Source organism: Paenibacillus ottowii (assembly GCF_006874425.1).
GTDB classification, from domain to species: Bacteria; Bacillota; Bacilli; order Paenibacillales; family Paenibacillaceae; genus Paenibacillus; species Paenibacillus ottowii.
On the sequence record NZ_VIJZ01000004.1, the window covers coordinates 576,225 to 633,895 of the forward strand.

A 57,671-nucleotide genomic window follows, 5' to 3' on the forward strand; every position below is an offset into this window, starting at 1 on the left:
CGATGCCGGCAAGATTGATATGGTATCACATCAAATGGAAAAAAACCCGGAACGTGAAGCCAAGTATCTGTTCAACAAAAATCCATATAGTATTTTTCTGAACAGAGTGGCTGTAGCGAAGGATAATAATAGCATTCATTCCATTGATGATTTGAAAGGGAAAAAGGTACTCACCAGTCCAACCAGTAATGCAGCGTATGTGCTGAAAGAGTATAACAAAACCCACGGAAATGCTCTAAATATCGTGTACACGAGTGGCGCAGCTAATGATACGGTGCAACAAATTACGAGCGGCCGTATAGATGCGACCATAACGACGGACTTTGCGAACCGTTTTAACACCGATGAAAAAGGAGAAGTAGCTCTGAAAACCGTGGGTGATCCTTTGACTCAATCGGATGTACTGTATGTTCTGAACAAAAATGAGCAAGGATTGGCGGATGATCTGGACAAAGCCATTCAGGAAGTGAAGGACGACGGCACACTGTCGAAGCTGAGCATTAAATGGCTTGGAGAGGATTTCACGAAGTCTTTAGAGGATGTGAAAAAAGAGAGCTCCAGCAGTAAGAAGTAAGGATAGACTTGGACATTTCAGCGGTCAGGGTACTTCATGTATTCTGACCGCTGATGTATAGAAAGGAGGCAGGCAGATGAGCAGAGAGTTCAATATTGACTATGTTTTTAGCTTTATCCCGAAAATGCTGTCCTATTTGCACATCACTTTGTTTATTGTGGCAAGCTCGCTTGTGTTGGGACTGATCATTGGTCTGTTGGTTGCGCTGCCTCGTATGTATAACATTCCATTTTTCAAACGTGTTTCTCAGGTGTATGTTTCCTTTTTCCGTGGAACCCCTATTTTAATTCAATTGTTTCTGGTGTATTACGGCCTGCCAGAGCTACTAAAGCTGGTGGATATCAATTCCTCCAGATGGGATGTGCTGTGGTTTGCCATAGCGACCTATGCGCTCAATAATGGAGCCTTTATTTCCGAAATTGTCAGGTCTGGTGTAGGAGCTGTAGATCGGGGACAAATCGAGGCTGCACAGTCCGTCGGCATGTCAGGCTATCAAACTTTTACACGTATCATCTTGCCGCAAGCGCTGGCTGTAGTGGTTCCGGTATTTTCCAATCTGGTCATTGGAAATCTGAAGGATACATCGCTGGCGTTTACAATCGGTGCGATGGAGATGACAGGAAAATCGCAAACATTAGGTTCGGCTACCCAGCATTTTGTGGAAACGTATATCGCGTTGTCTTTTATCTATCTCGTGATCAGTCTGATTGTACAAAGATTATTCAAGGTGCTGGAAAATGCACTTCTCCGGCATGAGCATAGAGATTTAGTACAGAAGGAACCCGCAAAACGAAAAGGTTTTGTGGTGCGTTACCTGAGAAGCCCTCGTCTGAGTAAAGGAGGTAAAGGCATATGAGTCTGGACTTTGGATTTGTATACACCGCCTTTTTAGGATTGTTCTCTGCGTTGCCCAACACTTTAATCATTACTGTGGTTTCCGTACTGGCAGGGCTGGTCATCGGGATTGTAACGGCGTTGGCACGAATTTACAACGTTCCTGTGTTGTCGCAGATTTCTCACGGTTACGTTACGTTCATCCGAGGTACACCGATGCTGATGCATCTGTTGCTTATTTATTTCAGCTTGCCTTTGTTAATTGATGCAGGAGCGAAGCATTTCGGCTGGTCGCTGCATTCCAAAGATATACCTTACATGGTATTTGCACTCATTTCATTTTCGATTACCAGTGGCGCGTATATGTCTGAGGTGGTTCGTTCCGGAATCCAGTCGGTCAATAAGGGGCAGATTGAGGCGGCTTATGCGGTTGGTATGACGACATGGCAAGTATTGAGACGGATTGTATTTCCGCAGGCCTTCGTGGTGAGTTTGCCGAACCTGACGAATTCTGTTATTGGGATGCTGCATGGTTCCACCTTGGCCTTCACCGTTTCGGTCACAGAAATTCAGGCCCAGGCTGAAATTCTCGCATCTACCAACTGGAAATACTTGGAGGTCTATATTGCAGCAGCACTGTTGTTTTGGGGCTTGACGGTATTGATCGAGCGAATATCCGGCTTGGTGGAGAAAAAAATCAATGTGTTTAATGGAGGTCGAGCATCATGATCCGTCTGCAAAATATTACAAAGTCGTTCGGCAAACATGAAGTGCTCAAAGGCATTGATTTGACGGTGAACAAAGGTGAGGTTGTCGTTATTTTAGGACCCAGCGGTTCAGGAAAAACCACCTTGCTACGCTGCATTAATTATCTGGAAAAGCCGAATGACGGAGAAGTCAGTATCGGAGATTTTACAGTGAACTGTAAGCGGCCTGCGAAAAAGGATGTTTTGGCCTTGCGTAAAAAGACGGCTATGGTGTTCCAGCAATATCATTTGTTCAAGCATAAAACCGCGCTGGAAAATGTCATGGAGGGGCTTGTCGTTGTCCGTAAGGTTAAGCAGGAGGAAGCTAAAAAAATCAGTATTGAAGTACTGGGAAAGGTTGGCCTCGGCGAAAAACTGAATCATTATCCGAGCCAGCTATCCGGTGGGCAGCAGCAGCGTGTCGGGATCGCGCGCGCTTTGGCACTGAACCCGGAGGTGATTTTATTCGATGAGCCGACTTCGGCACTGGACCCTGAACTGGTGGGTGAGGTGCTGTCGGTGATCCGCAAGATTGCGAAGGAAGGCATAACCATGATTGTTGTGACACATGAGATGAGCTTTGCGCGCGATGTTTCTAATCATGTGGTATTCATGGATGGCGGCCATATTATCGAGGAAGGCACACCGGACGCTATTTTTAACCATCCCAAAGAAGAGCGTACCCAGCAATTCCTGAAACGAATTACACCGGAATATAATTATTCAATTTAGATGGGAGAGGGAGACATGAGCATTAAAATCGGAGTATTGGATCAAAGCCCTATACACGAGGGTGAAACGGCAGCACAGGCCCTTCGCAACACGATTAAGCTGGCGCAGCGTGTAGAAGAACTGGGATTCACACGTTTTTGGGTATCAGAGCATCATGATTCCGAGCAGGTTGCAGGCTCCTCGCCAGAGGTACTCATTTCCCATCTATTGGCACGCACCGAGCGAATTACTATCGGGTCTGGCGGGGTTATGCTTCAGCATTACAGCCCGTATAAAGTGGCTGAAAACTTCAATGTGCTAGCCTCTCTTGCACCAGGTCGTATAGATTTGGGCATCGGACGTGCGCCGGGCGGGTTACCGAAATCCACACAGGCGTTACAACGCAACGTGCATGATGCGCCTTCTCTCGAAGAGAAGATTGATGAAGTAAGCCGCTATATTCATAATATCCCACCTGAAGAAGGGCCGCTCGCCGGATTACAGGCGAATCCAATTCCAGAAACACCAGCAGAGATTTATGTTTTGGGTACAAGTATTGACAGTGCTGGTATTGCCGCGCGTTTGGGTTTACCTTATGTTTTCTCGCAATTTATAAATAGTAGTGAGCAGGTTGCCCTGGATTCATTCCGTACGTATCGGGAGTCTTTCGATTACAGTTATGGACGTGAGCCGAAGGCACTTTTTGCACTATCGGTTATTGTGGCAGACACTTCCGAGGAAGCAGCGGAGCTGGCAGGTGAGCAGAAGCTATACAAGATTCACCTGGCCAGTGGAAAAACGGCTACGGTAGGCGCGCTGGAAAGTGCAGAGGAATTCGGTAAGCAATCGGGTGAAGAATATACAATTGAAGTTACACAAGCACAAATCAACAAAGGGAATAAAAATGAAATCTATGCTGCGCTGACGGAAATTCAAGCGAAGTATCAGGCAGATGAGCTGATCGTAACGACAGGGATACGGGATATTGGAAAGCGTGTGCGCTCGTTCGAATTGTTGCACGAAGCTTTTGCCGAGTTGCCTGTGCAGTCCTAGATACTATGGATATAAGAGAAAGTTGTAATCAAAATGGGGTTCGCGAAGGAGGAATAGGGATGAGTGGATCAACCGGGACGAAGGAACAGGTTTTGGAGCAGAATTTGGTGGAGATTCGCCGTCATCTGCACCGTTATCCCGAGCTGTCTAACGAGGAGGTTGAAACGACCGCCTATATTCGTCGCCTGCTCGAAGAACAGAATATAACGATTTTGGATGTGCCGCTTCGTACCGGATTGGTAGCGGAAATCGGCGGACAGCAGGAGGGGCCCACGGTCGCGCTGCGTGCAGACATTGATGCACTCCCCATCCAGGAGGAAACGGGACTCCCTTATGCCTCGGTACATCCTGGCAAGATGCATGCCTGTGGGCATGATTTTCATACAGCATCCCTGCTAGGGGCAGCTGTATTGCTGAAGCAGCGGGAGCAGAAGCTGAAGGGGACGGTTCGGCTGGTGTTCCAGCCGGCCGAGGAGAAAGCCAAGGGCGCTGCCCAAGTACTGGACAGTGGTGCATTGGCAGGGGTGCAGGCCATTTTCGGCCTGCATAACAAGCCAGACCTGCCCGTAGGCACGGTCGGCATCAAAGAAGGTCCGCTAATGGCAGCGGCAGACGGATTTTATATCGAGGTGGAGGGCCTGAGCACACATGCGGCCGTTCCGCATGCAGGGATTGACCCCATCGTGGTATCGGCACATATCATTACGGCGCTGCAATCGATTGTGAGTCGGAGCGTTAACCCGCTCGATAGTGCAGTCATCAGTGTGACGAAGCTGCACAGCGGCAATGCTTGGAACATCATTCCAGACCGTGCTCATTTGGACGGAACCATTCGCACCTTTGACGAGAACGTCCGAGCCCAGGTGGCAGAACGCTTCGAGCAAGTCGTCAAGGGCGTAGCTGATGCTTTCGGCACGAAAGCGAATATTCGCTGGATCGTGGGTCCGCCACCTGTGCTGAACGATGGGAAGCTGACTGCCATCGCGGAGCAGGCGGCCGAAGCGGTCGGTCTGGAGGTCGTTCGCCCTATACCTTCCTCGGCAAGCGAAGACTTTGGGTTTTATCAGAAGAACCTCCCCGGTGTGTTTATCTTTGTCGGTACTGCGGGAAGCCAGGAATGGCATCATCCTGCCTTTGATCTGGACGAACGCGCGCTGCCAGGAACAGCGAAGCTGCTGGCTTCACTGGCCGAATCGGCATTGGAATCCATAGAGTAGGAATAGTGTTCCTACTTAGGTGTAGATGAGAGATTAAACGTTTTCATTGAATTCGGATGAAGTTAGATAATAGAGCATGAGATGGGACATGGATTTGGTTTGCCTGATTTCTATGAAGAGCACGAGCGTCCACCTGGCGGGTTCCCTATGCCTACGATTATGTAGGCCGGAAATTCTCCTAAGATACGTTATACCTGGAGCCAGGTCAAGAAGGACAGCTCTCGTTTTCCTATCCGATGAAAGATACGTAGAAAAGAAATATATGTATTCAAAGGTTGTCTCCTGCGATTTTGGTAGGCGATAACCTTTTTTTAGGATATTCGGATTTTATAATGGAGGAGGGCTTATAGCTGATCCTTCTCCAATTTCTCGATTAAGGAGGAAAGATCGATTCCCAGCAAGATTATTTCTTCTGGCTGACGAACAAATCCAACAGGTGGCATGTTAAACATCGGGAAGTTTTTCTCCCGTAGATCGTAGCTATCAAACTGCCTCTGGTACTTAGGCATACACTGCTTTTTAAGTCCCTCTGTAAAGAGTATCTTGGATCGTAGGGCTTCAAAAGAGTATCCCCTGCCTAAACGGTTAATGACTCGAACAAGGCTGTTTATAGATTCCGTATAAACGCTTGTAATGCGATGGTCGAAGTAGGCGAATATTTCCTCTTCCCAGCTCTTCATAGCCTTTGTAAGTGGTTCAAAAGCGGATTGCAGTTCAGTTGGTATTTTAACTTTCCATTCGTTGTATTTAAGGAGTGCCGTCTGTCTGCTATCACATTCCCAAATATCGAAATATGATTCCTTTAAGTCATAAGCAGTACTAAGAGAAGAATGATTCTTTCTCCAAAGGTCAAGCGTAATTTTATCCATCTCTGTAAGCTCTATACGGCGTTTTAGGAGGATATTACGGTCATGTACCAGCCCGCGGCGTTCTTTTGGCGATAATCCTTCTCGGAGCTGCTTACGAATGGTTTCTAACGCTTGGTTTGCCATACGGAGAACATGAAACTTATCGACGATGATAAGAGCTTTTGGCAAGATAGCCCTCACGGCGTCCTTATATGGTTGCCACATATCCATTGTGACGTATCGTATTTGTCTTCTATTTGGAAGACGTGAGAGGTAGTCCATAACGGTTTCCTTGTTACGATTGGGCAAAACGTCTAACAAAGTATGTTCTTCAATATTGGTTAAAACGCATCTTGGCTTAATCATGTGTATTTCGTCAATCCCAAGCCAATTAGGAGTTTCAAAACGAAGCGTTTCTTTAAGACGATTGAGGTAATCACGAAAGATGTTACGTATCGTTTTTTCATGCAATCCAACATCCTCGGATATGCTGACAAACGTGCGTTTAAGGCTTTGCTTCTCTATATAAGACAATAATCGTTTGGTACAGTTTCGCTTTTCGTCTATGGTGTGATCTAAGTGTTCCCAAAAGGTTCGATTGCAATCTCTACAGCGATACCTCTGACGCTTTATAAGAAGGCCTGCACGCTTGCCATGAATGGGCAAGTCCATATAAACTTGTTCCCTGCTGTCGTGTTTGTAGAGGTTGGCTATGCATCCGCAATGAGGGCAAACCAAAGGTGGAGAGTTCGTCACCACTTGTATTAGAAAATCAAATTCATTTTCACTAATACTTAATATGTTGAAGTTTGGAAGATTTAAAATATCCATATGAATTTCTTCTATGCACTTATGATGCAAGTTCCTTTTTTGTTTTTGCGTGACTGGTCAAAATACCGCTGAATATAAAAGATAACAACGAACCGGCAAAGCATATAGCCGCAAACATGCCTACGGCGGAAAAACCGTTAAAAGTCGCGTAAATCAGGCCTGCGATCCAAGAACCGAGCGTTGTTGCAACGTACATGATTGAATTGGCCAAGCTGGAGATTGTGCCGCGGATGGTTGGATTTAGTGAATTCAGCATTCCCAATATTAGGGGAAAAGCGATCCCCATGTTAACGAATATAAAAAAGTAAACACTTTCAAAAGCCGCAACCGACGGCAAGAAAGGCAACACAATAAAACATATGATAGAGACAAGAAAGCCTACAACCAGCGTATTGAAACGGTTTAATGTTTTGATCACATAGGCACCGCCAAAGCTCCCGACTATATTCCCAAGACCTAGAAAAAACATTACGTATCCCGCTTGATCAATTGAAAGGTGAAAGCGATCCGTCACCCATTTTCCAATGAAAGAAAAGGCAGCAAAGAATCCACATTGAAATAAGAAATGAGCGAGGAAAGCCTTTCTCGCCATTCGGCTATTCAATAGTGGGATGTATCTACTGAAAATCGGAGTCTTGTTTTTTTGACCTTGATTTGGTTTCATTTCGGGCAAAGCATAGAAAATGAATATCGCTACTAATAATGCACATGCACCGATTGTAAAAAAAGGATAATACCAATGGGTTGAGGCAAGCAGACTTCCAATAGGGATGCCGAACGCTTGGGAAGCAGCCAAGCCTGCCATGACGATTCCTGATACTTTGGCGATTTTTGACGTTGGAAACAGAGCAGGGATTGAGGCCCAGACTTGAGGCGCTGTAAATGCTGCGCTGACCCCGGCTAAAAAACGGAATAAGAACATCGACCAAAAACCTGTGGCAAAGCCGCATAGCATAGTTGAAACCGAGAAGCAGACCATGCCGGTAAGCATTACTTTTTTGCGATCCCATCCATCGGAAAGCGGTCCAGCAATCAATGCAAAAATGGCATAACCTAAAGCATAAGACCCCACCATCCAACCGGAATATTCAGTCGGGATATGAAACAAGCTCTGAAGAGTGGGGATGAGCGGAGATATCAAAAACGTATCCGTACCGATAACAAACATGATGAGGAAAAATAAAGCAGTTAATTTGATCATTCTATTCACCCTTTTTAGTTAGTTCTATAGTTCAAAGATTATTGAACTAATGAATAAAAAAAGAATTTCTTTCTACAACGTATCCAGAAATCCAGGTAAGTAAGTTTGAAATGTCTCCAAATCGATGCTCATATACTTCGTTTGAGCTTCTTTTCGTACCCTGATCAATTTCGCCTCCTTTAAAGCACGCAAGTGATACGAAGTATTCGATTTCGTAGTATCGCGAATGTGTCCTACTTCTCCACAATTCATTTCCTTCTTGCTGGCGTATAGAGCTCGTATGATGTCCAATCTTGTTTCATCGGCTAACGCCTTAAATATTTTGACTCTGAGCTCGTCATTTATTATTTTTTGAGTAGTCATAAAACCATTGTACTAAGATATCGCTACAAATCAAGCCTTTAGAAAAATACCACCATATTTTCCGATTTTCAAGGCAAATGTTTTGATTTTGTCTTCACCATAAAATCCGAATACCCTTTTTTTATTTTATAGCTAAACAGTTTGACTCGGATGAGATTCGGCTTTGGCTTGACATCAGTATTGTGCGTTCATTTTCGCATGAATGAATCACTAAGAATGAACGGATGTACGATAGTATGTATAATGGACATCAGATATGAAGGAAAAGAGGACAGAAAGCGATGAGCCACGACGTGAATGCTCCTTATGATGTACATGTAGCATATGGACCGGTGTTTGAACTGCTCAGCAGCTTACACACTTTTATTTGCCGCAAGGCTTACAAAAAAACTGATTTATCATCCGGGTGGGCGGACCAAGTGCGTGGAACACTGTCTCCGAGTCTGTCTGCGTTAGTGGAGTCCATGGAAATCAATGCAGACTGGAAGGTTATTTATGGACTTGTCTGTATGCTTTCTGATAAAGGGGGCGTTGAAGAGGTTGTAGACCGCTTGGAAAGCCAGACTTTGCAGGAATTAAAACAACAGGTATCAGCCTATGGGATTCCGCTGCCTGACGACATGGAGAACCTCCGTAAACTTGCTTTGCGATTGCTATCCGGCTGGAACGAAGAGTATTTTCGTCACGTGGATACAAGGATTCTCAGCGGCCTGAAACTGGAAGCTGAACGCAGAAAACGGGAAAAGAACGTATATAGCTCTATGGAGTGGGTGGATCGTACAACTAATGGCTTCCGATTTGAGCCTTCCGCTGGACTGACGCAGGTGTTGCTGGTACCGCAATATCATTTTCAGCCGATAAATATTATTTATCGATTTGGGTCACTTCTGTTATGCCATTATTCCGCAGGAGTATATGTTCAGGAGGACGATTTTTTATCACCCCAAGAATACCGAATGATTCGAAGTTTGGGGGAGAAGAGCAGGCTCAAAATATTAAAATATTTGTACCACAGCCAGTCTCCGCGAACCTTTATTGAGATTGTCCGCCATCTCAAGCTATCTAAGGGAATCACGCATGATCATATATTTAAGCTCCGTGCCGCTGGCTTCATTCATGCACATTTTGACGGCGAAACATTGCTTGGCTATAGTGCACGGCTTGCGGCTGTGGACGAGATGCGTGGGAGTATCCTTGGCTATATGGAGCGAAGGTAGGTATAAGATTGAGCCTTGACAAAATTATTTATTTGTGCTATAATTTACATTTATTTAAGTTGATATTATAATAAGATTCTCCTGGCCAGGGGAATCTTATTTTTGTTTTTATAGGAGGATAAATGTATGAAGCCAGATGAGTCCAGTTTAACTTCCTTAGTAGCAGCTTTTGGCCGAGCATATCATAGTCAACATGACACACCCAAAATTTTTGATGATTTTATGGCTAAAGAGTTAATTTCCCAAAAAGAATTTTCAGATATTAGAAAGAATATGATTGAAGGGATAACGTTTTTCAATGCAGAGATTGCGCAAAGGTTCAGAGATGATCCAGATGAAATTTTAAAATGGATTACGCAAGTTCAACTTTCTCCAACACCCCTAGCACGTGCTGCGTATTGTGAAAAAGTATTGCTTCATGAAGTTAGATTAGGATTACAGCAGTATGTCATACTTGGAGCCGGGTTAGATACTTTTTGTTTTCGACATCCAGAATTGAAAAACAGCCTAGAAATATTTGAAATAGATCATCCAGCAACACAGGAATCTAAGAAGAGAAGGTTAGCTCATGCAAATTTAAAAATACCGAGCCATCTTCATCTGGTTTCTATGGACTTTGCCCATCCGTTTTCGTATTCCAATCTATTGGATGAAGGGTTTGCCAACAAAAAAACATTCTTTAGCCTTCTGGGTGTTTCTTATTATTTAACTAAAGAGGAAATTTCAACATTAATAAATCATTTGTTTACCAAGGTCCCATCGGGGAGTTCGATCGTGTTTGATTATGCAGATGAAAACCTTTTTAGAGAGAAAGGCATGTTTAATAGAGTTGAAAATATGGTAAAAATGGCTTCAGTAAGTGGAGAACCCATGAAATCATGTTTTGATTATGATGAAATCGAGGAAATGTTAGAAGCTTCAGATTTACTAATTTATGAACATCTATCCCCGGATACAATAAATAGTCTTTTCTTTGATGAGAGAGCAGATTATTTGTCTGCGTTCGAAACGATTCATTATATTCATGCTGTAAAAAAATAGTATAGCAAATGAGTAAGAGACAGCCACTTAATCTACTACTAGGGATTAAGTGGTTTTATTTATATTTGTACAAAAATTCGGGTAGTTGTTGATAAGCAGAGCTTTTACATAAAAAAGTGCAGTTCTCCCTTTACAGAACCCTAATAAATTCCTATAATGAGGTTTATCTTCTTAATCACAACTTGTTCTATCGGAATTTAATTATTTAATTCGGGGGGATTATGTTGAAAAAGAGTATTATTTTACTTAGCAGCCTACTTCTGGCGAGTTCTACCTTGCTAGCGGCTTGCTCCACTGGATCGGATAGTACGAACAATTCTGCTGCTCAAAGCAATGAAGACACGCAGACGGCCACTACAGCGCAGCCATTAACAAGTCTGGTAAAGGCTTCTGATATGTCCAAATTGCCGGAAGTATCCAAAAAAAGAAACGACACCATTATTGTTGGTCTGACTGACCCGGCCGGGGTATTCACCCCGTATTTTAACCAAAGCGGCTATGACGGAAACGTCATTTCTCAGTTATGGACTCCGCTGGTTACGGTAGACGAGAAAGGGCTTCCGCTGCCCAATCTGGCGAAGAGCTGGGATATATCCAAGGATAATCTGACGTATACGTTTCAACTGGTTCCCGGTACCCAATTCAGCGATGGCTCACCTTTGACAGCAGAGGATGTCGCTTTTACCTGGACGTTAATCTATGACAAAGCCTATCCTGGCGACAGCCAAATTCGGAAGCTGAACATTAAAGGAGGCAAAGCTTATACGGAAGGCAAGGCAAAGCAAATTGATGGAATTAAGGTAATTGATCCACAGACGATTTCTGTGACATTGGAAAAGCCAAATGCGCTGGCTCTGACCATTCTCGGTGAATATGTGCTGTCCAAAGCTTACTACGGCAAGGATTATAAGTTCGGACAGCTGGATTATTTTAAAAATCTGCATGGTAGCCCATTGGGGAATGGGGCATATAAGCTGGAAAAATTCATTCCGGGGCAAGAAGTTCGTCTGGAGGCGAATGATCACTTTTTTAAAGGCAAGCCGAAAACGAAACACTTCATTTATAAAACGGCGGAAGGCGATGCATGGCAGTTCATCGAAACAGGTGATACCGATTTTGCTTCCTTTACCGCAACGCAGGAAAATATCGATAAGCTGAAAGGGCTTGGCTTTTTGAATATTCTGCCATATACCCCGAGCACCTACGGATATTTGCAAGTCAATCTGGAAAATGAAAAGCTGAAGGATAAAAAGGTACGTCAAGCATTGACCTATGGATTGGATCGCAAAAGCATTTATGTTGACGCAGCTCAGGGAGCAGGGGCGGTCGCCAACATTCCGGCTTCTCCTATATTCTGGTCATACACGACCGATGGGATCAATCCATACAACTACGACCCGGAGCAAGCGAAAAAGCTGCTGGATGAAGCAGGCTGGGTAGAAGGCAGTGAAGGCATCCGTGAGAAAAACGGCCAGAAATTGACCATTCACTTGCTGACCTCCAAGCGCCCAGAAACAGATACCTTTATTGCGCTTGCGGCTGAGAACTATAAAGCGATTGGCGTTGACCTGCAACCGGAAATCTTTGCGGACTTTAATGCAATGGTCGCTAAAGTAGAAGGAAAAGATTACGACCTCGCCGCCTTCTCGACCGCCATGCTTACAGACCCATCGGATGGGATTGAGCCATTTGTCAATGGTGAAATCAAGGGATATAACAATCCGAAGCTCAAAGAGCTCTATGAAAAAGGTTTGGCTACGACGAATATGGAAGAACGCAAGAAAATATATAAGGAATTATATGTACTGCTAAATGATGAACTACCCGTTATTTTCACCAACTACAAGAAGACTGTATATGCTTACAATGGTCGAATGGAACATGTAAAGGTCAGCCCATTCATTGGCTTGTCTGGTAATCTGTTTGAATGGTCCCTTAAATAAGTTACCTTTGCGGGCCCCTTGTGAAGAACGTCAGGTTCGGATCAAGGGGTCTGCCAAATGGAGGACGCGTCATGAGTGCCTGACCATAAATTGAAAGGAGTCTGTCATGAGCTCGTTTTTAACGAAAAGACTGTCTTATATGATTATTATTTTGCTGGCCGCTTCGATGATGATTTTTTTCCTGTATGCCATGACACCGGGAGATTTCATTAGCGGTAATCTGAAACTATCGCCAGAGAGAAAGGCAGAGCTGAGGGGAATTTACGGGTTGAATAAGCCTATTCTTGAACGCTACGGAAACTGGCTAGGCAATGCGCTACATGGTAATTTCGGCTACTCGCTCGCCCAACAGAAACCGGTGCTGACCTTATTTAATGAATATATCTGGAACTCGTTTTTGTTGGCTATTGTGTCCACCTTTCTGACCTGGCTGATTGCAGTCATTATTGGTGTGGTTGCTGCATATAAGCAGTATTCGTGGTTCGATACGCTGGTCATGGTGGTGATTTTTGCCGCGATGTCTGTGCCGTCTTTTTTTATCGGGCTGTACCTGATCAAGATTGCGGCGGTCGATCTGAAGTGGCTGCCACCGGGCGGGATGCTCAATACGGGCAGTAACGCTACAGGCATGGAGTATGTGAAGGAGGTTTTCCAGCACATGACCTTGCCGGTGATCGTAATGACACTGCTAGGATTGGGTTCGCTGACCCGCTACTTCCGCAGCAATATGATCGATGTGATCCAGCAGGATTATATCCGCACAGCCCGTGCAAAGGGCTTAAAGGAAAGAAAGGTGCTTTTTACACATGCATTGAGAAATGCGCTATTGCCTGCCATTACGCTTGTTGGCTTTGAATTGCCTGCGCTGTTTGGCGGATCTCTGATTATTGAAAAGATTTTTAACTGGCCCGGGATCGGTCAGTTGTACATGCAGTCCTTTTCGCTTCGGGATTATCCGCTGCTTATGGGCTTCACGATGCTGATTGCCATATTGAGCGTGATCGGGACGCTGTTATCCGATATTTTATATCGCATTGCTGACCCGCGTGTGAAAGTGTAAGAAGGGGGCTAAGGGATGTCATCCGTGAGCAGTAATTTGAGCAAGAGCAACGGCAGACTGCGGATAAGTACCAAATCTTCAATGTGGCAGCAAGCGCTCCGGCAGCTGTTCAGAAACAAGCTTGCTATGACTGGACTGCTTGTTGTGGTATTTATGTTTTTGCTCTGTTTTATCGGTCCGTTATTTTCTCCTTATTCCGATAACAAAACAAACATATTATTAATGAACAAGGCGCCGAATATCCATCACTGGCTAGGAACAGACAAGCTGGGACGGGATGTGCTGACACGTGTGATGCAGGCTGGTCAAATATCTCTTACGGTGGGTTTGGCTTCTATGGTGTTGTCTGTCGTTTTAGGAGCGACGCTGGGAGTTATATCCGCCTATTTTCGCGGAATTATGGATCAAATCATTATGCGCATTGCCGATTTGTTGCTGACGATACCCAGTTTGCCGTTGCTATTTATTATGGGGGCGCTGCTATCTGACTGGAAGGTTCCGCCTGATCAACGGATGTATATCGTCATGTTGATGCTGAGTCTGGTCAACTGGCCGGGGATTGCACGGATGGTGAGAGGTCAGATGCTTAGTTTGCGGGAACGGGAATTTATGCAAGCTGCGACGGTGTTGGGACTATCGAATCGCCGAAAGCTCTTTAAGCACCTGCTGCCGAATATTTTGCCGTTGCTGATCGTTATCGCTACATTGAATATTGGCGGAGCTATCTTGAGTGAATCTGTACTTAGCTTTTTTGGTCTTGGCGTGCTGCCCACGACACCGACTTGGGGCAATATGATTGATGCCGCCAACAATGTATTGGATTTTCAGCAACGGCCTTGGTTGTGGATACCGCCAGGTCTGTCTATTTTTGCTACAGTCATCGCTATTAATATTTTGGGTGACGGGCTGCGGGATGTACTCGACCCGAAACATAAGAGGTAGGTGATCATACACCATGGATAATTTACTTTCTATTGAACATTTAAGTACTCATTTTTATACAGAAGAAGGAACGGTCAAAGCGGTGGATGATATCAGCTTTCGTGTGAAGCCAGGGGAGACGGTATGCATTGTCGGTGAATCGGGCTGTGGCAAAAGTATTACCGCCATGTCGATCATGGGGCTGATTCAGAGTCCCGGTGGTAAAGTGGCAGGTGGAAGTATTCGTTTTGAGGAAACCGATCTGCTGGAGCTAACTAGAAACGAGATGCGCACCATTCGCGGGCATGAAATCTCCATGATTTTTCAGGAGCCGATGTCTTCATTAAATCCGGTTATGACCATTGGAGAACAACTGTCGGAGCCGCTAATGGAGCACTTAAAGATGAGCCGAAAGGAAGCCCGTAAGCGGGCGCTGGAGTTGATCGAGCAGGTCGGTATATCCCGACCGGAGCAGATTTTAAAAAGCTATCCGCATGAGCTGAGCGGGGGGATGCTGCAGCGCATTATGATTGCCATTGCCGTTTCTTGCAGTCCCAAGCTGCTTATTGCGGATGAGCCGACCACGGCGCTGGATGTAACGATCCAGGCACAGATTCTTGACATGTTGCGTGAACTTAAAGCCCAATCCAATATGTCGCTCATGCTCATCACACATGATTTAGGCGTGGTCGCAGAGATGGCTGATTACGTCATTGTGATGTATGCGGGCAAGATCGTTGAGGAAGGCGAAGTGGTGCAGCTATTCAATCACCCCAAACATCCCTATACACAGGGTTTGCTCAAGTCCAAACCGGTGCTTAATCAGCGCCAAAAGGAGCTGTATTCCATCCCTGGGCAGGTGCCTAATCCGCTAGAGCTGACGACGTCCTGTTATTTTCATGACCGCTGTGGGCATTGCATGGACATTTGTCGTATACAGGAGCCTACATTAAAAGAAGTTGCAGCTCAGCAGAAAGCATCCTGCTGGTTGTATGAGGAGGCGGTTGTTCATGGCTGAGCCGTTGCTGGAAATAGACCGTTTAAAAACGTACTTCCCGGTGAAGTCCGGTTTTATGAATCGTACTACAGGACACGTGCGCGCAGTAGACGATATTAGCTTTACGATCCGTCAGGGTGAAACCTTCGGCCTGGTGGGAGAATCGGGGAGCGGTAAAAGCACGGTGGGCCGCACGATTGTTAGATTGACGGATAAAACGGAGGGTACCGTAAAATACAAAGGGGTGGATTTACACAGCTTGTCAGCCAAAGGGATGCAGGAACTTCGTCCCAAAATTCAGCTGATCTTTCAAGATCCGTACAGCTCGCTTAATCCGCGTGTGCGGATTGGAGATGCCATTGGAGAGGCGCTGCTCGACCACGGTATAGCTATCAAAGAGGAGGTCCGGCAAATCGTGCTGGATGTGCTCAAGCTGTGCGGATTGTCGGAATATCATATCGACCGTTTCCCCCATGAATTTTCAGGAGGCCAACGTCAGCGGATCGGCATTGCCCGCGCGCTAGCGCTTCAACCGGATCTGATCATCGCCGATGAGCCGGTGTCAGCGCTGGATGTGTCCATACAGGCGCAGGTTATTAACCTCTTTGCCAAATTGCAGGCCGAGCGAGGTCTGACATATTTGTTCATCTCCCACGATTTGAGTGTAGTGGAGCATTTATGTTCCCGTATTGGTGTCATGTACCTAGGCTCTATGGTCGAAACAGCTTCGCGTGACGAACTATTTGGGAATCCGTTGCATCCGTATACGAAGGCATTGCTGTCGGCTGTGCCTATTCCGGTGCCGAAGCTGAAAAGGGAACGCATTTTGCTAAAGGGGGATATTCCGAGTCCGGTGAATCCGCCTTCGGGCTGCAAGTTTCATACTCGCTGCCCTTTTGCAATCGAGCGCTGTTCCCAAGAGATCCCGCTTTATCGTGAAGCTCGTCCAGATCACTGGGTGGCTTGCCATTTGGCTGAATGAACAGAGTTATGTCAGCCAGTTTTGCAGCCGTTGACACGGCAGACCGTTTAGGACAATGAAACGGTTCTGCTAGATCAACGGCTTTTTGATGTGCTAGAGAAATTTGAATATATCTTGAAACATCATCCTTTTTTGGGTTTTAATGTAATTCGCGCAATTTCTACATAGTTTCTACACACTTTCTTTTTACAATAACTCAGATTAAAGCACTCATATAAGGAAGGAAGAGATGAATGAAAAGATGTGGAATCATCGTTGTGCTTATTGGACTCCTTTCGTTTGTCAGCACAGCGTTGGCAGATGAGGTTACAAAACACGATGAGCATGGACGAGCAGGGCACGAGACGGTACAAGAGCTACAGAACCCGGCAAAAGAAGAAATGACTTCTGATATGCAGATGGATGGGACTAATTCCCACAGTATGACTATGGAGGAACACCAAAACATGAACATGGATATGGACATGGGCACCAGTAAAGATTCAGTTGGCCCTAATACATCTGCGGAAAGTGGTGGACACGGCGGGCATGGCGGACACGGTGAGGAAATAGTAGTAGAAACACCTCCAAATATTCCGGTGTTAAGCACATTTGCAGGCATTATGTTGGCATCTATCCTCTATGGAGCCTGTCGTAAATGGTTACTGAAGAAGGGGCGTGCTCAAGCATGATCAACCCGGCCAATAAAACGCAGCAGGTGAGCATCCCGCCTGAAAAAAAGAAATATAATTTGTTGGATATTCCGTTTGTAAAAGCCTTTATTAAGAGCCGATGGTATCCCGGAATATTCCAGTGGGCGGCTATGATCGTATTTTCTGTTATTGTATATGAACTGGTTGCCGGAACGGTCAATCCCAGTCGAAATTTTGGAACTTCATTGACGTGGGTGCTGTGGTGGCCAGCCATTCCTATTATTTTTCTGGTATTGGGTCGTTTCTGGTGCGCAGTCTGTCCTTTTGGTAAAATCAGTGACATTGTTCGCAAGCTGGTCGGGAGCGAAAGGCCGATGCCGAAGTTTTTAAAGAAATATGGAATATGGATGATTGATATTTTTTTCATCATGATTACATGGTCCGATCACATTTGGGGGATCATTGAATCGCCGCGCGGTTCCGGATATCTGCTTCTTGTTCTGACGACGATGGTTGTCGGTACTTCCGTATTTTTCGAAAGAAGAACCTTTTGTAAAACACTTTGCTTTCTCGGAGGATTAGCGGGCAACTATTCCCGTTCAGGTATTCTGGAGCTTCGGGGAACACCTGACGTTTGCAAAACCTGCAAGACACAATCCTGTTTTAAAGGTGACGGCAAGACAGAAGGATGTCCCATGTTTCAATTTGTCCGTACAATGGATGACAGTGCGGATTGCAACCTTTGCGGAAACTGCGTGAAGTCATGCCCCAACAATTCCATCCGTATTACCCCGAGAACGCCGACTGCAGAGCTGTGGGGAATCAAAAAACCAAAAGCCGAACATGCATTTTTGGCAGCGGTTATTATGGGAATCGTTTTTGTACAAAATCTTACGATGTTAGGAATTTGGCAAGATATTTTAGAAGTCATTAGCAAGATCACGCAAACTACCTACTACCCGGTGAATTTTACGGTTGCTTTTGTGGTTTCCATGATGATTCCAATCGCCATGCTGTGGGGGACAGCGAAATTAACTGCCAGCAAAGGAACATCTGAGAAAGTAAAAGAGAATTTCGTGCGTTTTGGTTACGCCGTTATTCCGCTTGACTTGGCTGGTCACTTGGCGCATAATCTTTTCCACATGTTCACGGAAGGAAAAGCCATTTGGTTCAATACGGGTAATTTGTTTGGCTATACATTAACCGGAGACCTGGCATTGGCTTCTGTGGGTACTGTACAGTTTATGCAGTATCTTGTTATTCTGTTGGGTCTTGTCGGTTCAACCTATACCGTGTATCGCATAGGGAATAGGGCTTCCTGGAAAAAGTTGCTGCCTTATTATGCGCTAATGATTTTGCTCGCAGTAATCAATATATATCTGTTCTCTTTACCGATGGACCACCGGGTATAGCTCCTGATAACACAACAGCCAGCCTTCCTCGTACTACGGGTCGGCTGGCTGCTTTGTTTGCCAAAGCATAATTGCTCTGGAGTTACAGCTCTTGACGAAACATTTCATCCAATGCTGGCTGGACACCTGTTGGATCTTGGAGCGATAATGTCGCTGCAACGGATTGAAAAAGAGAATCTGGCAGGATGTTTCTTGCACTGTTCAAGTTAGGGTAAACGATCAAGTCTATCCTTTTAATCATGGCCTGTTCCTGAATAATCTGACCGTCTTTAAATTGAACCTGGTTATTAACTGATTTTTGTACCAGGATGTTTGTTTTGGGTGTCATAAAGATTTCGAAAAGAATAGAGGGGTAGACAACTCCGTTAAAATTCGGATTGATCACATAATCGTAAGGATCGTTCTTCGCTTCGTAGTTTGCGAGGCGTTTGACAAACAATTTCTTTACCTCTTGGTTATTAGGAAATTCAAAAACGATTTCTGTGTAGCCATGCGAATCCAGCACCGATCTGTTAACATTGCCTTGTAAGGCCTGATTCATTATTTCTTGGGTCACACTTTTACCTCCCTAAAACAGTATGTTGAAGCTTGTTATTAAAGTAACGAAAAATTATAGAGAATTCATGTGTTTTTTGTGGTCAATTTGTGAATGCAGGATAAGGAGGATCGCATGAAATGGAATAAGGTTTATTTAAAACTCAGTCTCACCATGTTTAGTTTGTTTCTTGTGATTTTGGTCTTGCTTAGTGTGGTTATCAACCAGCTATTCAGCAACTTTTATACGAAAAAAGCACATGAGGAAGCAAATGAGCTGGCTTTGCACTTATCCGTTATGCTTCGTGATCGAATCTATGCTGTGGAAACGATGGCCGAGTTCTCCGAAGCTAACATTTATCTAGTGAATGGGCAGGGTCAATTTCTTGACATGTCTTCTACAAAGCAGAAAAAGATTCAGGAATGGCCGAATGTGTGGGAAAATACACGATTGCTTCAGGGGAAGCAAATTGAAAAAGAGTTTACTGCAGGTGATCAGTTGTATTTATTGCATGGTATCCCGGTTAACCGTTCGGAAAATCCTGCTATCAAGGGGATTTATGTCGTGAGTTCATTAGAACATATGATAGAATCGATCCGTTCTGTTCGTTACCTTATTGGCTTTGCAGGTTTTGGTACACTGCTGCTGGCGCTCGGCTGTATTTTTATCCTTGCCAAAAAGCTGTCTGCTCCCTTAGTAGAGATGGAAGCGGCTACTCGTAACATAGCAAAAGGAGAATTGGAAGTACGTCTTCCCGTCCGTTCCCATGACGAAGTAGGCTCATTGTCAGGCGCGATTAATGACTTGGCTATGGAACTCAAACGATATCGTGACTCGCGCTCAGAATTTTTTGCGAATGTCTCTCACGAGCTTCGAACTCCTGTCACTTATATCAAGGGGTATGCGAATGTCCTGGCCAGTGGACTCGTGGATCATGAAGAAGAAAAACAACAATATTTACACATTATAGCTGATGAAGCTCATCGATTAACGGTGATCATTAACGATTTGTTTGAGCTTGCCAAAATGGAGGAAGGGAAAATTACATTCCATTTGGAATCCGTTGATGTAAGGCGAGCTATTGAAAAGTCGGTAGATAAGGTAAGAATAAAAGCGGAGCAAAAGGGACTACAATTGGTATCCGCTCTGGAAATGATACCACGATGTCTTGTCGACCCTGTCCGCTTGGAACAGGTGCTTTTAAACTTGCTTGATAATGCCATACGTTATACCAGAGAGGGGACGATCAAACTTACTTTACAGCAAGAGAATGGATTCGGGGTTATTATGATCTCCGATTCAGGGTCAGGAATTCCTCCAGATGAGCTTCCTTACATTTTTGAACGGTTCTACAGGGTGGAAAAGTCCCGTTCGCGGGAGCTTGGAGGTACGGGACTTGGCCTTGCCATTGTCCAAAAATTAGTGCAGTTGCAAGGAGGGACGATTGAGGTAGAGAGTGCAATGGGACAAGGGACCGTCTTTCGTTTGTCCTTTCCTTTGGCATAAACAGGAATGATATAGAAAAAAGCTGCTTGAATGTAAAGCCAGATTTCCTGGATAAGGAAGTCTGGCTTTTGTACTGGGCAAAAATTTGCTTTATTCAGGAACTATTCAGGAGTGTTGTTCAAGTTCGGATCAGGTTGGAACGTTTTTTGAAAATCATTATATTTCAGGTCCGTTACCATACCAGCAGAGGCATGATGTAAGTCGTGACAGTGAAACATCCAATCACCGGGATTATTGGCTGTAAACGCTACGATATATTCTTCTCCAGGTTTAACATTTAAAGTGTCCTTATATACGGGGGAACCTTTAAGCGGAATTCCGTTTTTGCTTAGGATTTGAAACGTGTGACCGTGCAGATGCATAGGATGGTCATCGTTGGCAGATGTATTTACAAAACGGACTTTCACCTTATCTCCAGTTTGTACAGAAAGCGGCTCCGTGTCAGGATACACCTTGTTATTGATCGTATATTCCTGTTTTCCCTGCTGTTCACGGGTTCCCAGATTCATGGTGTAGCTTACATCATACACATCATTCAACGAAAACCGTCCTGCTTGCGATTTTCCGTAGCTTGTCAGATCTACTGCAGGCAGTTTCGTTAATGAATCGGGTTGATCATTTGTTCCCTGCTCATTGGTGTATTGAATACGCTGCTTCATGTTCGAAATCCTTGGGCTGGAACCGTGCTCCTCCAGGTACCACGTTCCCGTGTTATCGGCCTGAAATTCAATATCCACCCGTTCACCGGGGGCAATCGAAAGAAGCTTGTCCTTTACCCACTTCGGATCAGAGACAGGATTGCCATCGGTAGCAATGATACGGTAACGATGTCCATGCAAATGAAGCGAATGACTCAAATATCCGGCGTTAATCAAGCGCAGACGAACGGTGTCTCCTTGGGTGACTTGCAGCGGCTGCAAGCTATTATAAGTTTGGCCGTTTATCGTATAGAGATCATACATGCTCATATCATGTCCCGGCTGAGTAGAGGTAGGTTGTTCATTTTGGCCGCTTGAGTCGGTTTTGGTTGAGGAATGATCCATGCCGTGCATGCTCATGTCCATATTTTTCATGCCTTCATGATCACCCTCCGAGCTTGAACTCATCCATTCATCCAACATTAACGTATAATCCCGATCCGCTTTCACCAGTTCATCTTCCACAACAAAGGAACCATAAAGTCCCTTATCGACCTGATTGACGCTGTCCTGATGGGAATGATACCAGTACGTGCCGGGAACCGTTGCTTTAAAGGTATAAGTAAAGCTCTTGCCTGGAGCAATCGCATTCTGCGTGATCCCCGGAACACCATCCATTTTAAAAGGTACAGGATATCCATGGATATGCAAGGAGATGGGCACTGTTAACTGATTTTTCACGGTAATGTTTACGGTTTTTCCTTTTTTAATTCGGATTTGGGGGCCTGGCACTGAGTTATTGAACGTCCAAACCGGAAGGGACGTTCCTTTTTCTACTTCCAGGTTACTGGCCTCAGCCGTTAAGGTTGCCTGTTCACCATTTAATTCAGTGGGCTTAACCGTTTGTTTTAATGATACTGCTGTGGACGCGGTTTCTTTAGATACTGATGTAGATTTAGCGTCTTTAACTGTTGAACAACCAGCCAAGATGCTACTGAGCACAAATATACCCAGGATTGTCTTTCCAAGTAAAGCTTTATTCATGACGTATTTCCTCCTTCTATTATTAATAAGACGCATTATAGGTCACAATCTTGTGGAAAGTATGAAGTTGCCACAAATTTTAATTATAAGAATTTCCTCATAAAAACCACACAATTAAGGGCTATACTCAAGACGCCCAGAGAGGAGGGATTAGCATGGATTGGAGTTGGCTGCTTATGCTTGCATGCCCTATCATGATGATTTTTATGATGTTTGGCATGAAAGGACATCATGGTCATGGTAAAAGAAAGGAAGAACAAGATGCGGTAAGCCGATCAGAGTATGAGGCTCTTGTTAAGGAAAACCAGGCAATACAGAAGCAATTAAATCAGATACATGAGAAGGTTCATAGATGATAGCTTTTAGATAAATGAAAAAATGAGACGAAACGGAGCGAATAACTGATGAAAAAGAAATACTGGTTGCTTGCGGCAATGATCGTATTGCCAATAATTGGATTTAATCTGGTGAGTCAATGGAACATCAGTCAAGCTAAAGGTAGTGAACAGTCGCTTAAGTCTGATCAAGCAGCCCACCATGGGCATATGTCAAACGTTACGATGAGTATGATGAATGAAAATGGAGGTATGCACGCATCTATGAGTAAAGATATGGACATGGAGGGGATGATGGATCATCAGAAGAATATGCAAAAAATGATGGTAGGTAAGGAAGGCTCGGAAATGTTGAAGCAGTGTCAAGTAGCTTTAAAGTCATCTAAAAATGCAAAATCAGGAATATAACCTCAAATGGATACTTGTTCTCATGTTTGTTATGCTGATGTAGGGACAACGACTTCATTAAGGTAGGGGAATAGGCGTGAGTCAGTTAAGAGTGCTTGTGATCGATGACGAATGGAATATGCGAAATCTTCTTCGCATTTATTTAAGTAACGAAGGGTTTCACGTAACCGAATCATCTAACGGAAGTGAAGGTTTGAAGGCTTTTAGGAGCCAAACGCATGACGTTGTATTATTAGACGTTATGATGCCGGATATGGACGGATGGCAGGTTTGCAAGAAAATGCGAGAAATTGCGCCTGTTCCAATACTCATGTTAACCGCTCGAGGTGAGGTTAAGGACAAGGTACTGGGACTTGGCATAGGGGCGGATGATTATGTCGTGAAGCCTGTCGACCCGGAAGAACTTATTGCCCGAATTTATGCATTGTTGCGACGCTCTAGCCATCAAGCCCATGCTGTGGTCAGGGAGCAGAAGCTTACGTTCCCGGATTTAACCATCTATCCGGAACGGCGGCAGGTAGTGGTGCTGAACGAAAATATCGACTTAACACAAAAGGAGTATGATATTTTAGAATTATTAGTCCAGCATCCACAACGAACGTTCGAACGGGACGCTATCGTTGAACGCTTATGGGGAAACGATTTTTTGGGAGAAAATCGAGTGATTGATACTCATATCAAAAACATTCGAGAAAAATTGCAGTTTGCTGAACTGTCTTATAACCCTATAAAAACGGTTTGGGGAATAGGCTACAAATGGGATGATTCGTCTTATTAGCTCGCTTTAAAACATAGAGGTGAATGATGAATAAATCGGATTGGACAATTGCTGTCTCCATAATCTTCGTCGGCTTGTCTTGCATGATCATGTCAGCAACCGCGTATGCACCAAATCCGATGTTATCCTACTTTGGAATCATACTGAAATTATCAGTGGTCGCCGGTATATTGACATCTTTGTTTTGGCTCACATACTTATGGTTGAATAATAGAAAAAAATAATACTAGAGAAAAAAACATGCTCCTTAGAATCTGGAGCATGTTTTTAGCTGTTTTTTTATGGGATGCATATCATTGTTTATGTTGCTTCTCTTCTAATGGTTAGGTAAAATATGGACGGGTTAAAAATAATACATAACAAGCGATTACATCATGCGAATATGTCAGATTATGTATACCTCAGGAGGAGCTGCAAGATGGAAGTGAAACAGAGAGAGGACTCCTTTTGGAGTATGGTCAAAAAAGGAAATAAATCTTCGGGCTCGGCGGCGTTGGGTAATACCGGCATTGCCCTGGTTAAGGGGATTGCTTTTGCCTTGACAGGTAGCGGCTCTATGTTTGCTACGATGATGCATTCCATAGCGGATGCAGTGAACCAAATGTTTGTATTTGCGGGTAGTGTATTGGCAGAGAAAAAACCTACGAAACGTTTCCCTACCGGCTTCGGACGGGTAATTAATCTTTTTTGTATGGTTGCTGTTATTGTCGTAACGATTATGGCCTATGAAACTGTATTGGAAGGAATTCATTTATTGCAGCATCCGGCCGAATCCGCGCAAGGATTTTGGATTAATGTAGGAGTCTTGGTTTTGTCATTGGCGGTTGATGGATTTGTATGGAGCAAAGCGATGAAAGAGGTGCTGCATGAATCCAGAGTGGAAGCCAAAGGGCTAGGCATCTTTACCTCTGCTTTTCGTCATGTGGGGCGTGCTGCGCCGCCAACCCGTTTGGTGTTCTATGAGGATTTGGTGGCAACGACAGGCGGGGTGCTTGCCTTGCTAGCTGTAGTGATCACATCGCTGACAGATTTTAAACTGCTAGACGGGATTTCAAGTATTCTCATCGGTTGTCTAATGGTTGGTGTTGCTTTTCGGGTCGGTTATGACAATATGGTGGGCTTGATTGGTGTATCTGCACCTCCTGATATCGAAGAACGTGTAGCTTCCATTATTCTGGCAGATACACATGTGACTGATATTTCTCAAATGCGTATTTTGCAGGAGGGACGTTACTATCACGTCGAAGGGGTAATCGAGCTTACTTCGGGCATGACGCTGGCAGATGCTGATGATATTAAATTCAGAGTTGAGGACGCTCTGCTACGTGATCCTAATATTTCAGATGCTGCATTGGGGATTCTAGAGGATGACGGGATTAGAAACTGGAAACAAGAGAAGCCTAAAGCTTAGAAAAACAGATCAAGCGAACCTGTACAGAACGCAAGAACATAAAATAAGAACCTTCATGACCACGACAGGGACGGGGCTGACCCCATAACGTGGTGTGGAGGTTTTTTTATATTTTTCAAATATATTCCTACCCCTTTGAATTTAGGCTGATTGTTAGATACAATGAAAGCGTTAACAAAAAAGGTGGAACGAATGCTTCTCATGGGGAGGAAATGCGAATGAGTCTTCTGAAGGAGGCTTGGCCTGCTTCGCGGCTCGTCAACGCGCTGGCTGGCAAAGTGCAGGATTCAGCAAGACAACGCTTAAGGAGCAATTGGACTCAAAGGCTGCGGGCAACGGTTGAGGAACCAGCATACGCCGAGCTTTGGAAGGACATCGAACGTATCTGTAATGATGCTCGGAAAGCACCATGGCCTGAACTACCACCGTCTCTGTTCAGGCAATTTGCTAATACAGGGGAGCGCAAGCCGTATGAGGATGTGTACTTTAAACGGCGCGGACGTCTGGTTGCTATCGTGCTGGCAGCTGTTGCTGATCCAGTGCCTCGAAACATGGAAGAGGTAGAAAACGGATTGCTGGACATATGCAGCGAGTACACTTGGGCGCTTCCTGCACATGTCAACGAAGAGGACACTGCAACACCGCCTTGGCAGCAGGTGGATTTATTCGCGTCCGAAACAGCGCAAATGCTGGTGGAAATTTTATTGCTGCTCAGAGAGCGACTGGCTGATCACGTAATCGTTCAGGTACACAAAGAGGTCGAGCGCCGCATACTGGAACCTGTTTTTTGGCAGCCCCGTCATTTTGGCTGGGAAGCGGCAGAGCATAACTGGTCGGCAGTATGTGCCTCCGGTTGCGGGATTGCTGCATTGCTGCTGGAAAAAGACGACCTTTCCAGAGCAGTAGCCATCGAGCACATGCTGGGCGCGCTCGATTGTTTTTTGGCAGGCTACAGTGAGGACGGCGGATGTCCTGAAGGCGTAGGCTACTGGGTGTATGGCTTTGGTTATTTTATGTATTTTGCCGATATGCTGCGTGAGTTTACCGAGGGGGCTGTGGATATTGTGAACTCGGAAAAGGTAAGGCAAATCGCAGCCTTCGCAGAACGGGTCCACCTGTCAGACGGTATTTTCGCTAATTATTCAGACAGTAGTGAAACGGAACGATTGCCTTCCGGACTCATCTCTCAGGTGAATTTTTTGCGAGGGAGCCCATCTACACTCCCTTTCCGCGTCCCTGGCCTGTTGGAAGATCCGTGTCGCCGCTGGGCTCATGTATTGCGCAACCTGGTTTGGACGAATCCTGTGGCCTATGGATGCGGTGAAGCCGTAATCGATTATTTGCCGCAACTCGGGTGGTTGGTGTGCCGTAGCGACAGTTCCCGTCAAGGTGGATATGGGAGACAGCAGGGTGAATCAGGTGCCATACTTGCATTTTCAGCCAAGGCCGGACATAACAATGAGCCACACAATCATAATGACCTTGGGCATTTCATCCTTCATGGCGGTGGCGAAAATGTACTCTGTGATCTGGGAGCAGGCTTGTACACGAAAGCTTATTTTTCACCAGGACGGGAGTCGATTATCAATATTTCCTCAAGCGGTCATTCTGTGCCCATCATCAATGGCACCACACAGCAATCTGGAGCAAAGGCAAGGGCGGTTGTGTTGGGTGCTGATATGGATGAGCATGAGGAAGCACAGACAGTTACAAGGTTTAAACTTGATTTGACATCTGCGTATCCTGTAGATGAATTGGCAAATTTCACCCGCTCCTTTGCCTGGAGTGTACCGGAGGGAAACGAGGGAGCAAGGCTTACTGTCACAGATCATTTTGAGTTTGAGAAGTCTGGCATAAATGTGAACCCTTGGGATGTGGAGGAGCTTTTGATCAGCCGTATTCAGCCCCATACAGGAGCAGGCTTCGTGGAATGGAGGGGAACGAATACCGTGGTTAGGTTAGATTATGATGCTGGCGTACTGAGGCAGAGGTTGGAGGCTGTAAAGCATATAGATCATGAGGGAGTGCCCTTTGTGTTTTATAAAACGTTGCTGCAACTGGGCTCCAATCGCTGGGACGGTTCAGCAAGCATCGATTGCAATCTGTTTTTTACCATACATCAATCTTCATGTTGAATGGGAGGCATACAGAATGAATAAGCTTCATACAAGCAGCGTATACCCTTGGCAGACGGAACTGGAGAGATTTATAGAACAGGTGGAAAGCGCACCAAATCGAGAAAATGACGAATGGACACACGAACGTAAGCTGACTGTGCTGGAAAAGCTGGTTCGTGCATATGCCTCATATCAAGATGAAAACGGAGCTATCATTGACCCTCATTCTGAAAGTGAACGGTATTACTCCACTCCATCCTATGCGTTGGCTGCGGCGGTGCTGGTCAAAAAAGGCCGGCATGATTTACTCGGATCTGCTGCTGCAGCCTTGACACATAGCATAGCCTGTGTAGTGGAGGGAAAAGCACCGGATCAACACCCGGACTTTTTTCCAATTATGGTGATGGGTGCGTATCGTATCCTTAAAAATCTACTGCCAGAGCAAGCCATGGCATGGAAGCAGCAATTGAGCAGGATTCAGCCTGAGCAGACCTACATTTTTACGATGAACAAAATGAAGAATCCAAACCGGATGATCAACTGGAACGCAATCATGATTTCCGGCGAGTTTTTGCGTGCCGCAGAAGGGATTGCAGCTGATTCTGAGTGGATGGAGACGTATATCCGCAACTACCATTTGTCTCGCTTTACTGGTTTGGGGTTGTACCAAGATGGTCCACTGGATCGGCCTAATAGCCCATTTGCCTACGATATTGTCACACGGTTTCATCTGGGTGTGATGCTGGAGAGCGGATATAATGGCGGCTGTGCTTCTGAAGTGCGTGACTACCTTCGCAGGGGCGCACTCAGCTCACTGCTGACTCTATCCCCGCATGGGGAAATTCCTCCGCGTGGAAGAAGTGCACAGCACCAATGGAACGAAGCGGCTGCAGCTTTTGTTTTTACAACACATGCGCAGCAGGCGTATACATCAGGCGAGTATGGCCTTGCAGGTGCATTTCGGCGGGCGGTAGATCTATGCTGGCAATCCATTGCCCGTTGGCAGAACGATGATGGCAAGCTGCATATCGTCCGCAACCATTATTCGTCGGAGGCACGGCATGGATTTGAGGTGTACTCGAATCATACCTGCTACAGTCTGTGGACGGCAGCTGCACTGGCCTATACCCTTCTACATGGGAAGGAGATTGATCGTATTCCGCCAACCTTTATCCCGGCAGAGATTGGCAGTCGGGTATTGGCAACGGACGGCTGGTTTCAGACCGTCATTGCAGCTGTAGATGGACAGCAAATGCTTGTACAAACCTCAATCAACGATCCATACAATATTCCGGGTATCGTACGTATCCAACGTTCTGCACTGCCGTCTCTGATCGGCCCGTCCTCGGCAGGACACGCAGATCGCGGCTTTACGGGATTCGCAGAGGGAGATATTTTCCCGCTGAGCTATACACCAGCCTGGCAAACCGAGGATGGAAAGTGGCATAGCTTGTCAGAAGGAATCCCCGGTACATTGGAGTTTGACCGGGATGGAGGAATTGATCCGCAGGATGGCGGAGGAAACGTACAGTTGGAGCGCAGCTCAGCGTCTGCTGGAGAGACCGATTTTACTCTGCTGTGGGAAGGTCCATTCCCGGGAGTGAGGGAAATCCGAACGCATTACCGTCAGGTACCTGGCAAAATTGAAGTGTCGTATGAGCTTCAAGGTAATATTCAGCATGTGGGGGCCCTTATTCCATTAATGGCGTATGACGGTCGGGAACGAAGCGTGATTCATCATGTAATGGCAGCTGGGGAGGAAACTGAAAGCATTCGAGTAGAATATGCGGGCGCAAGCCTTGAAGTTATCCCCACGACGGAAGGAACAAATGTGGTATGGCCGGAAGAATTGACCTCGGTAGCTTGCCGAAATGGTTTACTTAAGGGAGCGCGTCTGGAGTGTGACGGCAGTTGCATTTCCTTTATCATTCGGTTACCTGACTAGTTTAGGTCGGGAGTTGTAGTTATCTTCAAACATGTGGAAGTGGAGGGGGAAAAGAATGATAAAATCAGAAGCATGGCTGGAGCAATCATGGGAGCTGGCATTGGATAAAACGCATGCCTTGGCGGAAAGACTGGGGGACGCCTTTCCACATGTTGCAGAGGGTGGACGTTATGATAATTGTGAGGAAGCGTGGTGGACAGCAGGCTTTTATCCCGGCCTGTTATGGCTGGCCCACCGGGCACGTCCTGACGGGGAGACCGCCAAAATTGCACAACGCTGCGAGGCCCGATTGGAAAAAATACTTTACAATAGTGAAGCTGTAGATCATGATCTTGGCTTTATCTGGCTGCTCAGCGGTGTGGCCGCCTATCGGTTGACTGGAGACTCAGAGTCCAGAAGACGGGGATTGTTGGCTGCTAATTTGCTGGCGGCCCGTTTTAACGTGAATGGCCGCTTTATTCGCGCGTGGAACTTCCATTCAAAAGACATGGACACACGAGGTGTTGCGATTATAGACAGTATGATGAATTTACCCTTGCTCTATTGGGCTTCAGAGGAAAGCAGAGATCCACGCTTTGCTGCTCTTGCTGTTCAGCATGCAGATACCGTGGCACGTGAGTTCGTTCGTTCGGACGGCTCCATCGCGCATGTGATTGAGTTCGATCCGGCGATTGGAAAAAAGGTCGCTGAGCATGGCGGACAGGGATTTGCTCCCGGTTCCGCCTGGGCACGCGGCACGTCTTGGGCCCTGTACGGTTTTACGCTGTCATACGGGTACACGCGCGATCCGCGTTATTTAAAGGTGGCCGAGAACACGGCTGACTTTTTCCTATCCCAGTTGGGCGACGCTTGCCTGCCTGTGTGGGATTTTAGAGCCGAGGAAGGGCACCGCGAAGCATGGGATTCGTCAGCTGCGGCCATTGCCGCCAGTGGTTTGCTGGAACTGGCAAAATATTCGGCACGTGCAGAGCAATTTACAAAAGCTGCAGAATCCATCCTCAAAGGTTTGCATCATACGTGTACGTCATGGGGCGAAGAACATGAGGGATTGCTGATGAACGGAACCGTACATTATCCTGAGCAAAGACACATCAATGTGCCTATTATCTACGGCGATTACTTCTTTGTCGAAGCATTGGCAAAGCTGCGTGGTGAGGAAGGTTTGTTTAGTGTTGAAAAGCGAGAAGCATAGTGAGTCAGATGGGCAGGACAACCCTATTTCCAATCGGGTTGTCGCTTGTCAAATGCACAGAATGAATAATAAGCAGCGTATGTGTAATCTCGTTTACGCATACGCTGTGTTTTTTTAGCGTGTGAAAAAGACTCAATTTAATTAGATGCCAAAGTACTACATATAGGTAGATAAAGAACCCCAGCGGTATTAATTTCTAGTCCGAACAGATGAATAGCATAGTATATGAGCTCTTTATTTCTATTAAAATTTTCATTTTGATGCATGAAAATAGGTCCTTTTACTTGTTTATGAGTGTTTATTCGTAAATTGACAATTTAGGGAAGTGAGCCTATGATATCTCCTTGGTAAAGGAATAAAATGGATTTTAACGAATGTAAAGGAGTTACATCATTATGACAGCAACAAGTGATAGCGTAAGAAAGATTTACGGAGGATTTTGGGTAAGAACGGCAGCGTTTATCATTGATCTGATCATTGTCTTTGCCATAATTCTTTTAGTTGGGGGGACATTTTCCGTAATTCCAGTTCTTCTGGATATAGAGGAGACGGGTTTCATACTAGAATTTTTAATATGGATGCCGCTGATTCTTTGGCTTGTGCTACCATGGCTATATTGTGTTTTTTTGGAATCATCGAAAGTACAGGCTACGCCAGGGAAGCTTGTGTTTTCTCTAGTTGTAGTTAACAGCAAAGGAAACCGCCTAGGATTCTTACACGCGTCCGGACGGTACTGGATTAAAGTCATTTCTTTTATTCTTATTCATATTATTTACATTGTGGTTGCTTTTACGGCGAAAAAACAAGGAGTGCACGATTTATGTGCCAATACATTGGTTGTAAATAAAAAAGAGTTGCGACGATATGAGCAGGACTCGCCCTTGCAACCAGTGGCTTCTAATATCACGAATTAAGGGAAATGTCGTCGCAGAAGAGGGAATATTATGTAATATAAAGTGAATAATAAAAAAACGATGCTGGAACAAATTCCAGATTTGATGCAGCAAAAGTGAAAAAGAAACCAGCCAATGCCTAAAAGCATTCGCTGGTTTCTTTGTTTTCTCATTATGTCATGAAAAAATTCCATTGTGACAAAATAAAAAATGTAAGTTATTCTTACAGTTTACATGTTCTTTTTAGCTTGTTTTGCGTTATAATGAAAGGATGCACATTATGAACGAATTGGAGGCACAGCCCGATTGACTACTTATCCTTTTGCCTTTGATCCGTCCAAGCCGTTTATTGAGCAGGCAAGTGACTGGATTGCAGATGTATTTTATGAAGTTTTGCCTGAAGTCGGCTTTGAGGTTCGGGATGAACAAATTTATATGGCATTTCAGCTGGAACGTGCCTATAAGGAAAAAAAGACCATTTTTGCGGAAGCAGGTGTAGGTACTGGCAAAACGCTGGTATACCTGCTGTACGCTATTGCGTATGCCCGATATACGAGAAAACCGGCGGTTATCGCCTGTGCGGATGAATCATTGATTGAACAGCTGGTGAAGCCAGAAGGAGATATTGCCAAGCTGGCACAGCACTTAAGCTTGACGATTGATGCCCGATTGGGGAAGTCGCCGGATCAATATATTTGCCTGAACAAGCTGGACGAGGTGCGAGGCGGGTTGGACGAGGACGCGGATGTTTTCCGCGATATTTACCAGGGTCTGCCTGATTTTGTTCATTTTCCAGATACGTTACAGTCTTTCACTCCATATGGGAACCGGAAAGAGTATCCCGATCTAACCGATGGACAGTGGAGCAGACTTGGATGGGATGTATTCCAAGACTGTCTCGTTTGTCATCAGCGGCATCGTTGTGGACAAACATTGTCTCGTGATCATTACCGCAAAGCGGCAGATCTGGTCATCTGCTCTCATGACTTTTATATGGAGCATGTATGGACCTACGAAGCAAGAAAGCGCGAGGGTCAGCTGCCGTTGCTGCCGGAGCACAGCTCTGTTGTGTTTGATGAAGGGCATTTGCTGGAGACAGCGGCACAAAATGCGCTTACTTACAAGCTTAAGCACACTCAATTCGAGTCTATTATTACCCGGTTGTTAGAGGGGGAAGTGCGGGAATCACTGGCGATGACGATCGAAGATGCAATCTCCCAAAGTGAGGTTTTGTTTGCTGCGCTCGATAAGAACAGTCAGCCAGTACAGGGGTCTAATCGTAAGGAATTTATCCTGAATGAGTCGTTGATTCGGGAGGTGAACCGTTTTGGTGAACTGATCGGCACGATCGAGGAAGAGCTTGTGTTTGAAAGTGGGTTATTCTCGCTGGATGAGTATCAAGTCAAAATTGTAGAAGAGCATTTGGAAATGATTCAAACTGCTTTGGCCTTGTTTAAGCGTCCTGAACTTCTCATTTCATGGGTGACGGAGGATCAGGATGGATTAACGCTTGTGGTTATGCCGAAGATGGTAAAAGAGATTCTCAAAGAACGAGTATTTGCGCAGCGTATGCCGATCGTATTCTCTTCGGCAACACTTTCCGTGGAGGGCTCATTTGACTATATGGCGCAAAGCCTGGGCGTTGAAAACCCGCTCACGTTTTCCGTTGCTTCACCTTATGACTACAGTGATCAGATGCAAGCGGCACTGTACCCGCTGCAAGCAGGATATAATCCAATCCCGCGAGTGCTGACACTGCTGGAGAAATCACAGGGAAGAGCACTCATTCTGTTTCCTTCTCAGGAGGAACTGACAGCATTCCAAACGGGTCTTGCTGCTTACCCTGAGGCATCCGCCTATCGTTTTCTGTATGAAGGTTCGGCTGAAATCAGCCATTTGATCTCAACTTTTCAGAATGATGAGGAAAGTGTATTGTGTGCTGTTACATTATGGGAGGGGTTGGACATCCCTGGACCGTCCCTGTCGCATGTCATCATCTGGTCGTTACCATTTCCTCCAAATGATCCAGTTTTTACAGCTCTGCGCAAGGATGCAGCAGATCCATTTACTGAGATAGACATGCCCCACATGGCACTTAGGCTCAGACAGGGCATAGGGCGTCTAATCCGCTCGCGTAGTGATCAGGGCTTGATCTCGATCATGGGTCAGGACTTGACTCGTCCGGAGGTACGCACACAAGTTGAACAACTACTGCCTGCAGGCGTAGAATGCACCGTAATTGAAGGAAATCCGGAGGGAATAAAGACATGTTGAATTTTACAGCCTATACAGTAGATCAAATTAAAGATGCTTTTGGTATTTTGAGTGGACAGCGTTATGAATTTATTATTGAGGTTGAGGTAGAGGAAGACGACGAGCTATACACTGAGAACGGGATATATATCCGTGCTCTTTATTTAGTTGACGAAGAAAAGACAGGGCTGCTGAAGTATGAATTGTTTGAAAAAGTAACGGATCGTTACATCGAGCTTGAACTTGAAGATGATGAGCTGCAAGCAGTTGAAAACTTCTGTAAAGAACATGTACAGGATGAAGCAGTAAGTTAACAATAAGGACACTTAGCTAATATACTAAATATTGCAACCTATAATGAAGGATATCAAGGAGCCTCGGCATGATCGGGCTCCTTTTTTCTATGCCTAGTGAAAAAAGTTATTTGCTCTAACGCAGTCTGTCCCATACATTTACCATAAACAGCATAGAACCCGTCGCGAACAATACCCACCCTATATCGACCCACACTCCAGCCTCTGTAATCGCGTAATTTTTACCTATAATCGCCAATATTAACATCGCAGACTGATATTATGTATCCAAAAGTGGATACGTGCCAGAATCGTAACTGAAAGTGCGGGAAAGACCACATAGATTAGACCTATGAGCCCAAGAGTCGTCCAACCCAGCAGATGGATATGGGACTGAATAGAAGACAGGCTAGAATCACCTGACACGCCAATGATTACACTAAGCAGCACACCGAGGGCAAAATATACGGCAGCGATCTTTAAACATTGCTTACCCATCGATGACATCCTCCTATGTTAGAAATGGGTATTTTGAGAGATTATTCTCCATCATATCGAGGCAGGATATCTAGGGTGTGGGTGTTGTGGCTGGTCCATTTGACAAAAGCTTCAAATACACATAAAATCTTATTGCATCAATACTTACCGCATTACTATGTTTTTTTGGAGAAGACAGCGAATTTCTCCGACAATGGGCGCTAATTTTTGACCGTTGGTTTATTTTGGATTCGCCATTAAAAGGAGCTTGAAATTATGAATGTATATCGCAATACCCTTGAACTCATTGGGCGTACGCCGTTAGTGGAGCTGAATAGCTATTCCCTACCCAGAGGAATTCGCCTGTTCGCCAAGCTGGAGTTTATGAACCCCGGTGGTAGTGTAAAGGACCGCGTGGGAAAGGCACTCATTGAAAAAGCGTTAAAGACAGGTCAGTTGAAGCCGGGCGGGACTTTGATAGAAGCAACAGCTGGCAATGCAGGTATTGGTCTAGCGATGGCCGCGCTTCATTATAATATCTCGGTTATTTTTGCTGTGCCTGAGAAGTTCAGCCAAGAGAAACAGGATTTAATGAAGGCATTGGGCGCACGTATCGTTCATACCCCGACAAGTGAGGGAATGAAGGGAGCCATTGAAAAAACAAAGCAGTTGGCTGCTGAAATCAAAGACGCATACTTGCCGCAGCAATTTAGCAATCCTGATAATCCAGAGGCTTATTATACGACAATGGGACCTGAAATTTGGAACGATCTGGACGGTAAAGTTGACGTATTCGTGGCAGGAGCAGGCTCGGGAGGCACATTTATGGGCACCTCGCGTTATCTAAAGGAGCAAAATACTGCCATTAAAACGGTCATCGTAGAGCCTGAAGGGTCCATTTTGAATGGCGGCGAGTCAGGTCCACATAAAACAGAAGGAATTGGCATGGAATTGATCCCTGAGTTTGTGGATAAAGGGTATTTTAATGCCATTCATACCATTAGCGATGTGGATGCATTTAACCGCGTCAAGGAATTGGCCGAACGTGAAGGGATTCTCGTGGGCAGTTCCTCCGGTTCTGCTCTGCACGCTGCTTTACTGGAAGTAGAGAGCGCACCGGATGGTGCTCATATCGTCACTATTTTCCCGGATAGCAGTGAACGTTATCTGAGCAAAAAAATATATGAAGGCGGGATATAAAATGAAACGCAAAACAAAACTGATTCACGGTGGACTCCCTACTGATCCTCATACTGGCGCGGTTAACGTTCCTATTTATCAGGTAAGCACTTACGAGCAAGAGGAGATCGGGGTTCATAAAGGATACGAATATTCGCGTACAGGCAATCCGACCCGGTTTGCGCTGGAGGAGCTGATCAAGGAACTGGAGGAGGGCAAACGTGGTTTTGCTTTCGGCTCGGGGATGGCAGCAATTCATGCGGTATTTTCCTTATTTAAAGCAGGGGATCATATTTTGCTGACTGACGATGTGTACGGTGGCACTTACCGTATTGTAAGCAAAGTGCTCAGTCGGATCGGAATTGAGTCCACATTTGTAGATACGACGGATTTGGAGGCTATCTCCAAAGCCATTCGTCCAAATACGAGGGCGTTGTATGTTGAAACACCAACGAACCCGCTGTTGAAAGTTACTGATATCCGTGCAGTTTCTGAGCTGGTGAAAAAGCATGAGCTTTTGTTGATTGTGGACAATACATTTGCGACCCCTTACTGGCAGACGCCAATAACACTCGGCGCTGATATCGTCGTTCACTCTGCTACCAAATATTTGGGTGGACACAGTGATGTTGTAGCCGGTCTGGCTGTAGTCAACAGTGAAGAGTTGGGCGAGCAGCTTCATTTTCTGCAAAACGCCATTGGCGGTATTCTCGGTCCGCAGGATTCATGGTTATTGATCCGCGGTATCAAAACCTTGGGTCTGCGTATGGAAGCGATCGAGAAAAATGCAAATGAAATTGCAGCCTTTTTGGAAAAGCATCCGAAGGTTAGTAAGGTGTACTACCCTGGTTTGGAGAGCCATGCACAGCACGAGCTATCCAAAACTCAAGCTGAAGGCTTTGGCGGCATCATCTCGTTTGATGTAGGTAGCGATGCCAACGCAGTTGCACTTCTGAAAAAAGTGAAGTATTTTACACTAGCTGAGAGCCTGGGAGCAGTTGAAAGTCTGATTAGCGTTCCGGCACGTATGACGCATGCCTCCATTCCGGCAGAACGTCGTGCAGAGCTTGGTATTACCGAAGGCTTGGTACGGATTTCAGTTGGAATTGAAGATCTCGAGGATTTGATCGAAGACTTGCAGTCAGCATTGTAAAAAATAAGCATAATGATCAAGAGAGGTGGCAGAAGCCGCCTCTTTTTTTGTTGTGTGAATTAGCTTCTTTTTTGGAAAGCACAGAGGAGTACGCTGAGGCAGTAACGAATAGTTTTATATAGTTCAATTGAATGTTAAACGGAATATAACGCAGCTACGTCTCTGAGGAAACAAAAACCTGGAGGGGGAATGTTATGAGGTTCACACATCTGGAAAAAGCAACTACGGTGCTGGCGGATCATCCGGTACGTCTGGCGTCTGCTTATGCAGTCGGTCCAGTCGAGCTTCCGGAAAATTGTGGTGTAGGCAGAGAATGGTCGAGTCATTTTACGCATGAGGAATGGAATTTGGAAAAGGCTTGTGGTGAAGATGGAATCGAGCTTTCAGCAGGAGGAAGGGCAGCGTGTCGATTGTTGACCGAACTTGATCCTCGAACCTCCGAACTGAATCTAGGCGTTTTTCCGCCTTTGGCTGAACAAGAGAGACTTTTACTGGTTTCAAATCTACGTTGTATGACAGCACAGGAAGTGATTTTCAGACCGTTTGAAGGAACTGGGCAAATTTGGATAGATGGCATACTGGTATATGCAGAATCCGGTCCGTTTCGCTTGTATCTGGAGGAAGGCGATCACACAGTAGTTGTCATTGCTGCGTTTATTCCTGATGAGGCCCGCTCTATTCGTATCAGTGGAAATCAGGTATGCGATGAACCAGATGTGGTAGAACTGCATCGTGAATTTGTAGAGCGTAATATACGTAATCATATGGCTTGGTTAGAGGTTGAGAAAAGTGCTGGCAGAAAAGGGGAAGACAGCCCGATTTTATTTTATTTGCTGCGTAAGGATCGGATCCTTCTTCCCTCAGATCAAACGTTATGGGTCGAGGTAACGAATGATGAGGGGATGAGGTTAGATCAGTTTCCAGCCCATTGGGAGCAGGAGCAAAGCTACGCTTGGGATGAGGAGAAGATCGGGAATACGGGAATGCTGCACTTCACCGTTACCTATCGGGATCATGAAGCCGTAGAGCATCATTTTGTGTATTCGGTACTTGTCCGGCCTTTGTCAGTCGTCGTGGAGAACTTGCAGAAAGAGTATGACCAATACATTCAAGCCTGCGCTAAGGATGTCCTTCATTCTGCACAGAAAATACAAATAGAGGGCCTGCTTGAGGAATTAACCAGGTTAACGGATTTGCCGGAAGATCCTTTTGAAATCTGGGATTCCCGGGGTGTGCGTGAATATATCAAGCTATTAAAACAAATTTTTATACATGGACAGACCAAACAGTCACAGCACCCATCGTTACTTCAAAAAGAACACATTTTTTTGACGGCTGACGGCATTGGCGAAGGATTTTTTGTCTCCCGTTTGGACAATAGTATGCAACGGTATACAATCCAGCTTCCCAGCAACTACACGGCTGAGCGACGGTATCCTCTGATCGTTCTAATGCCTGGCAAGCGATATGAGCTGGGGCTGCCGGATTTTCAGAATAGAGGTTTTGGGCGTGAGTGGGAAGAGGAGGCTATATTTGTTACTTTTTCGTGTCGTGGCGTTACGCTGGGCAGTTATATTGGAGAAGCTGCTTTTTTAGAGGGGCTAGATGTCATACTGCAGGCGTATCAAGTGGATGAAGAACGCATCTATCTGACGGGTTACTCGAACGGTGCATATGCTGCCTGGGCGATGGCACAGGCTTATCCTTCTCGGTTTGCTGCTATTGCGGTTATCTCAGGGGCGCCACATCCCAAGCATCTGATAAATCTGTTGAATATGCCAATATTGGATGTGTGCGGAGATCAGGATTACTTATTTGCCCAAGCTTACACAGCTCCTGTAACCGAGCTTTCATCGAACCATTTTAAAGGTGTGGTGGAGCGGCAGTCTAATCATTGGGATACGCACGAGTTAAGACTTTTGGACGGCATACTGGGTTGGCTTATGCAATGGAAAAGAGTTGCCGTACCTCAGCGTATTGCTTACCGGACAGAACGGTCCAGACATAATCGAGCTTACTGGCTGGAATTGATGCGAATGGATGAGAATGAGGAATATGCAGAATTGCACGGAGAAATGAGTTCCACAGGTGAATTGGATATCGAAGCTGTACACGCCAAAGAATTTGTGATTCATCTCTCACAAGAGGACATGTCTCAAGAACTGGCCCAAGTTCGGATCGGAGCCCGCATTTTCATGTTGGATTTACGAGAATACAACCGCTTTCGCTTTGTTAAAACACAATCGCACCACCGTCCCTCACCTGAATATCGTTTGATCGCTGAGCGGGAGGGAGAGAGCAACGAGAGCGCTACCAAAAAAGCGGATGCAGCTAGGGAAATTGGCGGTTCACTAGGCACGGGAAGAAATAATGTAAACCATGGTATGGGTGTGCTTGGTGTGTATATGGATCGACTTCATATCGTTCTGCCATCCAGCTACGCTACACCAGAGGAAGAACAGGCGATGAAACGAACGGCGAACGCCTTGGCTAGCCCGCGGACAGCGACCTGGAACCCGTACATCGGTGTCCATTATCCGGTAGTGTCTTCTAATGATATTTCGGAGAAAGCACTGGCTGATAGCAACGTCATTTGTATTACTTCAGGTTTGTCCAGACATGAGCTGCTTCAGAAGTATCGAGCTCATCTTCAAATTACATGTACCGAGGACGGGTATGCATGGGGTGATGATTTTACGGCAGGCGAGTACTGTTTGTCATATATTCAGCCTAGCCCATGGTCTGCAAACCAGCAAATGCTTGTCGTAGCGACCAATTCACCACGTATGTTGGGCAAAAACCTTTTTATGCGCAGACTGATTATGCCCGGATATTTTAATGGTCTGCACCCGTATTTAAACAAAGAGATTATTGTATATGATAGCAAGGGAGTGCGTGCTTTTAACTTTACTTCCATTAGACATGCGCAGCAAAAATTGCAAGGCTAATAAAGAAGACAGCTAATTAGACACGATAATCCTAAAATAAAAAAACGTCCGGAGTTGGGGAGGGGGACTGATCCCTTAACGTGAGACAAATCAAAACTCCTTCAAGAGAGCTCAACCATGTCGAGATATGGAAGTAGCCTTGTGCGTCCAACTTTATTGACAAAGCTAAAAAATGTGAATATCATCATAAACGTTTTGAATCCTTCTTCTGTCCAGGGGAAGGCACATTAAGTGCACAGGAAAAGATTAATCTAGTCATGCAATCTATTAATATTATTATAAGATAGTTTTTGATCTATTTAGAGAGCAAATGCTCACTCTCCGAAGGGGGAAAACATAATGGGAAATTCATTTGAAAACAAGTCGGTTATTGTAACTGGTCCGAGTAAGGGGATTGGTAAAGGAATCGCCAAAGTCTTTGCTGAAAAGGGAGCTAAAGTAGCCATTATTTCTCGTAACCTTGATGAGGCCGAGATATGCGCTGCCGAAATCAGAGCATCCGGTGGATACGCGCAAGGCTTTAGAGGTGATGTCACGGATCGATCTTCTATGGAAATGATGGCACATTCAGTATCGGTGGCCTTTAGCGGCATTGATGTGTTGTGTGCTAACTTTTATTCGCAGTGCAGCGCTTGAGTTAGCTCCGTTTGGTATTACAATCAATGCGATCATGCCCGGTAATACAATGACTGAAATGATAGAAATCTTCCCAGAGGCTGGCTTCATCACGGGACAAACAATTATTATCGACGGAGGACAGAGCTTGCCTGAATCCTAATAAAAACAAGTTTGTACCAAGAGGAATAAAATGAATCCTTGAGTAGTCATACCCCTGTAAAGTAGACGAATGAAAAAGCTAAGCTGCAAGCGCGTGCCGATACTCGATCGGGACGCGTTTTTGAGTTTATCCTGAAACCGCTGAGCTTCGCTCCGTCATCAGATTTGATATATCGCTTTTTAAGTAGTCCACCCCTTCATCGGGCTGGATGAACCCTTGCGCCAATCGACGGTTCAGCATTTCGAACCTTTTTCACCCAAACTTGAGTTGGTTAGCCATCCGAAAATCCCCTCCAGGTTCACTCATACCCTCATGGTAACACACAAGGTTTTTTAAGAGTGTATACTTGAAGGGGATGATACCACCTAGGCGATCCTGACGGTTTTTTGCTGCTTTATTGCAGTGGTTTGTCATGGTAATGACGTCATATATAGAAGGGCGTTAGGACAGATCAGTTTTTGTACTGCTCCATCAGGTACATGATCTTCACTTCATCGGCTAAATCTCCAAAGGGTTCTAACGGATTCTCCTGAATGATATGATATAAACGTTGGATCCGTTCCTTTGGCAGCTTCCGAACATATCTGGAAATGAAAGCGGCATGGGTGACTACGTAGCGTTTTTTACGGATAGCGGCACTGGCTACGCGAACGAGAATATCTTCGCCCCCTGCCATCTCCAAAATACGGCGCTCATAAAAAACCACATATCGGAATGTCCGGTCCTTGATCAGCTCACGATGGAGTCGGGCAACCTCTCCAATGTATCTGACCATAAGTGGTTCAAAGCTTTTGATCAGAAGAGGATCGAGCGTTAATTCCATGTCCTTGCGGAGAACAAAAGATTGCAGCAAAGCGACCTGCTGTAGCCTTATCCGATCATTGTGAATGAGTATGGCAATCTCGCGTAGCATTTCATAACAGACACGCTCACTAAGCTGCCGCAGGGCAACCGCGTTTTTATGATTTACGTTTAAACCTTCCTGGATCTGTTCGATACGGCCTCTGAATAGGCGGATAAGCTGCCTACGCTGTTCATAAGTAACGATGCGCTGTTGTAGAAGGATCAAGGGCAGTAGGAGAAGTGCACCGACGACACCGCACAGTAGCATTTGCTGTGGCGAGTGACCAAAAAAGACAGAAGCAGCCAGCAACGCGATACCGACGGTAAGGTCTTTATGAAAATAACGTTTGGTTCTGAGTCTGGCATATTGCTCGATGGGAACCAGTGTATCCCGACCACATGATGTACATTTCTCTTCCCAAAGGGCGGTGAATTGTCCGCAGCGCTTGCAGACTCTCAGCTTTTGAAAGGCATGTTCTGTACGGGTAAAGGGGCGAAATTGCACAGCCTGCTTGGAACTATTCATTGTGCTCACTTCTCCGGTTCAGCAGTGCGAGAAGCTCGGTGTCGATTTGTGTAATCGACGGGGCACGTTTTTTATGTATATAGTAAATTAGTGATTTAATGGCGACAAAAAGAAACATAATCGCCAGACATCCGTATGAGATCATAGTGTACTTCCTCTTTCTGTTTAGATTTTTTATGTTACTGTTTTACATGAGCGGGTTTCGCTAGAGTTATTTTTGTCGTATAAAGGAGAAGGCTGGTGCCCGATTGCCCTTGTTGGGGTATAATTATATCATTACTGCAGGATATTGGTAAAATCTCGCGGTATGATAGGCTTTTTAGTCGCATTTAGGCCGCTCGGGCAGGATTTTCAGCTGGCGCTCATGTAAAACTCATTATAATTTAATAGTAGTGGAGTACAACTGTAATTTAGAATGAGAATTAATCGGCAAAGGGGTACAAGCGATGTTTAGTAGAGACAGAAAATGGTTTTTGGTCATCGGAATCATATGTACAATGATCATGGCCTCGATTTCGGCCTGGCAGCCACAGACGGCGAATGCCGCTTCACCCTCTGCTTCTAAAGTGGATGCGGTGCTGGTAGTCGATGTAAGTAATTCGATGAATACCAGTGATCCTGGGAAAATTGGCAATGAAGCCATGAAAATGTTTATTGATATGTTGTCAACGCAAAATGACAAGGTTGGGATTGTAGCCTATACGGATGTCGTACAGCGCGAGAAAGCCTTGCTTAATATTTCATCTGAAGCGGATAAGCAAGAACTGAAGACATTTATTGACGGGCTGAACCGGGGGGCGTATACTGACACCTCCGTAGGTGTTAAGGAAGCGATCCGCATTTTGCAGGATGGCAAAACAGCCGGACATGCGCCTATGATCGTTATGTTAGCTGACGGCAACAACGATTTTAACAAGACGGCAGGCCGAACTGAAAGCCAATCGGCTCAGGATATGGCGCAGGCTGTAGCCGAGGCTAAAAAAAGCGGAGTGCCGATCTATACCATCGGTTTGAATGCAGATGGAAAGCTGAACAAAAATAAACTCGCCGACATCGCGCAGCAAACGGGTGGCAAGTCTTTTATAACGAGCTCGGCGGACGACCTCCCGAACATTTTGAGTGAAATTTTCGCCAGCAATCTAAAATTGAAAGTGGTACCTTTGCAATCCATTACGGCTAACGGCGACTATCAGGACGTTACAGTAACTGTACCCAACGATAGCGTGCTGGAAGCTAACATTTCGATCATGTCCTCGAAACCGGTGGACGCGAGATTAATAGACCCATCGGGCAACACGAAGTCGATTCCTTCGAGCGATGTACTGCTGTCCAAGTCCAAAAGCTACTCGCTGATTAAATTGCTCAAGCCTGTGGCTGGCGACTGGAAGCTTCAAGTCAAGGGAGTGCAGCAGGATAAGATTGATATTAATCTGGTATTTAACTATGATTTGGAATTGAAGCTGGACGCACTGCCTGCCAAATCATACAAAAAAGGTGACACGGTTCAAATTCGTTCCTATCTGGCGAGCAATAACCAGCCGTATCAGGACCAGGAACTGTATGCGAATATGAATGCGGTTCTGAAGGTGAAGGACCTTGATACCGGTGCAACGAATGAAGTGCCTTTAGCTAACGCAGGCGATGCTTTTACCGGCTCTTATAAGGTTCCGGATGAGCATGATTATGAACTAACCGTCAGAGCAGAGGAGAAGAGCTTTTATCGTGAAACGCAGCCTGTAACCATCAGTGCCAAAGCTGGGGTAGCGAGCGGTACGAATACTGGGACAACTCAGCCTACGACATCTGCTGAAAAGTCTAAGCTGCTGCCACTCATTCTTTTAGGGGTGGGACTGCTCGTTTTGCTGGTGGCGGCATATTTCATCTGGAAGGCTGTCAAAAAAGCCAATCGTGGCTTTGTCGGCCAGATCGTACTGGAAATCCGGGATGAAAATACCGGCGAAAAGACATATCCGCAGTATAAGAGGCTGAACACCTTCCGGGGCAAATTCACTTTACACCAGTTGCTTCAACTGGCACCAGAATTTGCTGGAACCGATAAGGTCGTGTTCACGCCAGCGAATCAGGATCGCATTGTAGTGCGCAGTACCCCAGAGATTACGATTGAAAAATCCGGGCGTGCTGTAGACACAAGCAACGGTCTTGAACTGAAAAACGGTGATCGTCTAACGATTCCGCTGGCAAGTGTGGACAAAACCATTTTACTGGAATTTATTTCAGTAAACAGCTAAACGAACCCTTAGGAGGTCATATCTATGAAACCAGTAGTTAGAGAGCATATCCAACAATTAGACGTATCACTCGGCGGAGGGATCGTAAGCGATAAGATCAGAGTAGACACCATCGATAATCCTATTTTAATTATCGGACTTGGAGGAACGGGAATTGATGCCCTTCTCCGCTTGAAATATCAAATCAATCGCAGATTTAAGCTGCCTGCAGATCCGATTTCCAAGAAAAAAAGCGAGAAGCCGGATAATGTGGAATTTCTCGCTTTTGAAACGAATGAACAAGACCGCAACAAAAAATACAAAGGGATTGGCTTGGACCCCATCAATGAGTTTGTATTGCTGTCCAACGCGGAAATCGGCGGATTGCTGCAAAACCGCAGCATTTTAGAGCCATACATCACTGACTGGTTGTCTCCCGAACTGAGCATTACCGATGGTATGAACGGGGCGGCAGGGGTACGTCAGGCAGGACGTTTGCTATTATTCACCAAAATCAATCAGGTCGTACAAAGCATTGACAAAAAAATCAAAACTCTATCTGAAGGCACCAACAAGAAGCTCATGGTGTTTTTGCTATCCGGTTTGTCCGGCGGTACAGGAAGCGGTACTTTCCTCGATATCTCCTATATCGTCCGAGGCATTATAGAGCGCGACTACGGTTCCGCAGGTGTAGACCGTGTAAATACGCTGGGCTATCTGTTCACGCCGGATATTAATCTGGCGAATAAAAGCCTGAGCGAGCATACGCGTGAATATATTAAAAAGAATGGCTATGCTGCACTGAAAGAGCTCGACTACTGGATGAATGTGGACAGTCGTGGCGAACGCTTTAAGCAACAGTACGGCAACATTTTGACTGTAAACTCGCCGTTGCCGCCGTTTAATCTGTGTCATCTTATATCGGCTACGAATACGGAAGGCAAACTGTTGGAAAATGCTTATGATTACTGCATGAATGTCACCGCCGAGAATATCACCAACTTTATGGCAAGTGAGGAAAAACAGTCGGGCGAAGAGTTCGCCATTCATGACTACATCAGCAACATTCGTACCAATATCGCGCAAATGAATAAGGCGTATCCAGCAAACTACGATTACAATATTATCGGAGCTTCCTCGGCAGTGTTGCCGATGGAGGAAATGACAACGTATCTGGCATACCGGATGTTTGGTAAAATGTCCAAAATGTTTGAGCAAGCGCCAAATCAGGAGGATGTAGAGAAGTTTGCCCGCAAGCTGGGCGTGGATCTGGATAGCATGATCAAAAACTTTGAATCCCGTGTACCTGAGCCGCTTCCGGGCTTTGAAAACAGTGAACGATTAAGTTATAACAATGTGGTTAAGATGCAAGTAGTTAATATGGACACTGAGCTGGAGCAAACGTTCCTGACGCGTGCTCGCGAAGAATATATCAAAGCGAAGAAACAGCTTCCTGGCGAAATTGTAGGACAGTTTACGGATCAAATCCGCCGGATGTTCCTGCATCCTGAGCAAGGGCCGTTTTATGTATCTCGCATGATTTATACTGAAAAAGGGTTTAGCTTGCTGAAAATGCTGCTTTCCTATGTTGAAACGCTGCGAGAATCACTGCACCGTATTCCAACAGATATTGAATGGGCGCGTGAGCAGGCGAACGAGAAGCTGGGTGATGCCAAGAGCGCATTTGTATCCAAGGATAAAAAGAAAAATGCTTATATAGAAGCAAAAATCAACGAATATTGGCTGCGGGCTGATGTGGAACGTACAGAGCAGCTTATTGAATTTTATGAAGACCTGTACGACCTGCTAAACAAAGAAAATAACCGCATTTATAATGTATTTACTGAAATTTTGAACGCGTTGAGTGCCATTTTCGAGAAGAATGGTGATTTGCTGATTAACGGCGAGGAACAGTCCGATCACAAAGGCAACAAAACGTATTATTGGAATTTGGTAAGTGTTCCGGATATTTCAGAAGTTGTAACCAAGCTGCTGGATAACCGCAATGGTGACGATTTGATTCGTGATTTTGCACAAGAATTGCTGGAAAATTCAGATCAATGGGTAAAAGATCAGGATATGGACATCATCAGCTCGATCTCCAATTTCTTGACTGAAAAATTCGGGGATCTCATTACCCGTTCCATGGAGGATTTTCTGGTCATGAAATACGGGCAGGACGAAGCGATTGAAAAATTTGTGGAGCGCTACATTGCGAGCAAGCTGGATGAGGAGGCTGTACCTGTCTTCCATTTGAGTAATAGTTCTGGAAATTTGTACTTCCCTTCATGGGGATTCGTTTCGGTACCTGTACAGTCGCCTAATATCCTGAAAGGTGTTCGCAATTATCAAAATAATGCCATTGGCAAATCGCACTTTACTATTAAAGAAAGTGAAGTCCGTAACCGGATTTTCTGGCTCAATACGCGTAATGGTGTTCCTCTGTTTGTATATACGCCGCTCAAAGTGTATGAAGAGAGCTATGAGAAAACCATTCTTGACCGTGAAGGTATTGGCCGACATCTGGTGCAGACAGGTCAGAACAACTGGACGAATCTGCCGTCGCCAATTCCTGAAAAGTCATGGGGAGAAACTTACGTCAATTCGCGTGTGCAAGCCCACAACGCCCGTATCCGTAAGGATTTCGACCAGGCCAAGGCACTCGGTGTGATCCGGGAGAAGGATGTCGATCAGAATACAAGCAGCCGCTTTACTGTTATTCGCTCACAAGCACTAGATTTGAATGCGCTGCTGGCAGGCTATGATATGCGCTTGCAGGAGTCCAAGCCAAATTTGGGTGAGGTGAAAAGAGCGTGGTCTGAACTGAAGCGTCTACTGACTGAAGGGCTGGGGCAGACCGGAAGCAAGGACATCTTTGGCAGCATTAATGAAGAGATGGCGAAGGAAAACCTGATCCGTTCACCGGAGTTAACGCAGGTGGTTCGTGATGAACTGGCGAAATATATACAAATCGAAGCCAAAGCCGCTGAACTGGAAGCATTGTTGAGCAAATATCAGGATGAAGAAAAATGGTTGGATCAGTTCATTCAGGCTCTTTATACAGACACGATTACGAAAAAAGGCGCTTTGTACGTCTATGATCGTGACGAAGAGGAAGAGGCTTGGGAGCCGTTTGCCAACGTCATGAAGAGCCGCAATTATGTGGAGTTTGAAGTGTTCACAAACTTCCGTGGTTTGGAAGAAAAGAAATTTGCAGCTCTAATGCGCAAAGCGGATCGCCGTGATGCTGTACTGACTTCATCTGAGGATATTACACCATTGCTGACGAAGTTGGATGAGCTGGCTGCCACTTACACAGAGGCTCGCAATCAATTGGAATACGAAAAGGTAGAGCTGGCTAATGGAGCGGAGCTTTATGCATTTTACGCTCAAATGGCCGGAAAATTAAACGACATCCGCAGAAAGTTGAAGTAAAGTATGAGAGAGCAGCTGTTACGTTATGCGGCTGACTATGCAGCCGCAGAGGATCAATTAATCGGAAGCGGGGATGGACGCAGCAGCATCCATTTCCCATCCGTGTTTCTTTTTATCGGCGATCACATGAGCCCGGTGATGAACACAATTGCAGATATCAACCGGACGAAGTGGGATAACAGCACAGGAGTAACCTATATTCAGATTTGCTCGCAGGATGAGCATGCGGCTGTAGACCGTTCGGTAGATGCCATTGTTCATACGGTAGCTGTACCGGAAGTAAGTAGCCACCAAACGTTGCGCCGTGACCTGCATCAGGCTTTTTATACACATGAATCGAAGCTAATTGAACTTAACACCGCGTTGCGCCGGGCTAGTGGGCATCTAGCGGATTACGGGCGGTTGTATTCCTCGTTTGAGCGTGTACATTTGTCGATCTTGACAACAGCGGATGATCCCATGAACGTATTAATTCCTGAAATTACGCTGCTGGCAGAGTATATTTTTGCCCAATCTTTTAAATCAGTACAAATGGATCTGTATGTGTTGATGAGCGAAAGCGACCAGGCTGCCCAATTCGGCTACCGGAGTGCAACGTCTGTTGCTTTTATGCGGGAGTTGGACTATATCCAAAGCCCAGCCTATACGTTTACAGCACCGCTACATATGACCGAGGACAAATTGACCATTCCGGTATCTCATGCTCCATCTCCGTTATTTGATCTTGTCTATGTGCTGTCCGACAAGAATGAGCGAGGCGTCACGGTGCCGAATAGTCTGCGCGAGAGTTGTGATATTATTTGTCACATTCAACTTCTTAAAAATCGTTATCAAGCAGGGGATTCCTATCGGTCACAGGATGGGGGCTACAATAATACATCGTTTAAAAACAACATCATGACGGAATCCGGGCGGCAGGGTTATGTGTCGGCCGGATTTTCCCGGGTTAACCGCCCTAATCAGTCGATTGCGCTTACGGTGTTGTATCACTTTTATGTGAAGCTGCTAGAGCGTATGAGAACGGAGCAGGATTGGGACATACGCGATAAACTGAATTATTTTGGTTTAGATGCTGCTGAACGCGGCCGTACGCGAAATGATCTAGTACCTGGCAATGAAGCGATCATGGACATGAGCGCACTAATGACGAGCGGAGCCAGCTACGGCTCGTTGAAGCGAATGTCATTACGTGAGGCAGAGGAAGCCTTGTTTGGTCAGGGCTGCGAAGCCTTTTTCCGCGATAACTGTGAACGGATCGTACATAAGCGCTTGGGAGATTTTCAGGCGGATATGCGTTTGCAGATGGCTGTGAACGCAGCTGCTAAGGAACATCCTCATATCGGCTTTTTTGAGCTGACAGATTGGACGGATGAAAATCAAACAGGGAATGTGCTTACGGCTGTTCGGGGAATGATTCGTGATACGTCCAATGATTTGCAGATCAGTGAGGCCGAACTGGATACGCTGTATAGCGGACGAGTAGAGGATCAGCCTTTTCAACGACTGCCGCTCATGGATAAGCATAATGTGCGCAGCTTGATCCGTTATCTGACCGAAACAGTCTACGGCCATAAAATGCACATGCTGCGGATTCAAGTGGATTTGGAGCTACTTCGCCGTTATGAAATGGCACTTGAAAAATGGCATGCACAGGCGAATCATATTACAGTACAGCTTGCCAACCTGGAGCGTGAATTGCATCAAGCTGCAACGGACAGTATTCGGCAGGCTGACAGTTACACAGGTCAAAACTTGTTCGAGTATTATGAGCGTGTGACGGAGGATGTCATGCGTGAGTTGGAAAGCAAGCGGGGGAAATCTATATTCTTTGACGATCGGCATATGGGACCTGTGTCTGGGTTGCTGGATGGAGGTCTGTCCGCGTTAGTAAATAGACTTACACAGACCTGTCGTACCCTGATTCTCAGCTCACAGCCATTTAATCAGACATTCGAAGAAGAATTATTACGTCGTGCGAATGTAGCTGCTGCATATGAAAATCGACTGGTCGTTCCCAAGGAAGAGCTGTTTAAAAAACTGTATCAAACGTTAGAAGAGCATGGGGGAATTAATGTACGTTTGCTCGACTATACCCATGAGCATCGGTATGAAGAAAAGTATTTCTTTGGTGACTACGAAGGCGAATTTCTTCCTTATGCGATGGATGTGGACATTACTTCGCGAATTTACAAGCTGGGTTTTGTGCATGAGCGTCGCAGCAGCGGGGTGGAAAAACTGCATTTGATGGGCGGCTTCCATCTGGAGGATCTGATGGTTTACCGCAACGGCAAAACGTATTATGAGACATATACTGCGAACGGTTTCGTGTTTCATGGAATCGACGTGGAACGGTTGCCGGAATTGCGGTAGCCACGTATTTATATCCTACTTTAATGATGGAAGGAAGCAACGAATCTTATGAAGCAACGTAAATTTAACGTTCTCCTATTGGTGTTCGGCTTACTGGGCGCTGTAGTAGGCTTCATCTTGGGAGAACTTATTCTTCACAAATTGATAGGCCATTGGCCGCATATCATCGTGGTCGGGCTGTATTTTGGCATCATGGCGCTGTGCATAGGTCTAGGCTGCCTTATTGGCGAATTGATTTCGCCACAGCTAAATGGACATTCATGGCGACAACGATACTCCGGGTTGTCCTGGAAATTACTAGTGCCTGCTACACTCGTTATGTTGTTCGTGGCAGGTCTGCTATTGGAACTGGGTTATCAAGTTAACCCTGAAGGGCGCAAGAGTGTACAGGACCTCGTGCTTGTGATTGATAATTCCGGGAGTATGCAGCAAACAGACCCTGATAATGAACGCCTAACGGCTGCCAAGAGTCTAATTGGACAAATGGATGGAGACAAGCGCGTAGCCATAGTTTCATTTGAATCTACTGCGCAGTTGGTGCAGCCATTTACTCCCATTGGTACAGATGCAGAGAAACAAGCGGTTTATTCGAAAATCGATAGTATGCAGACTTTAATGTCAGGCGGTACAGAGATAGGGCTTGCTTTGGACGAGACGATTAAGGAGATTGAAACCCAAGGCAATGGGGAAAAAGGTTCGCTCGTTATTATGCTCTCTGACGGTTTTAGCGAACTGGATACGCAGACCGCATTGGCCCCTTACATTGCCCGCCAGATTCCGATCAATACAATCGGACTGAAACTGGCCGAATCGGATGGTATAGCCTTATTACAAAATATTGCCAACCTAACGGGCGGAACTTATTCTAATGTAGCCAATGCCCAAGGACTTACGCAGGCGTTTGGTAAAATATATGACAAAATCGGGGATCGCACGCTAGTAACGGAGCGAACAGGTGAGTATGCCGACAGTCTGTATTTTGCCATTTATCGCGTAACGGCTTTGGTTATTATAGGAGTTCTATTGGGATTGGCACTTGGGCTGATGTTCGATAATCGTTTTCTCGCGCGGAATTTCGCCATTGGTGGAGTTCCAGCTGGCTTGCTCGCTGGTTTGATTTTGGAAAAGGGGTTATCAGGTTCCCCTATAGGTGACTTGATGATTCGTTTGCTAGCAGCGCTCGTACTGGCGGCTCTTATTGCTGTCTTTTCACTTGTTCTGCCGATTGCGGAAAATACTCGCCGATCTTCAGGTGGTGGGGGCCAAGGTGGGCCATCAGGCCAACGGAGAGGAGCACCGGAAGGACCGACGCGCAATCGACGCAGCAGTGGATTTTAGAACGGGAGGCTGGAACTTATGCAGTATAGGGATGCACAGCCCGGTGATCCTGTTATTTCGGAGCTGAGCTACAAAATTGACGACAACCGGGTTGTGTTACGCTGGCAGTGGCCTGAAGGCGTAGCCGTGGTGTATATTGCCAAACAATCAGCCGATGCAGGCGTGAACTGGCAGAATGAAGCGTCGATTTCTGACCTAAAGCTTTTTACTCGCGAGGAATACAAGGCTGCTGGTAGCTATCGTGACCGGATTGAAGGTATTGGACGTGTGCGGTATACCGTGTATCCAGCTGTTCGGGAGGATGGTGACACCTTTGTAATCCGTCAGCAAGACGGAGCCAACCAGCTGGAGTTAAGTACGGGGAGGGCTAAAATCAAATATGCGATTCATCATAAAAAGAGCTGGTTTCGCAGCCGCAAAACAGTCCAGATTCAGGTGACAGCTGAAGTCCCTGTTCCGCAGGAGGCGCTCTGCTACGTGAAGAAGCGAGGTGGCTATCCGGCAGACCGAGACGATGGAACCTTGTATCCGTTCACCGCACCCTTTGCCGCAGGACGGAATGTTTTACCCGCTATTGAAGTGGGGGGAGATGAATATGTGCGGCTGTTTTTTACGGACGGTCAGAAGTATGGCACGATTTATGAATTAGTCCCTGAATGAAAGGAGGCCACAACCGATGAGTTTTCTTAGCAATTTATTCAGAAGAAAGCCACAGGCCGAACCACGGCCCTTATTCTATGATATTGTATGCCCTTATTGCTTTAGTAAGTTTTCCCCAGAGGAAGTGGTATTCCGTGCTTCTCATCACCGTGAAGATGATGAGGATTACGCTTTGGGTGAAGATGAGCTGTTGAACAAGTATCGGGAGCGTTTTGGCTTGGATAGTGTACATGATATGGAGGCAATTCTTCATCCCCATGATGTACCTGAGGAACATCGTTTGTATTCAGATCACGTGCTGACAGGTCTGACGGACCGTTATGGTGAGCTGACACGTCACCGACTGTGCCCACACTGCCATAACGAGCTGCCTGTGACCGCAGGCAAGGTGCCGAGCAATATTATTTCGATTATTGGGGCTTCGCAAGCGGGGAAATCTGTATACATGACCTCGCTGATTCACACGCTTCAGCATGTGACGGCCGATCATTTTGACGCAGCTTGCATGCCGCTCAATGCAGAGATCAGCCGCAAGTTCCGCACGATGTATGAGGAACCGCTGTTTGAACGAGGCGATCTGCTTACATCGACGCAAAAAGAAAAGATGCAGGAGCCTTTTATTTTCCAGTTTGTATTTAAGGATGAGGAAAAGCCACCGTTGACACTGGTATTTTTTGATGTGGCCGGTGAGGGGATGGTCGATCAGGACTATCTGGGACTGCACGGGCAGCATATTAAGAATTCTGCGGGTATTCTGTTCATGGTCGATCCCCTGCAAATTCGTTCTATCCGGGAACGGATCAAGATTAATCTTGGCGATAAGCCTGGTGAGTTTGTCTCGCAATATGATGAACCGCGTGATGTCGTACTTACGATGTTCGGTGACTTTATTGCATACCAGGACAAAGGCAAGACGGACATTCCAACCGCTGTGGTCCTGACCAAAAGCGATATGCTTACTGCATTGGCAGATGAAGAAGGCACATATATCAAGAATAACAGCAATATTTTTAATCCAATGGAACATCGCAAATACATGGATTTGGATGAGTTTGCCAACATCGATGGCGAAGTTCGACGCTTTATCGAGAAGGTGGATAAGCCGTTCAAGGGCACGATGGATGTATATTTTACAGATACGGCTTATTTCGCGGTTTCCGCTTTGGGCAGCAATCCGGTGGACCAAAAGCTGCAGGGGTTAGTTAGTCCGATTCGTGTAGATGAGCCATTCATCTGGCTACTTTATAAGTTGAAGTACATTGAGGGGAGAGAATCACAGTGAGTTTATCTACCTCTCATATGATACAGCAGCAGATGTACACACGGGAACGGCGCGGTATTTTCCGTTCTACGGAAGGCTTCGATACAGTAGCTAATTCCAAAGGACTGGATGCATCCTTTATAAAAAAAGTGCTGCATCCTTTATGTGTGTATGATGCGCCTGCTGCTCTGACGGCACGTGGTGAGAAGCAGGAGACTGTCTATCCGGAAGCATTACATCTGGTACGGACGGAGTCAGGAGATGTAGTGCTTGGGCGCAGTATTTATAAAGCAGCGGATTTCACTGGGTTGCGGAGTGCCTTTTTTACGCACAACTATGTAATTCCGGCCGGACATGGTGAGTCTCCATCTGATTATAAGCAGTGGCTGAACACCTCGTTTGTCGATACCTACGATATTGAGCAGGGAACCGAATTACCGGAATTAGAGCGTCTCCCAGGCGGAAGTGTATTTCCTGCTGTTGATCCGTCTGCAGTGCTGGCTCAATTGCAGTTGAGCGAAGACGTATTCAAGCAGCTTTTATACGCAGTCATGATGTCAGCCGCGGGGCGCAAAAAGGTATATGTAGCGTTGAATGTTCCAGCAGAAGCGGTAGGATCTTCAGCCAAGCAGCTGCTGGGTGTGTTGTATGCGGCACTGCCTTATGCATTTCGCAACAGACTCGGATTTCTTACATATGCGCAGGAACCGAACAGCAGAAAAGGCATTCACTTAATGTTCGTGGAGCCTTTCAGTCTACGTCCCGGTGATCGGAATGTGGAAAAGGACTTTGTATTTGACCTGTCTAATCATAGTCGAGTACTTAATGTGGATGCAGAGCAGGTGAAACAGCCGTATTTTGACTGGATTGTGCGTACACTGCTGAATGGCGGGTCACCGGACGATTTTCTCAAATTTGCCGAGCAAATGCTGACAGGCATGGAGGCAGGGCGTGAACTCATGCCTTCCAGCTATCATGAACTCATTACGTTGTACAGAATTGAGCAGGGAGAGCGCTCATTATACAACGAGCAACGGATCGCTGTGTTACGAAGCTTGACTGATTATTTATCACCATCCGATGCGCTACCACGAAAAATGCGGCTGAATGATCTGTTCTTGTCCTTTTTTGACCATGAGTTTGATCGAGTGAAGGATGGACACATTCCAGAGGTAGGACTGGTTGATTGCTTCAAGGACTATTATAAAGTTCATGCACGCAGCAGCGAAAATCGATTAGTGGAATATTTAATCCGTTCACTAAACAACGCTTATTCCGCCAGGAATACAGAAGCGGTCACGTATATTTATCATACGATTGAAGAGAATCCGTCATTAGGTAAGGCTTATTTTACGAAGGTACTGGGCAATCCGGCACTTACCAAAATGCTGTTCATTCCCTATATGGACAGCCAGATGAAAAGAACGACTGATGTCAAGGGTTTGCTGGCCGTGGTGCATGAATGGGGCAGTCGGTATATCGAAGTGTCGTCGAATGCCGATTTTCAGCTTTTGGCCGAATCTGCGTTGATGGGCAAGCTGCGTGCTGAGAGAAAGCCGGTAGAGGCTGTGGCTGCCATTCACCAGCGCTTGCGTCAATGGGACAGTAGTTCTGCCGTAGGCACATTGTCTCCGCTAGAGCAATCCGGATTGACAGAGCGCTTGCAGGAAGCATCGGATCGGTATTTGCTCACAGAAGTAGAGCTAAAAGAAATGTCACCCGATCAGGTCGTACAGATTCCGTTTTTTACACGGTCCGATTTGGTACAGTGGGTTGGGAAGTTGCCTGCTCCTCTCAAGGGACAAGCAGTGCGGTTGATTGCGGCTTATGATTGGTTTAACACAGAAGACCCGGAACCATCAGTGCTGGACGGTCTGGAGCCAGGCGAAGTCCAAAAAGTACAGGATTGGGCTTACAGTTGGCTGCCCCAGCAGCTTGCAGAAGGGCATTTTGCCCGTCTATTGCCAGCTTTCTATCGTTCTGATGGGTCAGGAGAAGGAATAATGGATTTTGCCCGCCTGGTCAGTTCGATTCGCAAATGGGCGAAGGATAACGATACGATGTACCGCTTTATCCGCTGGTCGGAGGAGCACCCTGAGTTTTCTACTCCACGTGGCGGTTTTGAACCAGCCTATCGGCGTGCGTTGCTTTTATTCTTCCAAAAGGAAGGACGAGAAGGGCTGCATAAAAAGACGCTGTGGCGCCAATATTTTGAACCAGCTAAGCCTGTTTTTAAAAATTTCTATCAGGCAGCAAAGCGTGAGACAGACACGCCATTGGTCAAAACGCTTCGTCGTTTTCGCAAAGGCGGGGTCATTTCCGGAATCGTGCTGATTGTTATTGCAGGTACGCTAGGCGGCCTGAAAGCTACTGGGGTCATTGGATCTGTTGACACTCCTACGCCTGCCGCTGCTCCAAAACCTGTGCAACAGCCTGTAGAGCCTACAGTGCCCGTAAAAGAGGAGCCTACGGCGATTGTGACCCATATACCTAACACCAAGTCTACTACGAAAATGGTCAAGCTGTTGTTTGCGTTTCAAACACCGGCAGAACAGGCAGAATTTAAGCCCAAAAAACTCGTCATTGTCGGCGCGGATCAACAGGAGCACTCATACGAAAATTTTACGCTTGCGGAACAGAACGATAAGGAAGCAGCCAGTAAAGCTAACAATGGTTCGTCCAGTGACGTTAACACTGAGGGCGCTACCACCAAAAGCAAGACAGCAAACAAAGAGTCTACAGACGGTGGTTCCACAACTCAGAGTATTACAGCCAGTGGAAAAAGCACGGATCAGACTGGGGCGGTGACGGACAATACGGGTCAAGGCACAACTTCAGAGGTTAAGACTGAGGGTGGCGGCACGGCAACCGATAAAGCAACAAGTAGCACATCCGGCGATGGTACAGGGACAACGGAATATGACCTCGACAAGTATCCTTATCGTACGCTGTTGACCATTTGGCAACGGCTGGAGCTGAATGATGCTAGCACAGTTACTATAGATGGAAAAGATTATCCGCTGGTTCAAGTAAAGGCTGCGAACTAAGCAACTATAAAACGGCAAAAGACGAGCTCCTTCCCGGGCTCGTCTTTTGTTATATACATTTCTATATATAGAATGTATTTGTAAATTAAAATTCACTAGACATCAGTAGATGATCATTTTATGAAAGTATTGACACCAAGTAGGCAACTGATTAAAATTAGTTGGAATTCAAACTATTAAAATTCAATGGAAATGGAGGTTAACATTAAAATGGGAAGTGAGGTGTATCCCGTTTGTCTTCCCTGGGAGGAAGAAAGCACGATGTATTTAATTAAATGGATTTTTACCACCGTCCGACGTGAGATTGAAACCGCACTCCGTCCTTTGGGGCTTACCTCCCCGCAATCGCAGACGCTCTACATACTGGCGATGTCGCCTGGAATCACCAATACGGATTTGGAAAAGCTATTGCTTATTGATAAATCAAGCGTTACCAGCCTGATTAACGGAATCGTCAAGAAAAACTGGGCAGTACGCCAATGTCATCCGGAAGACGCGCGAATGAAGCAAATTTATTTGACCAAGCAAGGCTTGGAAATTCACAAGGTAGCTGAACGTACCATAGAGCAAATCAAAAGCTCTGTAGGCAAAACATTATCTGCCCAAGAATCAGAAGCGCTGCGCGGTTTACTCAAAAAAATTCTTCATGATTATCATGCTGCAAATGCTTACGTTGAAGCAGATAACTAGAAAAATTTTGTCCGGATAGGGGTATCCATAGACTATAAAATGTCACCTAGATAAGATATGTATAGGAGAGGGAGAAAGCATATGATAAAAGAACAAACTTATCCCAATGCGGATAAGCTTATGCGTGTGTTGGCTTTCACACTTGTTTTTTCAGTGATGAATGCCTTTATGTTCAATGTAGTGATGCCTGTAATTCGCGAGGAGTTTCACATTAGTGCCTCCGATGTAAGCTGGCTGCTGACCGGCTATATGATTGTGTATGCAGTGGGCTCTGTAACCTACGGCAAGCTGGCAGATAAGTATCGTCTCAAGGATTTACTGACATTTGGGATTATCTTTTTTGCACTTGGTTCGCTTATTGGGCTGTTAGCCAATCAATTTTGGATGTTAATTGTAGCTCGTTTGCTTCAGGCCACAGGGGCTGCTGTCATTCCAGCAACCGCTATGATCGTTCCTGTTCGCTATTTTTCGGCTGAAAAAAGAGGGAGAGCTCTGGGCGTCACCGCAATCGGCTTGGCATTAGGTACTGCACTGGCTCCCATTATTTCTGGTTTGATTACAGGTTTTGCGAGCTGGCGTTTTTTGTTCGTCATTTCCATGCTGCCATTGATCGCTTTGCCATTCTTTCGTAAATACTTGGACGATCAACGAGGAGAGGATCAGAAGTTCGATTTTCTTGGTGGATTGTTGCTAGGTGGAACAGTGGCCTGCTTGTTGCTTTCCATTTCACAAGCCAATATGATGTTTTTTCTGATCGGTGTAGTGTTATTTGCACTGTTTATATGGCGCATTCATACTGCCCACGAT

47 protein-coding genes and 1 pseudogene (2 of these 48 cut by a window edge) are annotated in these 57,671 nt (G+C 45.8%); 40 read left to right on the forward strand and 8 right to left on the reverse strand.

The genetic code is table 11. The annotated features are described in order from the left end of the window. The 7 genes and pseudogenes from FKV70_RS12840 to FKV70_RS27010 all read left to right on the forward strand — a co-directional run. On the forward strand, positions 1-574 hold the 3' portion of the coding sequence (locus tag FKV70_RS12840) for a transporter substrate-binding domain-containing protein (RefSeq protein ID WP_064797926.1). The gene continues 278 nt to the left of window position 1, outside the view; the window shows 574 of its 852 coding nt (coding positions 279-852); its start codon lies off the left edge, out of view; the stop codon is at positions 572-574. Positions 575-650: 76 nt separating this feature from the next. After that, positions 651-1,430: an amino acid ABC transporter permease gene (locus FKV70_RS12845; protein WP_063212397.1), complete on the forward strand. Its 780-nt coding sequence runs from the start codon at positions 651-653 to the stop codon at positions 1,428-1,430. Continuing rightward, positions 1,427-2,137 (forward strand): amino acid ABC transporter permease, encoded by a 711-nt coding sequence (locus FKV70_RS12850; RefSeq protein ID WP_142613062.1) that lies wholly within the window; start codon positions 1,427-1,429, stop codon positions 2,135-2,137. Before FKV70_RS12845 ends, FKV70_RS12850 begins: the two co-directional genes overlap by 4 nt. Continuing rightward, positions 2,134-2,886, forward strand: coding sequence for an amino acid ABC transporter ATP-binding protein (locus FKV70_RS12855; RefSeq protein WP_142613063.1), 753 nt, complete (start codon positions 2,134-2,136; stop codon positions 2,884-2,886). Before FKV70_RS12850 ends, FKV70_RS12855 begins: the two co-directional genes overlap by 4 nt. A 15-nt stretch (positions 2,887-2,901) precedes the next feature. Then, on the forward strand, positions 2,902-3,918 hold the full coding sequence (locus FKV70_RS12860) for an LLM class flavin-dependent oxidoreductase (protein WP_142613064.1): 1,017 nt from the start codon (positions 2,902-2,904) through the stop codon (positions 3,916-3,918). Positions 3,919-3,977: 59 nt separating this feature from the next. After that, entirely contained in the window at positions 3,978-5,135 is a 1,158-nt protein-coding gene (locus FKV70_RS12865) for an amidohydrolase (protein ID WP_142613065.1), read from the forward strand. A 66-nt stretch (positions 5,136-5,201) separates the two neighbouring features. Then, positions 5,202-5,375 (forward strand): annotated as a pseudogene (locus tag FKV70_RS27010) (dockerin); the annotation flags it as partial. A gap of 104 nt (positions 5,376-5,479) precedes the next feature. Here FKV70_RS27010 and FKV70_RS12875 read toward each other — a convergent pair. The 3 genes from FKV70_RS12875 to FKV70_RS12885 all read right to left on the reverse strand — a co-directional run bounded on the left by FKV70_RS12875 (position 5,480) and on the right by FKV70_RS12885 (position 8,378). Next, positions 5,480-6,814 carry an ISL3 family transposase gene (locus FKV70_RS12875; RefSeq protein ID WP_142613066.1) on the reverse strand — a complete coding sequence of 445 codons (1,335 nt, stop codon included), beginning with the start codon at positions 6,812-6,814 and terminating at the stop codon, positions 5,480-5,482. A 19-nt stretch (positions 6,815-6,833) separates the two neighbouring features. After that, positions 6,834-8,015 carry an MFS transporter gene (locus FKV70_RS12880; protein ID WP_142613067.1) on the reverse strand — a complete coding sequence of 394 codons (1,182 nt, stop codon included), beginning with the start codon at positions 8,013-8,015 and terminating at the stop codon, positions 6,834-6,836. Between the two features lie 72 nt (positions 8,016-8,087). Continuing rightward, on the reverse strand, positions 8,088-8,378 hold the full coding sequence (locus FKV70_RS12885; RefSeq protein ID WP_064797919.1) for an ArsR/SmtB family transcription factor: 291 nt from the start codon (positions 8,376-8,378) through the stop codon (positions 8,088-8,090). Positions 8,379-8,659: 281 nt separating this feature from the next. Here FKV70_RS12885 and FKV70_RS12890 point away from each other — a divergent pair, with 281 nt between their 5' ends. The 9 genes from FKV70_RS12890 (at position 8,660) to FKV70_RS12930 (ending at position 18,583) form a co-directional block, all read left to right on the forward strand. After that, positions 8,660-9,595, forward strand: a complete 936-nt coding sequence (locus FKV70_RS12890) for an ArsR family transcriptional regulator (RefSeq protein ID WP_142613068.1) — start codon at positions 8,660-8,662, stop codon at positions 9,593-9,595. 126 nt (positions 9,596-9,721) lie between these two features. Beyond that, positions 9,722-10,636: a class I SAM-dependent methyltransferase gene (locus FKV70_RS12895; protein WP_142613069.1), complete on the forward strand. Its 915-nt coding sequence runs from the start codon at positions 9,722-9,724 to the stop codon at positions 10,634-10,636. A gap of 221 nt (positions 10,637-10,857) precedes the next feature. Then, positions 10,858-12,579: an ABC transporter substrate-binding protein gene (locus FKV70_RS12900; RefSeq protein ID WP_142613070.1), complete on the forward strand. Its 1,722-nt coding sequence runs from the start codon at positions 10,858-10,860 to the stop codon at positions 12,577-12,579. A 106-nt stretch (positions 12,580-12,685) separates the two neighbouring features. Continuing rightward, positions 12,686-13,639, forward strand: coding sequence for an ABC transporter permease (locus FKV70_RS12905; protein ID WP_063212408.1), 954 nt, complete (start codon positions 12,686-12,688; stop codon positions 13,637-13,639). A gap of 15 nt (positions 13,640-13,654) precedes the next feature. Beyond that, the gene (opp4C, locus tag FKV70_RS12910) at positions 13,655-14,581 is read left to right on the forward strand and encodes an oligopeptide ABC transporter permease (RefSeq protein WP_063212407.1); all 927 of its coding nucleotides are present in this window, start codon (positions 13,655-13,657) and stop codon (positions 14,579-14,581) included. Positions 14,582-14,594: 13 nt separating this feature from the next. Beyond that, positions 14,595-15,578: an ABC transporter ATP-binding protein gene (locus FKV70_RS12915; RefSeq protein WP_063212406.1), complete on the forward strand. Its 984-nt coding sequence runs from the start codon at positions 14,595-14,597 to the stop codon at positions 15,576-15,578. Continuing rightward, on the forward strand, positions 15,571-16,539 hold the full coding sequence (locus FKV70_RS12920) for an ABC transporter ATP-binding protein (RefSeq protein ID WP_142613071.1): 969 nt from the start codon (positions 15,571-15,573) through the stop codon (positions 16,537-16,539). Before FKV70_RS12915 ends, FKV70_RS12920 begins: the two co-directional genes overlap by 8 nt. A 233-nt stretch (positions 16,540-16,772) precedes the next feature. After that, complete coding sequence (locus FKV70_RS12925) at positions 16,773-17,210, forward strand: hypothetical protein (protein WP_142613072.1); 438 nt, start codon at positions 16,773-16,775, stop codon at positions 17,208-17,210. Next, a complete protein-coding gene (locus tag FKV70_RS12930) occupies positions 17,177-18,583 on the forward strand; it encodes a 4Fe-4S binding protein (protein WP_244310721.1) in 1,407 nt (468 codons plus the stop codon). Before FKV70_RS12925 ends, FKV70_RS12930 begins: the two co-directional genes overlap by 34 nt. 82 nt (positions 18,584-18,665) lie before the next feature. Here FKV70_RS12930 and FKV70_RS12935 read toward each other — a convergent pair whose 3' ends face one another. Further along, the gene (locus tag FKV70_RS12935) at positions 18,666-19,139 is read right to left on the reverse strand and encodes a hypothetical protein (protein ID WP_244310722.1); all 474 of its coding nucleotides are present in this window, start codon (positions 19,137-19,139) and stop codon (positions 18,666-18,668) included. Positions 19,140-19,253: 114 nt separating this feature from the next. Here FKV70_RS12935 and FKV70_RS12940 point away from each other — a divergent pair, with 114 nt between their 5' ends. Then, complete coding sequence (locus FKV70_RS12940) at positions 19,254-20,624, forward strand: HAMP domain-containing sensor histidine kinase (protein WP_142613073.1); 1,371 nt, start codon at positions 19,254-19,256, stop codon at positions 20,622-20,624. A gap of 101 nt (positions 20,625-20,725) precedes the next feature. On the opposite strand, the gene FKV70_RS12945 is transcribed toward FKV70_RS12940, so the two are convergent. Continuing rightward, positions 20,726-22,306: a multicopper oxidase family protein gene (locus tag FKV70_RS12945; protein ID WP_142613074.1), complete on the reverse strand. Its 1,581-nt coding sequence runs from the start codon at positions 22,304-22,306 to the stop codon at positions 20,726-20,728. A gap of 155 nt (positions 22,307-22,461) precedes the next feature. On the opposite strand from FKV70_RS12945, the gene FKV70_RS12950 reads away from it, so the two are divergent. From FKV70_RS12950 to FKV70_RS12995, 10 genes are all read left to right on the forward strand, one after another. Next, positions 22,462-22,662 (forward strand): DUF2933 domain-containing protein, encoded by a 201-nt coding sequence (locus tag FKV70_RS12950; RefSeq protein WP_142613075.1) that lies wholly within the window; start codon positions 22,462-22,464, stop codon positions 22,660-22,662. A gap of 48 nt (positions 22,663-22,710) precedes the next feature. Beyond that, positions 22,711-23,049 carry a hypothetical protein gene (locus tag FKV70_RS12955; protein ID WP_142613076.1) on the forward strand — a complete coding sequence of 113 codons (339 nt, stop codon included), beginning with the start codon at positions 22,711-22,713 and terminating at the stop codon, positions 23,047-23,049. Positions 23,050-23,125: 76 nt separating this feature from the next. Next, the gene (locus FKV70_RS12960; protein WP_142613077.1) at positions 23,126-23,827 is read left to right on the forward strand and encodes a response regulator transcription factor; all 702 of its coding nucleotides are present in this window, start codon (positions 23,126-23,128) and stop codon (positions 23,825-23,827) included. Between the two features lie 418 nt (positions 23,828-24,245). After that, a complete protein-coding gene (locus FKV70_RS12965) occupies positions 24,246-25,238 on the forward strand; it encodes a cation diffusion facilitator family transporter (protein ID WP_142613078.1) in 993 nt (330 codons plus the stop codon). Between the two features lie 218 nt (positions 25,239-25,456). After that, complete coding sequence (locus FKV70_RS12970; protein WP_142613079.1) at positions 25,457-27,373, forward strand: heparinase II/III domain-containing protein; 1,917 nt, start codon at positions 25,457-25,459, stop codon at positions 27,371-27,373. A 16-nt stretch (positions 27,374-27,389) separates the two neighbouring features. Next, positions 27,390-29,300 (forward strand): glycosyl hydrolase, encoded by a 1,911-nt coding sequence (locus tag FKV70_RS12975; protein ID WP_142613080.1) that lies wholly within the window; start codon positions 27,390-27,392, stop codon positions 29,298-29,300. A gap of 55 nt (positions 29,301-29,355) precedes the next feature. After that, positions 29,356-30,492, forward strand: coding sequence for a glycoside hydrolase family 88 protein (locus FKV70_RS12980; protein ID WP_142613081.1), 1,137 nt, complete (start codon positions 29,356-29,358; stop codon positions 30,490-30,492). Between the two features lie 395 nt (positions 30,493-30,887). After that, entirely contained in the window at positions 30,888-31,406 is a 519-nt protein-coding gene (locus FKV70_RS12985) for an RDD family protein (protein WP_142613082.1), read from the forward strand. A gap of 285 nt (positions 31,407-31,691) precedes the next feature. Beyond that, a complete protein-coding gene (locus FKV70_RS12990) occupies positions 31,692-33,659 on the forward strand; it encodes an ATP-dependent DNA helicase (protein WP_142613083.1) in 1,968 nt (655 codons plus the stop codon). Further along, on the forward strand, positions 33,653-33,952 hold the full coding sequence (locus FKV70_RS12995) for a DUF6509 family protein (RefSeq protein WP_063212713.1): 300 nt from the start codon (positions 33,653-33,655) through the stop codon (positions 33,950-33,952). The genes FKV70_RS12990 and FKV70_RS12995 overlap by 7 nt, the downstream gene beginning before the upstream one ends. A 240-nt stretch (positions 33,953-34,192) precedes the next feature. Here FKV70_RS12995 and FKV70_RS13000 read toward each other — a convergent pair whose 3' ends face one another. After that, on the reverse strand, positions 34,193-34,429 hold the full coding sequence (locus FKV70_RS13000) for a hypothetical protein (protein WP_244310723.1): 237 nt from the start codon (positions 34,427-34,429) through the stop codon (positions 34,193-34,195). Positions 34,430-34,684: 255 nt separating this feature from the next. Here FKV70_RS13000 and FKV70_RS13005 point away from each other — a divergent pair, with 255 nt between their 5' ends. The 4 genes from FKV70_RS13005 to FKV70_RS13020 all read left to right on the forward strand — a co-directional run bounded on the left by FKV70_RS13005 (position 34,685) and on the right by FKV70_RS13020 (position 40,324). Further along, complete coding sequence (locus tag FKV70_RS13005; protein ID WP_142613084.1) at positions 34,685-35,608, forward strand: PLP-dependent cysteine synthase family protein; 924 nt, start codon at positions 34,685-34,687, stop codon at positions 35,606-35,608. A 1-nt stretch (position 35,609) separates the two neighbouring features. Further along, positions 35,610-36,740 (forward strand): bifunctional cystathionine gamma-lyase/homocysteine desulfhydrase, encoded by a 1,131-nt coding sequence (locus FKV70_RS13010; RefSeq protein ID WP_142613085.1) that lies wholly within the window; start codon positions 35,610-35,612, stop codon positions 36,738-36,740. A 194-nt stretch (positions 36,741-36,934) separates the two neighbouring features. Next, on the forward strand, positions 36,935-39,688 hold the full coding sequence (locus tag FKV70_RS13015) for an alpha/beta hydrolase family protein (protein WP_142613086.1): 2,754 nt from the start codon (positions 36,935-36,937) through the stop codon (positions 39,686-39,688). Between the two features lie 339 nt (positions 39,689-40,027). Next, positions 40,028-40,324: an SDR family NAD(P)-dependent oxidoreductase gene (locus FKV70_RS13020; RefSeq protein WP_244310724.1), complete on the forward strand. Its 297-nt coding sequence runs from the start codon at positions 40,028-40,030 to the stop codon at positions 40,322-40,324. 593 nt (positions 40,325-40,917) lie between these two features. On the opposite strand, the gene FKV70_RS13025 is transcribed toward FKV70_RS13020, so the two are convergent. Together FKV70_RS13025 and FKV70_RS26150 are read right to left on the reverse strand one after the other, a co-directional pair. Next, positions 40,918-41,835, reverse strand: a complete 918-nt coding sequence (locus FKV70_RS13025; RefSeq protein WP_142613087.1) for a hypothetical protein — start codon at positions 41,833-41,835, stop codon at positions 40,918-40,920. Continuing rightward, positions 41,828-41,980, reverse strand: a complete 153-nt coding sequence (locus tag FKV70_RS26150) for a hypothetical protein (RefSeq protein WP_165147246.1) — start codon at positions 41,978-41,980, stop codon at positions 41,828-41,830. Before FKV70_RS26150 ends, FKV70_RS13025 begins: the two co-directional genes overlap by 8 nt. Before the next feature lie 301 nt (positions 41,981-42,281). On the opposite strand from FKV70_RS26150, the gene FKV70_RS13030 reads away from it, so the two are divergent. The 9 genes from FKV70_RS13030 to FKV70_RS13070 all read left to right on the forward strand — a co-directional run. Beyond that, entirely contained in the window at positions 42,282-44,084 is a 1,803-nt protein-coding gene (locus tag FKV70_RS13030) for a vWA domain-containing protein (protein ID WP_142613088.1), read from the forward strand. Positions 44,085-44,108: 24 nt separating this feature from the next. Further along, positions 44,109-47,498, forward strand: coding sequence for a tubulin-like doman-containing protein (locus FKV70_RS13035; protein WP_142613089.1), 3,390 nt, complete (start codon positions 44,109-44,111; stop codon positions 47,496-47,498). Positions 47,499-47,501: 3 nt separating this feature from the next. Next, positions 47,502-49,868: a transcription initiation factor TFIID gene (locus FKV70_RS13040; protein WP_142613090.1), complete on the forward strand. Its 2,367-nt coding sequence runs from the start codon at positions 47,502-47,504 to the stop codon at positions 49,866-49,868. Positions 49,869-49,916: 48 nt separating this feature from the next. Continuing rightward, positions 49,917-51,206: a vWA domain-containing protein gene (locus FKV70_RS13045; RefSeq protein ID WP_142613091.1), complete on the forward strand. Its 1,290-nt coding sequence runs from the start codon at positions 49,917-49,919 to the stop codon at positions 51,204-51,206. An 18-nt stretch (positions 51,207-51,224) separates the two neighbouring features. Continuing rightward, positions 51,225-51,866, forward strand: coding sequence for a beta-mannanase (locus tag FKV70_RS13050; protein WP_142613092.1), 642 nt, complete (start codon positions 51,225-51,227; stop codon positions 51,864-51,866). A 16-nt stretch (positions 51,867-51,882) separates the two neighbouring features. Further along, positions 51,883-53,148, forward strand: a complete 1,266-nt coding sequence (locus FKV70_RS13055) for a TRAFAC clade GTPase domain-containing protein (RefSeq protein WP_063212702.1) — start codon at positions 51,883-51,885, stop codon at positions 53,146-53,148. After that, on the forward strand, positions 53,145-56,174 hold the full coding sequence (locus tag FKV70_RS13060; RefSeq protein WP_142613093.1) for a GAP1-N2 domain-containing protein: 3,030 nt from the start codon (positions 53,145-53,147) through the stop codon (positions 56,172-56,174). The genes FKV70_RS13055 and FKV70_RS13060 overlap by 4 nt, the downstream gene beginning before the upstream one ends. Positions 56,175-56,384: 210 nt before the next feature. Continuing rightward, positions 56,385-56,864 carry a MarR family winged helix-turn-helix transcriptional regulator gene (locus tag FKV70_RS13065; protein ID WP_142613094.1) on the forward strand — a complete coding sequence of 160 codons (480 nt, stop codon included), beginning with the start codon at positions 56,385-56,387 and terminating at the stop codon, positions 56,862-56,864. An 81-nt stretch (positions 56,865-56,945) separates the two neighbouring features. Then, positions 56,946-57,671 carry the 5' portion of an MFS transporter gene (locus FKV70_RS13070; RefSeq protein ID WP_142613095.1) on the forward strand. It continues 651 nt past the right edge of the window, so 726 of the gene's 1,377 nt are visible here — the first part of the coding sequence; its start codon is at positions 56,946-56,948; its stop codon lies off the right edge, out of view.

Coding starts and splice junctions, on each gene's coding strand:
- FKV70_RS12920 (WP_142613071.1), top strand. CDS start 15,571: ATGGCTGAGCCGTTGCTGGAAATAGACCGTTTAAAAACGTACTTCCCG.
- FKV70_RS12905 (WP_063212408.1), top strand. CDS start 12,686: ATGAGCTCGTTTTTAACGAAAAGACTGTCTTATATGATTATTATTTTG.
- FKV70_RS12975 (WP_142613080.1), top strand. CDS start 27,390: ATGAATAAGCTTCATACAAGCAGCGTATACCCTTGGCAGACGGAACTG.
- FKV70_RS12985 (WP_142613082.1), top strand. CDS start 30,888: ATGACAGCAACAAGTGATAGCGTAAGAAAGATTTACGGAGGATTTTGG.
- FKV70_RS12885 (WP_064797919.1), bottom strand. CDS start 8,378: ATGACTACTCAAAAAATAATAAATGACGAGCTCAGAGTCAAAATATTT.
- FKV70_RS13020 (WP_244310724.1), top strand. CDS start 40,028: ATGGGAAATTCATTTGAAAACAAGTCGGTTATTGTAACTGGTCCGAGT.
- FKV70_RS13030 (WP_142613088.1), top strand. CDS start 42,282: ATGTTTAGTAGAGACAGAAAATGGTTTTTGGTCATCGGAATCATATGT.
- FKV70_RS12890 (WP_142613068.1), top strand. CDS start 8,660: ATGAGCCACGACGTGAATGCTCCTTATGATGTACATGTAGCATATGGA.
- FKV70_RS13035 (WP_142613089.1), top strand. CDS start 44,109: ATGAAACCAGTAGTTAGAGAGCATATCCAACAATTAGACGTATCACTC.
- FKV70_RS12980 (WP_142613081.1), top strand. CDS start 29,356: ATGATAAAATCAGAAGCATGGCTGGAGCAATCATGGGAGCTGGCATTG.
- FKV70_RS13050 (WP_142613092.1), top strand. CDS start 51,225: ATGCAGTATAGGGATGCACAGCCCGGTGATCCTGTTATTTCGGAGCTG.
- FKV70_RS26150 (WP_165147246.1), bottom strand. CDS start 41,980: ATGATCTCATACGGATGTCTGGCGATTATGTTTCTTTTTGTCGCCATT.
- FKV70_RS12930 (WP_244310721.1), top strand. CDS start 17,177: ATGGTTACTGAAGAAGGGGCGTGCTCAAGCATGATCAACCCGGCCAAT.
- FKV70_RS12945 (WP_142613074.1), bottom strand. CDS start 22,306: ATGAATAAAGCTTTACTTGGAAAGACAATCCTGGGTATATTTGTGCTC.
- FKV70_RS12845 (WP_063212397.1), top strand. CDS start 651: ATGAGCAGAGAGTTCAATATTGACTATGTTTTTAGCTTTATCCCGAAA.
- FKV70_RS12915 (WP_063212406.1), top strand. CDS start 14,595: ATGGATAATTTACTTTCTATTGAACATTTAAGTACTCATTTTTATACA.
- opp4C (WP_063212407.1), top strand. CDS start 13,655: ATGTCATCCGTGAGCAGTAATTTGAGCAAGAGCAACGGCAGACTGCGG.
- FKV70_RS12865 (WP_142613065.1), top strand. CDS start 3,978: ATGAGTGGATCAACCGGGACGAAGGAACAGGTTTTGGAGCAGAATTTG.
- FKV70_RS12970 (WP_142613079.1), top strand. CDS start 25,457: ATGAGTCTTCTGAAGGAGGCTTGGCCTGCTTCGCGGCTCGTCAACGCG.
- FKV70_RS12925 (WP_142613072.1), top strand. CDS start 16,773: ATGAAAAGATGTGGAATCATCGTTGTGCTTATTGGACTCCTTTCGTTT.
- FKV70_RS13015 (WP_142613086.1), top strand. CDS start 36,935: ATGAGGTTCACACATCTGGAAAAAGCAACTACGGTGCTGGCGGATCAT.
- FKV70_RS13025 (WP_142613087.1), bottom strand. CDS start 41,835: ATGAATAGTTCCAAGCAGGCTGTGCAATTTCGCCCCTTTACCCGTACA.
- FKV70_RS12965 (WP_142613078.1), top strand. CDS start 24,246: ATGGAAGTGAAACAGAGAGAGGACTCCTTTTGGAGTATGGTCAAAAAA.
- FKV70_RS12855 (WP_142613063.1), top strand. CDS start 2,134: ATGATCCGTCTGCAAAATATTACAAAGTCGTTCGGCAAACATGAAGTG.
- FKV70_RS13000 (WP_244310723.1), bottom strand. CDS start 34,429: ATGGGTAAGCAATGTTTAAAGATCGCTGCCGTATATTTTGCCCTCGGT.
- FKV70_RS13005 (WP_142613084.1), top strand. CDS start 34,685: ATGAATGTATATCGCAATACCCTTGAACTCATTGGGCGTACGCCGTTA.
- FKV70_RS12880 (WP_142613067.1), bottom strand. CDS start 8,015: ATGATCAAATTAACTGCTTTATTTTTCCTCATCATGTTTGTTATCGGT.
- FKV70_RS12860 (WP_142613064.1), top strand. CDS start 2,902: ATGAGCATTAAAATCGGAGTATTGGATCAAAGCCCTATACACGAGGGT.
- FKV70_RS12995 (WP_063212713.1), top strand. CDS start 33,653: ATGTTGAATTTTACAGCCTATACAGTAGATCAAATTAAAGATGCTTTT.
- FKV70_RS12895 (WP_142613069.1), top strand. CDS start 9,722: ATGAAGCCAGATGAGTCCAGTTTAACTTCCTTAGTAGCAGCTTTTGGC.
- FKV70_RS12940 (WP_142613073.1), top strand. CDS start 19,254: ATGAAATGGAATAAGGTTTATTTAAAACTCAGTCTCACCATGTTTAGT.
- FKV70_RS12875 (WP_142613066.1), bottom strand. CDS start 6,814: ATGGATATTTTAAATCTTCCAAACTTCAACATATTAAGTATTAGTGAA.
- FKV70_RS13065 (WP_142613094.1), top strand. CDS start 56,385: ATGGGAAGTGAGGTGTATCCCGTTTGTCTTCCCTGGGAGGAAGAAAGC.
- FKV70_RS12900 (WP_142613070.1), top strand. CDS start 10,858: ATGTTGAAAAAGAGTATTATTTTACTTAGCAGCCTACTTCTGGCGAGT.
- FKV70_RS12955 (WP_142613076.1), top strand. CDS start 22,711: ATGAAAAAGAAATACTGGTTGCTTGCGGCAATGATCGTATTGCCAATA.
- FKV70_RS13055 (WP_063212702.1), top strand. CDS start 51,883: ATGAGTTTTCTTAGCAATTTATTCAGAAGAAAGCCACAGGCCGAACCA.
- FKV70_RS12950 (WP_142613075.1), top strand. CDS start 22,462: ATGGATTGGAGTTGGCTGCTTATGCTTGCATGCCCTATCATGATGATT.
- FKV70_RS13010 (WP_142613085.1), top strand. CDS start 35,610: ATGAAACGCAAAACAAAACTGATTCACGGTGGACTCCCTACTGATCCT.
- FKV70_RS13045 (WP_142613091.1), top strand. CDS start 49,917: ATGAAGCAACGTAAATTTAACGTTCTCCTATTGGTGTTCGGCTTACTG.
- FKV70_RS13040 (WP_142613090.1), top strand. CDS start 47,502: ATGAGAGAGCAGCTGTTACGTTATGCGGCTGACTATGCAGCCGCAGAG.
- FKV70_RS12850 (WP_142613062.1), top strand. CDS start 1,427: ATGAGTCTGGACTTTGGATTTGTATACACCGCCTTTTTAGGATTGTTC.